General features: G+C 71.6%; 32 protein-coding genes and 1 pseudogene. 20 read left to right on the plus strand and 13 right to left on the minus strand.

What is annotated here, in order from left to right:
• Window positions 1-710 (minus strand): annotated as a pseudogene (locus MCAG_RS33915) (hypothetical protein); the annotation flags it as partial.
• 331 nt (window positions 711-1,041) lie between these two features.
• On the opposite strand from MCAG_RS33915, the gene MCAG_RS24435 reads away from it, so the two are divergent.
• From MCAG_RS24435 to MCAG_RS35190, 5 genes are all read left to right on the plus strand, one after another.
• Window positions 1,042-7,431, plus strand: a complete 6,390-nt coding sequence (locus MCAG_RS24435) for an RHS repeat-associated core domain-containing protein (RefSeq protein WP_232290266.1) — start codon at window positions 1,042-1,044, stop codon at window positions 7,429-7,431.
• A 1,173-nt stretch (window positions 7,432-8,604) separates the two neighbouring features.
• On the plus strand, window positions 8,605-8,841 hold the full coding sequence (locus tag MCAG_RS24440; protein WP_007075634.1) for a hypothetical protein: 237 nt from the start codon (window positions 8,605-8,607) through the stop codon (window positions 8,839-8,841).
• Window positions 8,842-9,131: 290 nt separating this feature from the next.
• Window positions 9,132-9,470: a hypothetical protein gene (locus tag MCAG_RS24445; protein ID WP_036375060.1), complete on the plus strand. Its 339-nt coding sequence runs from the start codon at window positions 9,132-9,134 to the stop codon at window positions 9,468-9,470.
• Window positions 9,467-10,423, plus strand: coding sequence for a DUF6346 domain-containing protein (locus MCAG_RS24450; RefSeq protein ID WP_198141620.1), 957 nt, complete (start codon window positions 9,467-9,469; stop codon window positions 10,421-10,423). The genes MCAG_RS24445 and MCAG_RS24450 overlap by 4 nt, the downstream gene beginning before the upstream one ends.
• A gap of 3 nt (window positions 10,424-10,426) precedes the next feature.
• A complete protein-coding gene (locus MCAG_RS35190; RefSeq protein WP_232290267.1) occupies window positions 10,427-10,543 on the plus strand; it encodes a helix-turn-helix domain-containing protein in 117 nt (38 codons plus the stop codon).
• A 48-nt stretch (window positions 10,544-10,591) separates the two neighbouring features.
• Here MCAG_RS35190 and glgB read toward each other — a convergent pair whose 3' ends face one another.
• The 4 genes from glgB to MCAG_RS24470 all read right to left on the minus strand — a co-directional run bounded on the left by glgB (window position 10,592) and on the right by MCAG_RS24470 (window position 16,225).
• Entirely contained in the window at window positions 10,592-12,694 is a 2,103-nt protein-coding gene (glgB, locus tag MCAG_RS24455) for a 1,4-alpha-glucan branching protein GlgB (RefSeq protein WP_007075637.1), read from the minus strand.
• Window positions 12,682-14,709: an alpha-1,4-glucan--maltose-1-phosphate maltosyltransferase gene (locus MCAG_RS24460; protein WP_007075638.1), complete on the minus strand. Its 2,028-nt coding sequence runs from the start codon at window positions 14,707-14,709 to the stop codon at window positions 12,682-12,684. The genes glgB and MCAG_RS24460 overlap by 13 nt, the downstream gene beginning before the upstream one ends.
• A gap of 59 nt (window positions 14,710-14,768) precedes the next feature.
• The gene (locus tag MCAG_RS24465) at window positions 14,769-15,899 is read right to left on the minus strand and encodes a sulfotransferase (RefSeq protein WP_157548204.1); all 1,131 of its coding nucleotides are present in this window, start codon (window positions 15,897-15,899) and stop codon (window positions 14,769-14,771) included.
• Between the two features lie 98 nt (window positions 15,900-15,997).
• Entirely contained in the window at window positions 15,998-16,225 is a 228-nt protein-coding gene (locus tag MCAG_RS24470; protein ID WP_007075640.1) for a winged helix-turn-helix domain-containing protein, read from the minus strand.
• A 198-nt stretch (window positions 16,226-16,423) separates the two neighbouring features.
• Here MCAG_RS24470 and MCAG_RS24475 point away from each other — a divergent pair, with 198 nt between their 5' ends.
• Both MCAG_RS24475 and MCAG_RS24480 read left to right on the plus strand, forming a co-directional pair.
• Window positions 16,424-16,621, plus strand: coding sequence for a hypothetical protein (locus MCAG_RS24475; RefSeq protein ID WP_007075641.1), 198 nt, complete (start codon window positions 16,424-16,426; stop codon window positions 16,619-16,621).
• Between the two features lie 16 nt (window positions 16,622-16,637).
• Window positions 16,638-17,816 carry a helix-turn-helix domain-containing protein gene (locus tag MCAG_RS24480; RefSeq protein ID WP_036375067.1) on the plus strand — a complete coding sequence of 393 codons (1,179 nt, stop codon included), beginning with the start codon at window positions 16,638-16,640 and terminating at the stop codon, window positions 17,814-17,816.
• A 119-nt stretch (window positions 17,817-17,935) separates the two neighbouring features.
• Here the strand turns inward: MCAG_RS24480 and glgA are convergent, their stop codons facing one another.
• A complete protein-coding gene (glgA, locus tag MCAG_RS24485) occupies window positions 17,936-19,150 on the minus strand; it encodes a glycogen synthase (RefSeq protein WP_007075643.1) in 1,215 nt (404 codons plus the stop codon).
• A gap of 71 nt (window positions 19,151-19,221) precedes the next feature.
• Here glgA and glgC point away from each other — a divergent pair, with 71 nt between their 5' ends.
• From glgC to wecB, 8 genes are all read left to right on the plus strand, one after another.
• Window positions 19,222-20,454, plus strand: a complete 1,233-nt coding sequence (gene glgC / locus MCAG_RS24490; protein WP_036375069.1) for a glucose-1-phosphate adenylyltransferase — start codon at window positions 19,222-19,224, stop codon at window positions 20,452-20,454.
• A gap of 97 nt (window positions 20,455-20,551) precedes the next feature.
• Window positions 20,552-22,195, plus strand: a complete 1,644-nt coding sequence (gene pgm / locus MCAG_RS24495; protein ID WP_007075645.1) for a phosphoglucomutase (alpha-D-glucose-1,6-bisphosphate-dependent) — start codon at window positions 20,552-20,554, stop codon at window positions 22,193-22,195.
• A gap of 139 nt (window positions 22,196-22,334) precedes the next feature.
• On the plus strand, window positions 22,335-23,279 hold the full coding sequence (locus MCAG_RS24500) for an NAD-dependent epimerase/dehydratase family protein (protein WP_007075646.1): 945 nt from the start codon (window positions 22,335-22,337) through the stop codon (window positions 23,277-23,279).
• Window positions 23,280-23,281: 2 nt separating this feature from the next.
• Window positions 23,282-24,766 carry a lipopolysaccharide biosynthesis protein gene (locus MCAG_RS24505; RefSeq protein WP_007075647.1) on the plus strand — a complete coding sequence of 495 codons (1,485 nt, stop codon included), beginning with the start codon at window positions 23,282-23,284 and terminating at the stop codon, window positions 24,764-24,766.
• Entirely contained in the window at window positions 24,763-25,962 is a 1,200-nt protein-coding gene (locus MCAG_RS24510; protein WP_007075648.1) for a glycosyltransferase, read from the plus strand. The genes MCAG_RS24505 and MCAG_RS24510 overlap by 4 nt, the downstream gene beginning before the upstream one ends.
• Before the next feature lie 111 nt (window positions 25,963-26,073).
• The gene (locus MCAG_RS24515) at window positions 26,074-27,114 is read left to right on the plus strand and encodes a polysaccharide biosynthesis protein (protein WP_007075649.1); all 1,041 of its coding nucleotides are present in this window, start codon (window positions 26,074-26,076) and stop codon (window positions 27,112-27,114) included.
• Between the two features lie 2 nt (window positions 27,115-27,116).
• The gene (locus tag MCAG_RS24520) at window positions 27,117-28,214 is read left to right on the plus strand and encodes an NAD-dependent epimerase/dehydratase family protein (protein WP_232290268.1); all 1,098 of its coding nucleotides are present in this window, start codon (window positions 27,117-27,119) and stop codon (window positions 28,212-28,214) included.
• Window positions 28,215-28,267: 53 nt separating this feature from the next.
• Window positions 28,268-29,410 carry a non-hydrolyzing UDP-N-acetylglucosamine 2-epimerase gene (gene wecB, locus MCAG_RS24525; RefSeq protein WP_036377952.1) on the plus strand — a complete coding sequence of 381 codons (1,143 nt, stop codon included), beginning with the start codon at window positions 28,268-28,270 and terminating at the stop codon, window positions 29,408-29,410.
• A gap of 28 nt (window positions 29,411-29,438) precedes the next feature.
• On the opposite strand, the gene MCAG_RS29860 is transcribed toward wecB, so the two are convergent.
• The gene (locus MCAG_RS29860; protein WP_007075652.1) at window positions 29,439-30,614 is read right to left on the minus strand and encodes a glycosyltransferase family 4 protein; all 1,176 of its coding nucleotides are present in this window, start codon (window positions 30,612-30,614) and stop codon (window positions 29,439-29,441) included.
• 61 nt (window positions 30,615-30,675) lie between these two features.
• Window positions 30,676-32,199, minus strand: coding sequence for a hypothetical protein (locus tag MCAG_RS24535; RefSeq protein WP_036375071.1), 1,524 nt, complete (start codon window positions 32,197-32,199; stop codon window positions 30,676-30,678).
• 290 nt (window positions 32,200-32,489) lie between these two features.
• Here MCAG_RS24535 and MCAG_RS24540 point away from each other — a divergent pair, with 290 nt between their 5' ends.
• The 4 genes from MCAG_RS24540 to MCAG_RS24555 all read left to right on the plus strand — a co-directional run bounded on the left by MCAG_RS24540 (window position 32,490) and on the right by MCAG_RS24555 (window position 36,470).
• Window positions 32,490-33,218 (plus strand): sugar phosphate nucleotidyltransferase, encoded by a 729-nt coding sequence (locus MCAG_RS24540; RefSeq protein ID WP_007075654.1) that lies wholly within the window; start codon window positions 32,490-32,492, stop codon window positions 33,216-33,218.
• Window positions 33,215-34,096, plus strand: coding sequence for an NAD(P)-dependent oxidoreductase (locus tag MCAG_RS24545; RefSeq protein WP_036375078.1), 882 nt, complete (start codon window positions 33,215-33,217; stop codon window positions 34,094-34,096). Before MCAG_RS24540 ends, MCAG_RS24545 begins: the two co-directional genes overlap by 4 nt.
• A 62-nt stretch (window positions 34,097-34,158) precedes the next feature.
• The gene (locus MCAG_RS24550) at window positions 34,159-35,484 is read left to right on the plus strand and encodes a nucleotide sugar dehydrogenase (RefSeq protein WP_157548207.1); all 1,326 of its coding nucleotides are present in this window, start codon (window positions 34,159-34,161) and stop codon (window positions 35,482-35,484) included.
• Entirely contained in the window at window positions 35,481-36,470 is a 990-nt protein-coding gene (locus tag MCAG_RS24555; protein WP_007075657.1) for an NAD(P)-dependent oxidoreductase, read from the plus strand. The genes MCAG_RS24550 and MCAG_RS24555 overlap by 4 nt, the downstream gene beginning before the upstream one ends.
• Before the next feature lie 127 nt (window positions 36,471-36,597).
• Here the strand turns inward: MCAG_RS24555 and MCAG_RS24560 are convergent, their stop codons facing one another.
• The 3 genes from MCAG_RS24560 to MCAG_RS24570 are packed head-to-tail and all read right to left on the minus strand — an operon-like array spanning window position 36,598 to window position 39,061.
• Window positions 36,598-37,782: a glycosyltransferase family 4 protein gene (locus tag MCAG_RS24560; RefSeq protein ID WP_036375081.1), complete on the minus strand. Its 1,185-nt coding sequence runs from the start codon at window positions 37,780-37,782 to the stop codon at window positions 36,598-36,600.
• Window positions 37,779-38,423, minus strand: a complete 645-nt coding sequence (locus MCAG_RS24565; RefSeq protein WP_036375084.1) for a NeuD/PglB/VioB family sugar acetyltransferase — start codon at window positions 38,421-38,423, stop codon at window positions 37,779-37,781. Before MCAG_RS24565 ends, MCAG_RS24560 begins: the two co-directional genes overlap by 4 nt.
• Window positions 38,420-39,061, minus strand: a complete 642-nt coding sequence (locus tag MCAG_RS24570) for a sugar transferase (RefSeq protein ID WP_007075659.1) — start codon at window positions 39,059-39,061, stop codon at window positions 38,420-38,422. Before MCAG_RS24570 ends, MCAG_RS24565 begins: the two co-directional genes overlap by 4 nt.
• A 452-nt stretch (window positions 39,062-39,513) precedes the next feature.
• Between MCAG_RS24570 and MCAG_RS24575 the strand changes: the two genes are divergently transcribed.
• Complete coding sequence (locus MCAG_RS24575; RefSeq protein ID WP_050778052.1) at window positions 39,514-40,479, plus strand: DUF389 domain-containing protein; 966 nt, start codon at window positions 39,514-39,516, stop codon at window positions 40,477-40,479.
• A 111-nt stretch (window positions 40,480-40,590) separates the two neighbouring features.
• Here the strand turns inward: MCAG_RS24575 and MCAG_RS24580 are convergent, their stop codons facing one another.
• Window positions 40,591-41,025: a hypothetical protein gene (locus MCAG_RS24580; protein WP_007075661.1), complete on the minus strand. Its 435-nt coding sequence runs from the start codon at window positions 41,023-41,025 to the stop codon at window positions 40,591-40,593.
• A gap of 146 nt (window positions 41,026-41,171) precedes the next feature.
• Window positions 41,172-41,431, minus strand: a 260-nt coding sequence (locus MCAG_RS35195) for a hypothetical protein (RefSeq protein ID WP_036375086.1), incomplete at its 5' end; no start/stop codon positions are given.

Genomic DNA, 41,431 nt, shown 5'->3' on the forward strand with positions numbered 1-41,431 from the left:
CATGGTCGGGGCGGGGGCGGTGAGGACGGTCTGACCTGTGTGCGGTCGCGGCCGGTGATGTTGCCGGTTGTGTCGGCGGTGAGGGTGACGCCCCGGCCGGTGGTGGTCAGGTCGAGGGTGGCCAGCTTCGGGTGCCGGGCGGCTTGACGGTTCTTGACGACGAAGACGTGGGAGAAGCCGCCCTCCGGGGTGACCCGGACGGTGAGGTCGACGCCGGGCAGGACCTCGGGGTAGGTGGCCGTGGGTCCGGACAGGGCCGGCTTCGGCAGGGTGAGTGGGGCGGTGATGGACAGGGCGCGGTCGCCGCTGGTCAGCTCGGCGAGGGGGCCGGTGCCGCCGGGGGAGAGCCGGACCTGGTTCGTCGTCACCGTCGGGGTGATGCTGCCGTCGGCGTGGCGGATCAGGGTCGCGTCGAGGCTGCGCCACTTTCCGTCGACGCGGGTGCGGGTGGGCACGGCGGTCTGGGTCAGCTCGACGGTGCCGTCGGGCCGCGCGGTCACCGTGGAGGTGGAGGTGCCTGCGGCGGTCGCCTCGACCGGCTTGCCAATGCGCCGCGCCTCGGCCATCGCCCGATCCACGCCGAGCGGCGCGTCGGCCGGCTTCGCGGCTGACGCCGCAGGGGCGGTGGCGGCGGCCGGCGGGGCGGCCAGACCAGTGGCCGCGCCCGCCGCGACGACAGCCATGGCGGCGACCGATCCGATCGCCTTCACTCTGGCTGTCCCGATAGGAGGGCTGTTCATGGGCATGGCGTGGTTCCTCCCCCGTTCGCGTGTCCGGCGGACGCGGGACCGCGTCCGGTGGGCGGGCACAGTGAATCAGCCCGCGCGGCCCGGGGGAACGCCGAAGATCACACCGGGCTGTCCCTTTCGGGCTCGCTGTGGCGCATTTGATCCCCGCGCCACCTGCCTATCGTTACCTTGCCGTGACCTTCTGTCTGGGTGAACGTGAAACATTGTTGGCGCCACGTGGGTGCTCGTTCGGGCACGCTGCGTGGCTTTCTGTCTTCTGTGGAGTGGGGTGGGCATGGTCGGGCACGGGGGCATGCGCCTGTTGACTGGTCCGGGGCGGTTGGTCGCGGTGGTGGCGTCGGCGGCGCTGGTGGCGGGGTTGTGGTCGGGCGCGCCGGCCTCGGCGAAGCCGAAGGGCGAGGGCGCGGCGAAGCCGCCCACGACGTCACCCGGCCCGTCCGTCGACGGCGTGCAGCCGTTGCCGACGCGGTTCGTGACGCCGCGCGACGACGCGAAGTCGACCTACCGTCCGTCGCGGACGGTCTGGCCGAGCGCTGCGTCGGCGCAGGTCGAGTTGGGTGCGCCGCAGGCGTTGTCGGCGGGGTCGGCGAAGGCGCGGGCGGCGGGCACCCCGGTGTGGGCGCAGCCGGTGGTGGTCAGGAACGGACAACCCGCCGGGCCGAGGCGGCTCGCGGTGACGGTGGCGGATCGGAAGGCCGCCGAGGCGGCCGGGGTCGACGGCGTGCTGCTGTCGGTGACGCCGGACCGGTCGTCGGGTGCGGCGCGGGTCGGCGTGGACTACGCGGGGTTCGCGGAGGCGTTCGGCGGCAACTACGGGTCGCGGTTGCGGCTGGTCCGGTTGCCTGAGTGCGCGCTGACCACGCCGAAGGTGGCGGCGTGCCGGGTGGCGCAGCCGCTGGCGTCGACCAACGACGCGGCGGCGCGGGCGGTCTCGGCCGAGGTGCCGATGACCGCCTCCGCGTCCGGTGCGCGTGTGGTGCTGGCGGCGGTGGCCGCAGCCGGCGAGGAGGGCGGCAACGGCGGCACGTACGCGGCCACCGACCTCAAGCCGTCCGGCTCGTGGACCGGCGGTGGGAGCACGGGTTCGTTCACGTACTCGTATCCGGTGACGGTGCCGCCGGCGGCGTCGGACCTGGTTCCCACGGTCGCCCTGTCGTACGACTCGGGCAGCGTGGACGGGCAGACCGCGTCGACGAACGCGCAGTCGTCGTGGGTGGGCGACGGCTGGTCGACGCCCCGGTCGTACGTGGAGCAGACGTTCGCCTCGTGCATGGACGATCCGGGTGGCAGCGCCTCGCCGGTGAAGACGCCGGACCGCTGCTACGACGGGCCGATCCTGACCCTGTCGTTGAACGGGTCCTCGACCTCGTTGGTGTGGGACGCGGGAAAGAGCGTGTGGAAGCCGGAGTCGGACAACGGCGAGGTCGTCACGCACGTCGTGAACTCGAACAACGGCACCGGCACCTACAACACGGACTACTGGCGGGTGACGCTGCGCGACGGCACGGTGTACGAGTTCGGCCGTAACCGGCTGCCGGGCTGGACGTCGGGCAAGGCCGAGACGAAGTCGGTCGACCACAGCCCGGTGTACTCGCCGCACTCGGGGGACCCGTGCTACAACTCGGCCGGGTTCTCCTCGTCGGTGTGCACGATGGCGTACCGCTGGAACCTCGACTACGTGCGCGATGTGCACGGCAACGCGATGGCGTACTACTACCAGCAGGCCACCAACTTCTACGGCCGCAACAAGGGTGCCACGGACGTGTCGTACGTGCGGGACAGCAACCTCGCGCGCATCGACTACGGGTTCACCGACGGCAACGCCTACGGCACCGTGCCGAACCGGGTGGTGTTCACCACGGGTGACCGCTGCCTGTCGGGGACGTGCCAGCCGTTGAACTCGGCCAACAAGGCGAACTGGCCGGACGTGCCGTTCGACCTGATCTGCAACTCCGGCACCGACTGTGACGACTGGAGCCCGTCGTTCTTCTCCACGGTCCGCCTGACGTCGATCGAGGCGCAGCAGTACAACACGGCCACGTCGGCCTACGAGAAGGTCGACTCGTACGCGTTGTCGCACACGATGCCGGCCACCGGCGACGGGACGTCGCCGACGCTGTGGCTGTCGTCGGTTGTCCGCACCGGCCATGACACGAGCGCGGGGGGCTCGACGGCGGCGATCTCCCTGCCGTCGGTGTCGTTCACCGGCATCAAGCTCGCCAACCGGGTCGACACCACCGGCGGGCTGCCGAACTTCTACCGGCAGCGCATCGCCACGATCACCACCGAAACCGGTTCGGTGGTATCCCCGACGTACGAGTTGCCGGTGCCGTGCACCGCCCCGGTGACGACCGACCCGGCCGCGAACACGAAGTCGTGCTACCCGGTCTACTGGACCCCGGACGGGTACGTGAACCCGTTCCGGGACTGGTTCCACAAGTACGCGGTCACCCGCGTCACCTCCACCGACCCGACGGGCGGGGCGCCGGCGCTGTCGACCAGCTACAGCTACCTCGGTGGGGCGGCGTGGCGGTACGACGAGAACGAGGTCGTCAAGGCCAAGTACCGCACGTACGGGCAGTTCCGCGGCTACGCCAAGGTGCGCACCTTCACCGGTGACGGGGTCAACGACCGCCGGACCCAGTCCGAGGCCGCCTACCACCGGGGCATGTCGAAGAACAACTCCACCACCGTGATCAATCTGACCGACTCCGCCGGCGGCGTGCACGAGGACGTCGACGAGCTCGCCGGCAAGGAACTGGAGACCACGCAGTACCTGGGTGAGGGTGGCCGGGTCGACTCCTCCACGATCACCTCGTACTGGGTGTCCGGGGCCACCGCCACTCGCTCGCGCACCGGCCTGTCGGCGCTGACCGCGCAGTGGGTCGCGCCGGTGAAGACGTACAGCCGGCAGGCGGTCACCAGCGGCGCGTCGCTGACCTGGCGGTACACGGGCAGCGACAACAGCTACGACGCGAACACGGCCAGCGCCACCTTCGGCGAGCTGAAGCACACCTACACGTACACGGTGCCGGTCAACGCCGCGTACGACCAGTGCACCAGCTACACGTACGCCCCGGTCAACACCGGCGCGAACCTGGCCGGGCTGGTCAGCCAGACCGAGACGGTGTCGGTGGCCTGCGGCGGCTTCACCCAGGGCAGCCCCGCCTCCGAACCGGGCAGCGTCAACGCGCTGACCGCCCCGGCGACGGTGAACCGGCCGGCGCAGGTGGTCAAGGCCGAACGGAACTTCTACGACGACCCCACCTTCGCCACGACCTTCCCCCAGGCCGCCGCCCCGACCAAGGGCAACCTCACCCTCACCCAACTCGCCAAGGACCACACCGCCGGCGCCTACGTCTGGCAGACCAGCGAGAAGACCACCTACGACTCGTACGGCCGGGTGACGGACACCTACGACGCCAAGAACAACAAGACCAGCACCGGCTACACCATGAACGCCGCCGGCCTGGTCACCGCCACGTCGACGACCAACGCGTTGAACCAGACGTCGTCGGTGACCCTCAACCCGAGGCGTGGCAGCACGCTCACCAGCACCGACGCCAACAACGTGGTGACCCGGCAGCAGTACGACGCCCTGGGCCGCGCCACCGCCGTCTGGTTGCACAACAGGGCGACCAGCAGCAACGCCAACCACAAGTTCACCTACACGGTGTCGAAGACCGGCGTGACGGCGGTGACCAGCCAGAAGCTGAACAACTCCAACGGCTACCAGACCTCGGTGACCCTCTACGACGCCCTGCTGCGCAACCGGCAGACGCAGTCGGTCACCCCGCAGGGCGGCCGGATGATCACTGACACGTTCTACGACACCCGGGGCTGGACCAGGGCGTCGTACAACGGGTGGTGGGACGACGCGACCACGCCGACGGTCACCACCCCGGTCTCCGCGGCGGGCCTGGGCAAGCAGGTGCCCAACCAGACCTTCACCACCTACGACGGCCTCGGCCGCGCCATCGTCACCACTGCGGCGAAGAACGGCGTCACCGTCTCCACCACCACCACGATCCACGCCGGGGACCGCACGACCGTCGTGCCGCCGGACGGCGGGGTCGTCACGGCCACCGTCACCGACCCGCTGGGCCGGAAGAAGGAACTGCACGAGTACCAGGTCCGGCCGACGGTGACCACCCCGGCGGACACGTTCACCGGTGACTTCACCGTCACCGGTGGCACCGCCACGACCAGCACGTACGGCTACGACAGCCGTGGCAACCAGTCCACGCTCACCGACGCCGACAACAACGTGTGGACCTCGACCTACAACCTGCTCGGCCAGGTCGAGACCAAGACCGACCCCGATGCAGGCAACAGCAGCCTGCTCTACGACGCCAACGGCAACGTCGTCCAGTCCACCGACGGCCGCAACAAGACGCTGTCGTTCACCTACGACGCCCTCGACCGCAAGACCGGCGAGTACGCTGCCACGGTGGCCAGCCAGTCGTCGGCGAATCAACGCGCGGCCTGGATCTACGACAACAGCAACGCCGTCGCCGGGGTCACCAACGCCGTCGGCCAGCTCACCACCACCATCGCCTACCGCGACGGCCAGCCCTACACCACCCAGCAGAAGGCGTTCAACGTCTTCGGCAGCAGCCTCGGGCAGACGGTCACCATCCCCGCCACCGAGGGCGCCCTCGCCGGCTCCTACGTCTTCGGGCACTCGTACACCTCGGTGCTCGGCCTGCCGCTGACCGACACCTACCCGGCCAAGGGCAGCCTGCCCGCCGAGACCGTCCTGCACGGCTACTCCGGCCTGCTGGACCTGCCCACCACCCTCGCCGGCCTCGCCGGCTACGCCACCGGCGTCACCTACGACGCCTGGGGCCGGGTCAACCAGCAGACCCTCGGCACCGCCACCAGCGCCGCCTACGTCACCAACACCTACGACACCCACACCAGCCGGCTGACCAACCAACTCGTCACCCGATCCACGGCCACCCCGGCCACCGTCGACGAGCAGGAGTACAAGTACGACCTGGCCGGCAACATCACCCGCAAGACCAGCAAGCGCCTCGGGGTCACCACCCCGGCGGAGACCCAGTGCTACGGCTACGACGGCCTCGCCCGACTCACCGAAGCATGGACCGCCACCGACGCCTGCGCCACCACCCCGACCAACGCCAACAAGAGCATGGTCGGCAACGCCATCGGCGCCGGCAGCGCCTACTGGACCAGCTGGACGATCGACCCGATCGGCAACCGCACCCAGCAGGTCGAACATGGCCTCGGGGCGGGCACTGACACGACCACCACCTACACCTACGACGGCAACGGGCAGAACAAGCCCCACACCCTGACCTCCACCGCCACCAGCGGCGGGGTGACCGGGAGCACCTCATACACGTACGACGCCGCCGGCAACACCACCGGCCGCAACGCCGCCCAGGGCAACCAGGCTTTCACCTGGGACGACGCCGGCAAGCTCACCAGCGTCACCGGCGGCACCAGCGGCGACAACACCTTCACCTACGACGCCGACGGCAACCTGCTGCTCCAGAAGGAACCGGGCAAGACCACCCTCTACCTGCCGGGACAGCAACTCACCCTGAACACCAGCACCAACGTCGTCGACGGCAACCGCTACTACAGCCTCCCCGGCGGCGCTGGCTGCATCCGCTCCGGCAGCGGCACGGCCTACACCTTCGCCATCGCCGACCACCAGGGCACCCCGAATCTCTACCTCGACAACACCGCACAGAACCCCACCTGGCGGCAGCACACCCCGTACGGCGCGGCCCGAGGCGCGGCGGTCACCGTCCCCGACAACCGCGGCTTCCTCAACAAGCCGATGAGCCCGACTGGACTAACGATCATCGGTGCCCGCGCCTATGACCCGACCGTCGGACGCTTCGCCTCCGTCGACCCTCTGCTCGACACGGGACAACCGCAACAGTGGAACGCCTATTCTTACGCCAACAACACCCCGGTCACCTCCAGTGACCCTACGGGGATGATCCCCGAAGACTGCAAGTACTTCGACTGCTATGGCTACAGTCCGAGTAATGGGTGCCCGCACGGATGCGGTAGCAGTAAGAACGTGGAGTGGGGCAAGAAGAACCACAAGTCGACAACGAAGTCCCGACTGAATCGAGACAAGGGCGATTCGGCAGCCGATCGTGGAGGGTCTCGGAAGAACGGCGCCAGCCGGATCATCGCGATGATCAAGATGCAACTTGCCTTCCTGAAGCTTGTCGCAGCCACTGCGATGCAGCCTACGCAGGCGCCTGCGCCTGCGCCCGGGCCGTCGGTTCCTGATCCAGGTCACTACGACCCATGGTGTGACAACAATGCGCCCAAGTGTGATGGCTGGACCTTCTCGCATCGCGCGCAATGGGAAACTACTGCCTGGATTCCTTCATTCTGGAATGAAGGTGGCGTGCCCAAGGAGGCGGGCGCTTTCGCCATGGGCGTCTTGTGTTTTGTGTGCGGGGTTTTTAGTGCATCTCTGAACCTTATTGATGAGAGAAACTTTCAGTATCGAAAGCGTGACGTGATTGAGCGCCGCTGGGTGGGCGGCCGCGAGAAGGGTAGCTGGCAGTATCGAGTCAGTGCTACAGAAGAGCAGGTGCGGGAAAAGTGGGTCTTCAAGGGGTTCACGGATCCCTATACGGTTGAGACCGATTGGGCTGAGGACAACTCGTATTACCAGGGCGGTTAGATGACCCGGTTGGTGCGCGGCATTAGCTTCGCCGCCATTCTTAATTGGTTCTTGGCGGCGGCGGGCGGATCTGCCGAGATCTATTGTGCTTACCTTTCGTTCGTCGACAGAGACAACCTCTGGAGCGTTTTGGTGGGTTGGTCCATGGGCGTGCTGTTCGCCTGGCTGATAGCTAGGCGGCGAGGGTTCAGTGTGGAACAGCGTAGAAGCCTCATGGCGAAGGGAATCCTGGCGATCTTCATTGTGATGTTCGTTCGGCCGGATCCACCTCTCGCGCCTCTCCGATCTACTCGTCCTAGTGTCGATATTCCCCCGTCTCGTCAGAGTGAGGAATAGTGTTCTGGGCTGGAATATCGGGCGACCCTGACAAGCCCACTTCTGGCGCATCGGGTCTGCGAAGAAAGTGGTGAAGAGGAAGCGGCTCGTCCCTATTGTCGGCGGTGCTTTGCTGCTGTTGACCTGCTGCGGCACGTTCGGTCGGACTGTCTGGCCGCCAGTGCGAGTTGAATCCCTGTGTGGAACGTTCGAGTCGCAATTGAAGGGATCGATAAATTTTGCGCACGACGGTTCCTTCTCGGCTTCGAATATCACATTTGGGCGGAATTCTGATGCTGAATTGGAGAGGGTCTCCGGTGCTGGAAATTTGGATCTGGAGCGAAGCCTGACCGCCAGCACCGAGGCGACTTTGGTGATGGAGGATGTCAGGGCTCGCGTGGAGTTGAAGGTGGAGCGCAGTTGGCGGGGAGAGGTCACACTTTGGCGCTATGTAGATGACCCTGACAGCGGGGAACGGGAAACCTTCCGCCGCAGGTCTTCCTGCTGACAGCGTTATACGTGGACGGTGGGAGGTGGGTGCAGGATCTACGGCGTCGCGTCATGGTCGGTGCAGTTGTCGCCTGCGTACCGGTGCGCCAGATCAACCCGCTCTGGCTTCTTGGGCCTTGGCGTAATAAGCTTCGGAGGCATTGCTCGGTCAATTCCTGGGGGGTGATTAAATTGTCAAAGAGGTGGCCCTACGTGATTGGAGTGGCCTGCCTCTTGGTTCTGGCTTGCTGTTGGGTCAGCCTAGGGCACTTCGTCTGGCCTCCCGTCGGCGACGAAGCGCTCTGTGGTTCATGGCGAGCATCCACCGGAAGTCGGATTGATATAAAGCGGGAAGGTGCCTTCTCGGCCGTGGATGTGCCCTTCTCGGATTCGACGATTTCCGGCAGCGGCGGATGGGAATTCGAGCAGGGCGCGTCGATTGAGGGAACGCTGACTCTGCGCTTCGAGCAGGCTCGCGCCAGCTTGGAGGTCAGAACTCGTCGGGACCTGAGCGGAGACGTGCGCCTGCTGGTGAACGACCCAGGGAGTGACGAAGAGGAACTGGAGTATCTGAAGGAAGGCGGCTGCGAACTCGAATCTCGTTGAGCCATTGGGTCCCTCCATCCTGACTCCTGACGACCAGGGCCGGACTGTGGAGATCGGAGAGCTGTCGCGGCGGCGTGCCGTGCTCACTCTGACGAGTTGATCAATGTGGGGCCGGCACCGGAGCCCGCCCGTACGCAAAGGTGTCATCGTGGAGCGAGCGGTGCTGGCAGTCTCCTTCGGGAGCGACTTCGGAATCGCTTCATCCTGTTCGACCGGGCCTTCGGGGTGTTGATGGTGCTGCGGGGTGTGGTGGCCCTGATCGGCGGCGCGTACCTGTTCGCGTTGCAGGCATGAGCGTGCCCAGTCGGGGGAGGTCGTCCTCGGCGATCACCTGGCTCCTGGCCTGCGTCGGCATGGTGGCCTCGGCGATCTTCCCGTTTCTCGTGGTCGTCGACCGGAGCACCATCTGGACGTTCCTGCTCGGGTGGCCGCTGGGCTACCTTCTGGCCTGGATCGTCGCCAGGCGCAGAGGGCTGAGCGCCTACACCCGGCGTCGGGTGTTCGGCTGGGGCCTCTTGGCGATCTTCGTCGTGATGTTCGTGGACGAGGGCGAGAGCGCTCGGACAGTCTCGGGGAAGGCGACGGGGCGACCGTCCGACGGCGGCGGCCGGACAGGGGGGCCGCGGTGAGTCGGACCACTCCCGAGGAGACGGCGGCGATGCAGCGTGAGCAGATCGCCGCGTACGAGCGACGCGGGCCGTTCTGGGGCCGGCTGGCGCAGCTCGGGGTGGCGGTCGCCTGCGCGGCTGCCATCGTCGGCTCGTGGCTGGTGTTCAACACGGTGGCGGGCTTCTATCCGGGCACGGGGGTGGTGAAGTCCACCCCGAGGGAACGGCCGGCGCGGGCCACGGTGGGGGAGTGCCAACGGGTCGGGCCGGTCAGTGGCGACGGCCTCGGCTACTGGTGGCACTGCGCGGTGACCGTCCGGACCGATGACGGGCGCGAGTTGCAGATCGTGACCGGCAACTCCGTCGTCACCCCGGCCGACCGGGGCAGGCCGGTCGACTTCCGGGAGGCGTGCTTCGGCAAGGGCAACACCGACTGCCGGTACGGCCGGCCAGCGTCCCGGGTGTGGGCGCTGGCCGTGACGATCCTGGGCATGGCGCGGATCGCGCTGACCATCGTGCTGATCTTCGGCGTCTGGTACTCCCTGCTCCGATCGGTCCTCGGCGTTCCGCGCTACTTCGCCTGGCTGAACCGCCGCGAGGCGCGGCGAAACCCGGTCCTGCCGCTGCCGTTCCGCCCGACGAGCCACCCCTACCCCGGGCCGATGAGCCCGTCCCTGCGTATCACGTTCTCCTATCCGGACGGTCCTCTCGCCGAGGCGTACCGGTCCACCGGGCCGCGGCTGCTGCTCGCCGGTGTCGAGGTGCCCGTGCTCGGCTGGGGCAGCCACGAGTTCCCGGTGCCGGCCGGCCCGAGCAGCGTGCGGGTCGTCGTGCCCTTCGGCGGCACCGACGACTTCGCCGTGGCCGAGCACGAGGTCACGGTCGGCGCGGGCGAGACCGTCGACCTGGAGTACGCCGCCCCGACGGTGCTCGGCCTGTCGGGCAGGATCCGCGTGACGGGGCGCACCGGCTAGCGGATGGCCCGCTTCGAGGCCGGCGGAACGGTGCCGACCCTGACGGTGCTCGAACGGCTGGCCAGGGCGCTGAACATGAGACTGGACGTCACGTTCGCGCCCCGGGCGGACGCGGCCTGATCCCGCCGGGCCACTGCTGGCCCGCCACGCCGCTCTGGCTGACGCGGGTCAGTCGCGGCGCAGCCAGAGCACGCCCAGCGGTGGCACCCGCAGCGCCACCGACGCCGGCAGCCCGTGCCACGGCACGTCCTGCGCGCGTACCTCGCCCAGGTTGCCCACCCCGGACCCACCGTAGTGGTGGGCGTCGGTGTTGAGCACCTCCGTCCAGGTGCCGGCGGCGGGCAGCCCGATCCGGTAGTCCTCCAGCGGCACGGCGGAGAAGTTCGCCACGCACACCAGGGTCGCGCCGTCCGGGGCGATCCGGACGAACGACACCGCGTTGTGGGCGACGTCGTCTCCGGCGATCCAGCGGAACCCGGCCGGCGTGGTGTCCTGCGCCCACAGCGCCGGGGTGTCCCGGTAGACGCGGTTGAGGTCGCCGACGAGGCGCTGCACGCCGGCGCGTGCCGGGTCGTGCAGCAGGTACCAGTCGAGGCCCCGCTCCTCGCTCCATTCCCGGTCGTCGCCCAGTTCGCAGCCCATGAACAGCAGTTGCTTGCCCGGGTGCGCCCACATGTACGCCAGCAGCGCCCGCGTGTTGGCCAGCCGCTGCCAGGTGTCCCCGGGCATCTTCGCGACCAGCGAGCCCTTGCCGTGCACCACCTCGTCGTGGCTGATCGGCAGCACGTAGTTCTCGCTCCACGCGTACGCCAGCGAGAAGGTGAGCTGATGGTGGTGGTGCTGGCGGTAGACCGGGTCCTTCGACGTGTAGAGCAGGGTGTCGTGCATCCAGCCCATGTTCCACTTGAACCCGAAGCCCAGCCCGCCGTCGGCGGTGGGCCGGGTCACCCCCGGCCACGCCGTCGACTCCTCGGCGATCATCACCACCCCGGCGTGGTGCTTGTAGACGGTGGCGTTGACCTCCTGCATGAAGGCGATCGCCTCCAGGTTCTCCCGGCCGCCGTACTGGTTGGGGGCCCACTGCCCCTCCGGCCGGGAGTAGTCCAGGTAGAGCATCGACGCCACGGCGTCGACCCGCAGCCCGTCGACGTGGAACTCGTCGCACCAGTACAGCGCGTTGGCGACCAGGAAGTTGCGCACCTCCCGGCGGCCGAAGTCGAAGACGTACGTGCCCCAGTCGGGGTGCTCGCCGCGACGCGGGTCGGGGTGCTCGTACAGGGGGGTGCCGTCGAAGCGGGCCAGGGCCCACTCGTCCTTGGGGAAGTGCGCGGGCACCCAGTCCAGGAGCACCCCGATCCCGGCGTTGTGCAGCGTGTCGACGAGGTGGCGGAAATCGTCCGGGTCGCCGAAGCGGGACGTCGGCGCGTAGTAGCCGGTGACCTGGTACCCCCAGGAGCCGCCGAACGGGTGCTCCATCACCGGCATGAACTCCACGTGGGTGAAGCCCAGCTCCGTCACGTACGCGGTGAGCTGCTCGGCCAACTCCCGGTAGCCGAGGCCGGGCCGCCACGAGCCGAGGTGCACCTCGTACACGCTCATCGGTTCCTGGTGCGGCTGCCGGCGTGCCCGGCGCGCGAGCCAGTCGGCGTCGGTCCACTCGTACGTGGAGCGGTGCACCACCGACGCGGTGGCCGGCGGCACCTCCGCGTACGCCGCGAGGGGGTCGGCCTTGTCCCGCCACCGCCCGTCGGCGCCCAGGACCCGGTACTTGTACTTCGCCCCGACCGGCACGTCGGGCACCAGGATCTCCCACACGCCGCTGGAGCCCAGCGACCGCATCGGCCAGCCGTCGTCGGTGCCCCAGCCGGTGAAGTCGCCGACCACCCGCACGCCCCGCGCGTTGGGCGCCCACACGGCGAACGCGACGCCCGCGTCGACGACCCGCGCGCCGAGCGCCTCCCACAGCCGCTCGTGCCGGCCCTCGCCGATCAGGTGCAGGTCCAGCTCGCCGAGGGTGGGCAGGTGCCGGTACGGGTCGTCGCGCAGCGCGCCGTCGACGTCGACCCGGTAGTCCAGCACGGTGCCCGGCAGGACGACCTCGAACACGCCCGCGTCGTGCACCCGGGTCATCGGGTACCGCTGCCCGCCGACGACGGCGCTCACCGTCCGGGCGCCCCGGCGCAGGGTGCGGATCGTGGTGCGCCCGCCGGCGGGGTGCGCGCCGAGCACGGCGTGCGGGTCGTGCGCGGTGCCGGCGATCAGCTCGTCCATCGGGCCTCGTCCTTGTCAGCAGCGGCGGTGGGGGCGGTGGTGCCCCCGGAGACGGGCCGGCGCACGGTGAACACGTGCGCGGGCTGGAGGTACGGGTCGAGCCGGACGGCGTTGCGCTGGCCCCAGTCGTAGGCCGCGCCGGTCAGCTCGTCGTGCACGGTGAACCGGTCGGGCCAGTCCAGGCCCAGCGCCGGCATGTCCAGGGTGGTGTTGCCCCACTGCACGGTCTGCGAGTCGAACGAGCAGACCACGATCACCGTGTTGCCGGTGTCCGGGTCGTGCTTCGACCAGCACAGCAGCGCCGGGTTGTCGATGTCGTGGAAGACGAGGTTGCGCAGCCGGTGCAGGGCCGCATTGTCGCGCCGGACCCGGTTGAGGGTGGCGATGAACGGGGCCAGTGACCGCCCCTGCGCCTGCGCGCCGGCCCAGTCCCGGGGCCGCAGCTCGTACTTCTCGTTGTCGAGGTACTCCTCCGCGCCGGGGCGGGCCACGTGCTCGAACAGCTCGTAGCCGGCGTACATGCCCCAGGAGGGGCTCAGCAGCGCGGCCAGCACCGCCCGGATCTTGAACATCGGCGGGCCGCCGTGCTGCAACGACTCGTGCAGGATGTCGGGGGTGTTGGGCCAGAAGTTGGGGCGCATGTGGTCGGCGGAGGCGACCAGCTCCTCGCAGTACTCCCGCATCTGCGCCGCCGTCGTGCGCCAGGTGAAATAGGTGTACGACTGCGTGAAGCCGATCTTGCCGAGCCCGTGCATGATCGCCGGCCGGGTGAACGCCTCGGCCAGGAACAGCACGTCCGGGTCGACCTTCTTCACCTCGGCGATCAGCCAGTGCCAGAAGTCGAACGGCTTGGTGTGCGGGTTGTCCACCCGGAAGATGCGGATGCCCTCGCCGACCCAGTGCAGCACCACCCGCAGCACCTCCGCGCGGATGCCCTCGGGGTCGTTGTCGAAGTTCAGCGGGTAGATGTCCTGGTACTTCTTCGGCGGGTTCTCCGCGTACGCGATGCTGCCGTCGGCCCGGGTGGTGAACCATTCCGGGTGCTCGGTCACCCACGGGTGGTCCGGCGCGCATTGCAACGCCAGGTCCATCGCCACCTCCAGGCCCTGCTCGACGGCGGCGGCCACGAAGTCGCGGAAGTCCTCCAGCGTGCCCAGGTCGGGGTGGATGGCGTCGTGGCCGCCCTCGGCCGCGCCGATCGCCCAGGGCGAGCCCACGTCGTCGGGGCCGGCGGTGAGGGCGTTGTTGCGGCCCTTGCGGTTGACCCGGCCGATCGGGTGGATCGGCGGCAGGTACAGCACGTCGAAGCCCATCGCCGCGACGCCGGGCAGCCGGTCCATCGCGGTGGCGAAGGTGCCGGAGCGGGCCGGGGCGTCGACGGTCGCCGGGATCGCCCCCTCGGAGCGGGGGAAGAACTCGTACCAGGCGGAGAAGAGCGCCCGGGGGCGGTCCACCCAGAGCCGGTACTCGTCGCCGGTGGTGACCAGCTCACGCACCGGGTGCGCCCAGAGCAGGTCGGCCAGGTCGAGGGCCGGGGCGACCCGGGCGGGCAGCTCCCGGCCGGCGTCGCCGAGCGCGGCCACCGCCGCCCGCACCCGCGCGGCGTCGCCGGTCGGTACCAGGTCCAGGGCGGCGGTCAGCACGCGTACGCCCTCGGCCAGGTCGTTGGCCAGCTCCGTCGGGCCCTGCCCGGCGGCGATCTTCTTGGTCACCGCGTTCTGCCAGGTCAGGTACGGGTCCTGAAACGCCTCGACGGCGAAGGTCCACGTGCCGACGGCGTCGGGACGGATGGTGGCGTGCCACCGGTCCTGGCCGGGCTCGCCGGGACGCATCCGGGTGAACGGCCGGGCCCGCCCGTCGGGGCCGAGCCAGACCACGTTGCAGCCCAGCGCGTCGTGCCCCTCCCGGTAGGCGCGGGCCGACACCGGAACCGCCTCGCCGACCACCGCCTTGGCCGGGTAGCGACCGCAGGAGACGGCGGGGGAGACGTCTTCGATCGGGAACCGTCCAGTCACCCTGTCAACCTACCTGTGCGAGATCGTCTCGCGCGCGGGCAAGTTCTCCCCGGATCCTGCTACGTCTCGATCAGCCCGCGCACGAGCGGATCACCGGGGTCGACGACCGGAAGCTCCGCCAGGACCGCCCGCGCCTGCGCGAAGTCCTCCGCGCCGAGCGCCGGTGCCGGGTTGCTGCGGCGGCTCGCCCGGGAGAGCAGGGTCCCCTCCTGGGAGTCCGCCGCGAAGGTCCCGTACGCCGCGTCCACGCCGTCGGCCGGCAGGCCGCAGTGGGCCAGCACGGCGGCGAGGGTCGCCTTCGGCTCGGCGTCGAGCGCCTCGTAGGCCACCGGCAGCAGCGGCACCCCGTCGCGGCGTAGCGTCCGGTAGCGGTCCAGCACCGACAGCCAGGTCAACAGGTACGCCTCCGTCGGCGTCGGCTGCCGCTCGTGCCGGGCGACGAAGGGCATGATCAGCGGGGCCTGGGCCAGCACGTACCTCAGGAACGCCATTTGCGCCTGCGGGTCGGGCAGGTGCGGCGTGAAGCCCTGGTGCATCGACTCCAGCCACGGGCGCGCGTCGCGGTGCAGGAACACGCTTCGGGCGTCGGGAAACACCTGGTGGAACAGGTCGCCGAGCTGGATGCCGCTGGCCCGGAACTTGACCGCCAGCGTCCCGCCGCCCCCGCCCCCGGCGTTGCCGAGGACGCGGACGCAGCTGCGGATCAGCCGCGCGTACTCCGCCTCGCGGCTCGGGTCCTCGTGCCGCAGCAGCGCGATCTCGGTGAAGACGTCGGGCTCGGAGTAGCTGCGCACCCCGGCCACCTCGCCCAAAGCCCTGCTGAGCAGCGTCGACCCGCAGCGCCCGACGGAGTAGACCAAGATCAGCCGGGCCGGGTCGGGCAGGCCGTCGGCGAGCCGGTGCAGGGTGTCGTAGGGCACCGTGATCAGCTGCTGCGCGGCCCGGTACTGGTCGAGGTAGAGGAACGACCCGCCGGCCAGGTCGCCCCCCGGCGGGGCCTGCACGAAGTACGCCAGGCGCTGCTCGTCGTCGAGGCAGTGCAGGCTGACGTCGGGGTCGTCGAGCAGGCTCTCCGCGGGCACCGACGCGCCCGGCCGCACGACGAAGTTGTGCGGGCTGGCCGGGACGAACTCGGCCGGCGCCACCTTGTCGAGGATGTCCAGCACCTGCGCGGACCCGTTCGTATCCATCGATGCCAGACGGTACGCGGAATCACGGCACGCGATCAAGCCCTCGCGGAGCGCTGGGACCGGGGTTTGCCGGTTGCGGGGCGTGAATTGTCGCGCTACTAGGCCGGGGGACTCTGTGCAACGAACGACCCCTTGCCCTGGTGCACCTCGATCCAACCCCGCTCGTCAAGGATCCGCAGGGCCAGCCTGATCGGCGTCGCACTGGCGCGGTACTGCTCGCACAGCTCGGTGATGGAGGGCAGTTTGTCGCCGGGCTTGAGCGTGCCGCTTCGGATCGACGCGGTGACGTCATCGATGACCTGCTCGTATACGGGTTGTCTCGGCATGGCAGGGCCACCTCTCGTCAGCCCTCCGAGCATTCCACCCGACACAGCATTCTGTGCATGTTGGGCTGACTCTGTATTCACTGCACTCTAGGTTGCGGATGAGGGCCTCTCGTCAGCAAACGGAGTGCTCCTCACCCGGGCGGGGCGGTTCCCGTGCGCCCCGCCCCCTGACAGCCCCGAACTCCGAGGGAGGCGCAGATGCGTGAGCGCCCGCACGACGGGCCGCTGCCGGCGGCGTACCCGATGCCGGACGGCCGGCCTCCGCAACCCGACGGGGACCGGGTGCCCGGTCCGCCCCGGCCCGACCGCGTGCCGATCAGCCGTCGGCAGTATGCCTACGGTCTGACGATCGCGCTGGTCGTACTCGTGCTGTTGCTCGTTGGGATCCTCCGGTGAGCGGGACGGCCCGGCGGTGAACGAGTTGCCGGTCGGTCGCCGGGTCGCCCACTGGCGGGTGCGGCGCAACATGACGCAGCAGCAGTTCGCCGACCGCCTCGGCAAGTCGAAGAGCTGGGTCGACAAGGTCGAGCGCGGGGTGCGCCGGCTGGAGCGGGTGTCCAACCTGCGGGAGGTCGCCGAGGCGCTCCGGATCGACCTGGAAATGCTGCTGGCGGACCGGCCCGGCCCGGCGGACCCGGCCTCGGCGGGCGTGGAGGGGATCCGGGCCGCCCTCGCCCGGTACCACGTCGTGGCACCCGCCCGGCCGCCCGACGTGGCGCAGGTGCGGGCCCGGCTCGGCCACGCGGGGCAGAGCTACCGGCACGCCCGGTACCGGGAGCTGCTCGGCCTGCTGCCCGGCCTGCTCGACGCCGCCCGCGAGGCGCGCGCCACCTGTCCGGGCCGGGCTGCCGACGAGCTGCTGGGGTCCGGGTACGGGCTCGTCGCCCTGGTGCTGGTGAAGCTCGGCCAGGGGGAGTTGGCGTGGCTGGCCGCCGACCGGGGGCTGGCCGTCGCCACGGCCGCCGGCGACCCGTGGCTGGCCGCCGCCGCGACCGTACCGTTGTGTCAGGCGCTGCGGGCGAGCGGCCGGCTGCGGTCGGCGGTGGAGGCGGCGGTCGTGGCCGCCCACCGCGTCGGGCCCGCCCGGCCCGGTGCCGCGCCCGCCGATGGCTGGGCCCTGCGCGGGACGCTGCTGCTCCAGGCCGCCCTCGCCGCCGCCGGCCGGGGCGACGATCGGGCCGCCCACGAGCTGCTCGGCCGTGCCGGAAAGACCGACCAGGTCGCAGAGCCCAAAGGCATCGACGATGGGGGCTACGACCCAGCGGCGGTCGAGGCCGCCCGGGAGGTGGCCGAGTTCGCGCTCGGCGAGGTCGCGGCGTCGACGGTACGACACGAAAAGCTGATACCGGCGACGAGTGGCGGTGGTCTGCCGACCGAGCACCGGGCCGCGTACCTGCTCCACGTGGCCCGGCTGTACGCCTCGGCCGGCGACGGGCTCCGCGCCGGCCGGGCGGTGCTGGACGCGGAGCGCACCGCCCGGGGCGAGGTGCACGACCGCCCGGCGGCACGGGAGCTGGTCGCCGTCGTGGCGCGTTCCGCCGCCGCCCCGGCCGGCCTGACCCGCCTCGCCGCCACCCTCGGTGTCACCTGACCCGCCCCTGACTTGCCGCACCCGCCCCTGACTTGCCGCTGCGCCAGCGTGCCGCGCCCTGCTGTGGCTGGTGAGAAGAGAACCCTTCTATACCGCAGGCGTTAACAGGGGGCCCTTCCTTACGCGCCGGCCGAGCGGTAGACGTCGATCGTGCGGGCGGCGATCGCGTCCCAGGAGAAGTGCTCGACGGCCCGCCGCCGCCCGGCCCGGCCCAGTTCACCGGCCTTCGCCGGGTCGGCCAGCATCTCGTTGATCGCCGCCGCCAGGTCGGCCACGAACCGCTGCGGCTCCAGCGGCCGGCCCGAGCCGTCGGCGGCCTGCTCGATCGGCACCAGCAGCCCGGTTTCGCCGTCGGCGACGACCTCGGGGATGCCGCCGGTGGCGGTGGCCACCACGGCCGTCTCGCAGGCCATCGCCTCCAGGTTGACGATGCCCATCGGCTCGTAGACCGAGGGGCAGACGAAGACGGTGGCGTGGGTGAGCACCTGGATCACCTCGTGCTTGGGCAGCATCTCCGCCACCCAGATCACCCCGGATCGGGTCGCCCGCAGCTCGGTTACGAGGCCCTCCACCTCGGCGGCGATCTCCGCCGTGTCGGGGGCCCCGGCGAGCAGCACGAGCTGGGTGTCGGACGGCAGCTCCCGGGCCGCCCGCAGCAGGTACGGCAGCCCCTTCTGCTTGGTGATCCGTCCCACGTACACGACGCTGGGGCGGGCCGGGTCGATGCCGAGCCGGTCCACCACGTCGGTGCCGCGCTCCGGGGCGTACTGGGCGGTGTCGATGCCGTTGTAGACCACCTTCACCCGCTCGGGGTCCACCGTCGGGTACGCCGCCAGCACGTCGGCGCGCATCCCCGCGCTCACCGCGATGATCGCGTCCGCCGCCTCGTACGCCGTGCGCTCGCACCAGGACGAGAGCGCGTACCCGCCGCCGAGCTGCTCGGCCTTCCACGGGCGCAGCGGCTCCAGGCTGTGCGCGGTGACCACGTGCGGGACGCCGTGCAGCAGCTTCGCGGTGTGCCCGGCCAGGTTGGCGTACCAGGTGTGGCTGTGCACCACGTCGGTGCCGGCGCAGGCGGCGGCCATCTCCAGGTCGACGCCCATCGTGCGTAGCGCGGCGTTCGCGCCGGCGAGGGCGGCCGGCTCGGCGTACGCGGTGACGCCCGGCTCGGTGCGCGGTGCGCCGAAGCAGTGCACCCGCACGTCGGCGAGTCGGCGTAGCTCGCGGGCCAGGTACTCGACGTGCACGCCGGCCCCGCCGTATACCTCCGGCGGGTACTCGCGGGTGAGCAGATCGACGCGGAGCGGTGCGGTGGCCGGGGTGGAGGCGCTCATGCCCCGCACCCTAGTGCAGAAGTCCGTCCGTACGAGTGGTGAAGTGGCACGCGGATGGTTAGCGTCTGGGCATGGCTGACAAGGTGCTCGCGATCGTCCTGGCCGGTGGAGAGGGCAAGCGCCTGATGCCACTCACCGCAGACCGGGCGAAGCCCGCCGTCCCGTTCGGCGGGATGTACCGCATGGTCGACTTCGTCCTGTCCAACCTCGCCAATGCCGGCTTCATCAAGATCGTCGTGCTGACCCAATACAAGTCCCACTCACTGGACCGGCACATCACCATGACGTGGCGGATGTCGACGTTGCTCGGCAACTACGTCACGCCGGTGCCGGCGCAGCAGCGCCGGGGTCCCTGGTGGTTCGCCGGCTCCGCCGACGCGATCTACCAGAGCTTCAACCTGATCCACGACGAGCAGCCCGACTACGTCATCGTCTTCGGCGCCGACCACATCTACCGGATGGACCCCCGGCAGATGGTGGACGACCACATCGCCTCCGGCGCCGGGGTGACCGTCGCCGGCATCCGGCAGCCGCTGTCGATGGCCGACCAGTTCGGCGTGATCGAGGTCGGCTCCGACGGCCGGCGGATCCGGTCGTTCCGGGAGAAGCCCACCGACGCCGTCGGCCTGCCTGACGCGCCCGATCAGATCTACGCCTCGATGGGCAACTACGTCTTCACCACCAAGGCGCTGCTGGAGGTGGTCGAGCGGGACGCGGAGGACAAGAGCAGCAAGCACGACATGGGCGGCAGCATCATTCCGATGCTGGTGGAGCGCGGCGAGGCCAACGTCTACGACTTCCGCGACAACGAGGTGCCGGGCAGCACCGACCGCGACCGGGGCTACTGGCGGGACGTGGGGACGCTCGACTCGTTCTACGACGCCCACATGGACTTGATAAACGTGCACCCGGTGTTCAACCTCTACAACTTCGACTGGCCCATCTACACCGAGCAGCCGCCGTACCCGCCGGCGAAGTTCGTCCACCAGTGGGGCGAGCGGGTCGGCCGGGCCGTCGGCTCGATGATCTCGCCCGGCGCGGTGATCTCCGGCAGCCTGGTGGAGAACTCGATCGTCTCGCCGAAGGTCAAGGTGCACTCCTGGGCGCACGTCGACGGCTCGGTGCTGATGGAGGGTGTGGACATCGGCCGGCACGCCGTGGTCCGCCGGGCCATCCTCGACAAGAACGTGATCGTCCCCGAGGGGGCCGAGATCGGCGTCGACCTGGAGAAGGACCGGCAGCGCTACACCGTCTCCGACAACGGCATCGTGGTGATCGGCAAGGGGCAGCGGGTCGAGCCCTGAACCGGCCGCCGTGCCCAGTCGCGGTGCCCCCGTCGCGTGTGACCCCGGCCCCGCCGGGAAAGCCCCATCGTCCGTAGCGTCCCTGGAGGTTGCAGCAGTGGCCCACCCCCGCGCCGGTCAGCCCGCCGAGCCCGCCGACCTGGTCGACGTGCCCCGGCTGGTCACCGCCTACTACGCCGAGCATCCCGACCCGGACGACCCGGCGCAGCAGGTCTCCTTCGGCACCTCCGGGCACCGCGGGTCGAGCCTGCGCAACGCGTTCAACTCCGACCACATCCTCGCCGTCACCCAGGCGCTGTGCGACTACCGCCGTCGGCAGGGCCTCGACGGGCCCCTCTTCCTCGGCCGGGACACCCACGCGCTGTCCGCCCCGGCGGCCGTCGACGCGCTGGAGGTGCTCGCCGCCAACGGGGTCACCGTGCTGCTGGACAGCCGCGACGGGTACACCCCCACCCCGGCGGTGTCGCATGCGATCCTCACCCACAACCGAGGCCGCGCCTCCGGGCTGGCCGACGGCGTCGTGATCACTCCGTCGCACAACCCGCCCGACGACGGCGGGTTCAAGTACAACCCGACCCACGGCGGCCCGGCCGACTCCGACGTCACGAGGTGGATCCAGGACCGCGCGAACGAGATCCTCGCCGCCGGGCTCAAGGAGGTCAAACGCATCCCGTACGCGCGGGCCCGCGCCGCCGACACCACCGGCGCGTACGACTTCCTCGCCCGCTACGTCGACGACCTGCCCGCCGTGCTCGACCTCGACGCCGTCCGGGCCGCCGGGGTGCGCATCGGCGCCGACCCGCTCGGCGGGGCCAGCGTCGCGTACTGGGGGGAGATCGCGCAGCGGCACGGGCTCGACCTCACGGTGATCAACCCGACGGTCGACCCGACCTGGCGGTTCATGACCCTCGACGGCGACGGCAAGATCCGGATGGACTGCTCCTCGCCGAACGCGATGGCGTCGCTGATCGCGGCCCGTGCCGACTACCAGGTCTCCACCGGCAACGACGCCGACGCCGACCGGCACGGCATCGTCACCCCCGACGGGGGCCTGCTCAACCCCAACCACTACCTCGCGGTGGCCATCGGTCACCTGTTCCGTACCCGGTCGAACTGGGGCCGGGACGCCGCGGTCGGCAAGACCCTGGTCTCCTCCTCGATGATCGACCGGGTCGCCGCCGACCTGGGCCGGCCGCTGCTGGAGGTGCCGGTGGGGTTCAAGTGGTTCGTACCGGGCCTGCTCGACGGGGCGGTCGGCTTCGGCGGCGAGGAGAGCGCCGGGGCGTCCTTCCTGCGCCGCGACGGCGGCACGTGGACCACCGACAAGGACGGCATCCTGCTCTGCCTGCTCGCCGCCGAGATCATCGCGACGACCGGCAGGACGCCCAGCCAGCACTGGACGGAGCTGGCCGATCGCTTCGGCGCCCCCGCGTACGCGCGCATCGACGCCCCGGCGGACCGGCGGCAGAAGGCGGTGCTGGCCAAGCTCTCGCCCGAGCAGGTGACGGCGACCGAGCTGGCCGGCGAGCCGATCACCGCGACGCTGACGACCGCGCCCGGCAACGGGGCGGCGATCGGCGGGCTGAAGGTGACGACCGAGTCCGGCTGGTTCGCCGCCCGGCCGTCCGGCACGGAGGACGTCTACAAGATCTACGCCGAGTCCTTCCAGGGGCCGGAGCACCTGGCCCGGATCCAGCAGGAGGCCAAGGAACTGGTGACGGCGGTGCTCAAGCGGGCGTGATCCCGAGCGACATCGCCGGATCCGAATAACCTGAGCGGAGGTGATCCGTTACCCCTAACGGAAACCCGGGCCGGCTACGGCCCCGGGGTCGCGGGGGAAGGAGCGCCATGCGCGCGGTGACCATGACGGGGGCCGGGTCGTGAGGGTCGTGGTGACCGGGGGCGCCGGCTTCATCGGTGCCAATCTCGTCCGGGAACTCCTCCGGGTCGACGGGATCAGCGAGATCGTGGTGGTGGACGACCTGTCCACGGGCGCGCTGGACAACCTGGCGGACCTCCCGGTTCGCCTGCTGGTCGGTTCCGTCATGGACCCGGACCTGCTCGACGAGGCTGTTCCCGGCGCGGCGAGCGTGGTGCATCTGGGTGCCCTCGGGTCGGTCCCCCGATCCATCGCGGACCCGCTGCGAAGCCACCACGCCAACGCCACCGGCACGCTGACGGTGCTGGAGGCGGCGCGGCGGCACGGCGTCGGGCAGACCATCCTGGCGTCCTCGTCGTCGGTGTACGGGGCCAACCCGGTGCTGCCGAGGCGGGAGACGCTGCGCCCGATGCCGATGAGCCCGTACGCGGTGTCGAAGCTCGCGACCGAGGCATACGCCAACGCGTACGCCGCCTGTTACGGGCTGCCCGTGCTGCCGTTCCGGTTCTTCAACGTCTTCGGGCCCCGGCAGGCCGCCGACCACGCGTACGCGGCGGTGGTCCCGCGCTTCGTCTCGGCCGCGCTGGACGGCCGCCCGCTGGAGATCTTCGGCGACGGCCTGCAGACCCGCGACTTCACCTACGTCGGCAGCGTCACCGCCGTGCTCGTGGACGCGATCCTGCGCAGGGTGCACACCCCGGACACGGTGAACCTCGCGTTCGGCGCCCGGGTCTCGCTGCTCGACCTCGTCGCCGAGTTGGAGGCGGTGCTCGGCCGGCGGCTGGAGAGGGTGCACCGCCCGCCGCGCGTCGGGGACGTACGAGACTCCCAGGCGGACTCCGCGCGGCTGTGTGAGCTGTTTCCCGCCGTGCGTCCCCACCCGCTGCGCGCCGGTCTGGAGGCCACCGTCGGCTGGATGGCCGGTCGCGTGCCCGCCGGTCGCTGACCATGCCGGATCCCCACTCGGCGCTGGGGACCGTCGCACCCGAGGGGCCGCCGGATTCCGGCACGCGGGTGCCCGTCGCCGAGCCGCCCGCCGGGGCCGGCCGTAGCCGCCGGCTCGCCGCCGGTGTCCTCACCGCCGGCCTCGCCCGGGGTGCCGGCCTGCTGGCGCCGGTGCTCCTCATCCCGATCTGCCTGTCCCGGCTGGGCGCGGAGCGCTACGGACTGTGGATGGCGGTGCTCGCCCTGACGGGGATGGCGGCCTTCGCGGACCTGGGCCTCGGCGCGGGGTTGATGACCAAGCTCGCGCCCTGTTACGCCAGCGGTGACACGGCCCGCGCGCGCGGGTACGTCTCCACCGCCTACGCGGTGCTCACCGCCGTGGCCGTGGTGCTGTGCGCGCTGCTGTGGTCGCTGGCCTGGCTGGTGCCGTGGACGTCGCTGTTCAACGTGGCGGGGGCGGTGGACCCCGCGGAGACCCGGGCCGTGGTCCTGATCTGCCTCACCTCGTTCCTGGTGAACATCCCGCTGGCCCTGGTGGTCCGTGTGCAGTACGCCTACCAGCAGGTGGGCGAGAGCAACCTGTGGCAGGGGGCGGGCGCCCTGGCGACGGTCCCCCTCGTGCTGCTCGTGGCGTGGCTCGGGCTGCCGGCCGTCGCGGTCGTCGCCGCCGCGTCGGCGGGGCCGCTGCTGGCCAACCTGACGAACAGCGTGTGGGTCTACGGCCGGCGGATGCCCGGACTACGGCCGGGGATCGGCGCGGTCGACCGCAGGCTGGGGGCCGCGCTGCTCCGCCTCGGCGGGATGTTCTTCCTGGTGACCGTCCTGACCGGGCTGTCCACCAACATGGACAATCTGATCATCACGCACACCCTCGGACCGCAGAGTGTCACCGCGTACGCGGTGCCGGCTCGGCTGGCCCTCCTGCTCGGCGCGCTCGTGACGATGCTCAACCTGCCGCTCTGGTCGGCCAACGGTGACGCCCTGGCCCGCGGCGACCTGTCCTGGATCCGGCGGACGGTCCGTCGGATGGTCGTGCTCTCCCTGCTCGCCACCGTGCCGCCGGCGATCGGCCTGGTGGTGGCGGGTGATCGACTGTTCGCCGTCTGGCTGCCGGTGCCGCTGGACGGGAACCGGTGGCTGCTCGGCGGCCTCGCACTGTGGTTTCTGCTGATCGGCTCGTTCTCGGCCCTGATGATGGTCCAGAACGCTGCCGGGGTGGTCCGCCCGCAGATGGTCGGGCTGATCGCCTACGTCGCCGTCGCCGCGGTGGCCAAGTGGCACGCCGTCGAGGCGTACGGCATCGCGGCCATCCCCTTCGTCGGCACCGCCGTGTACGCGCTGACCGTGCTGCCCGCCGGGCTGTACGGCTACCGGCGGACGCTCGCGCGGTACGACAGCCCCCACCCGGCGAGTCCGTCCGTGGGGCACGCCGTTGAGCAGGGCAGCGCCGCCACCGGAGTCCGCCAGGAACGGAGATCGAGACCATGACGCAGACGGCCGACCGGGCGGACTGGGTGGCGATTGTCGGTCCCTTCCGGTTTCCCTGGGGCCAGGCGAGTTCCCGGCGGGTCCACGGCATCGCCTGCTCGCTCGCGGCGGCGGGGCGCCACGTCGTCGTCGCCTGCGGCGAGCACGGTCCAGGGCTGACCCCGCTGCCCGAGGCGGTAGGGCCCGGCTCGGTGTCCTACCTCGGGATGGGCGAGATCCCGCCGGTTGGGGCGGGAAAGATCGACAAGGCGGTGCGGGCGTGGTGGAGCTGGGGGGCGCGGACGGTGCGCTGGCTGGACAGTCGGCCCACGAGGCCAAGTCATGTCGTGCTCTACAACGGTGACGCCCCGTACGCCGCGCGCCTGCGGAGCTGGTGTCGTCGGAACGCGGTGCCCGTGATCGCCGACGTGGTGGACCGGTACAGCCCCGAGCAGCTCCGGGGTGGCCGGTTCGCCCCGCCGTACCTCAGCGCGCTGCTGGCGTTCCGGTACCACTACCCGCGCTGTGCCGGCGTCATCGCGGTCAGCTCCTACCTGAGCGACCACTTTCGGGGGTACGGCCTGCCGGTTCTGCGGGTGCCGCCGACACTTGACGCGCGCGGGCTGGCCGGCCTCGCCGACCGCCGGCCAGACGAGGGCGATGCCGTCCGCCTCGTGTACGCGGGGGATCCGGGCCGCAAGGACCTCGTCGCCACCATCGTGCGGGCGGTTCGGCAGGTGAACAGGGCCGGGTACCGGGTCGAGTTGCGGGTCGTGGGTCCCACCGTCGAGCGGGTCCGCGAACTGCTCGGGGGCGAGCCGGTGCCGGCCGGCGTGCGGGTGCTGGGTCGGCTGCCGCAGCAGGAGGTGTGGGCCGAGGTCCGGGAGGCGGACTTCAGCGTGCTGCTGCGCCCGCCGACGCGCTTCAACCGGGCCGGGTTCCCCACGAAGTTCGGCGAGAGCCTGGCCAACGGCACGCCGGTCATCGCCAACCTGACCAGCGACCTGGGTGAGTACCTGACGGACGGGGTCGAGGGGCTGGTCTGCCCCGACCACTCCGTGGACGGTCTCGTCGAGACCCTGCACCGGGCGCTGCGGCTGAGCGTGGAGGATCGGTGCCTCATGCGCAAGGCCGCTCGCCGACGGGCGCTGGAGGCGTTCGACTTCCGGATCCACGCACGGGCGCTGACCGATTTCCTGGACTCGGTCCGGCACTGACCCTGAGTGCAATATGTACCTTTTAGTGCTATTGCGTGACTGGCTGTGGTCTGGGTCGTTGATCCCAGCGACGAACGACAGTCCGAACAAGGTCGGGGACGGGGAACGCTGATGAACCCAACGACAGCGGGGCGTCGGGTGTTGATCACCGGGGGGACCGGCTCGTTCGGCCGGACGATGACCCGGCGGCTGCTCGATCGGGGTGTGGGCGAGGTCCGGGTGTTCAGCCGGGACGAGGCCAAGCAGGACGTGATGCGCCGCGCCCTCGGCGACGAGCGGGTGAGCTACCACGTCGGCGACGTGCGCGACTACGACAGCGTGGAGCGCGCCTGCCGAAGGGTCGACTTCGTCTTCCACGCCGCCGCGCTCAAGCAGGTGCCGTCGTGCGAGTTCTTTCCGCTGGAGGCCGTCCGCACCAACGTGCTGGGCAGCGCGAACCTCATCGAGGCGGCCACCCGCAACGGCGTCCGCTCAGTGGTGGTGCTCAGCACGGACAAGGCCGTCCACCCGATCAACGCCATGGGCCTGACCAAGGCGATCATGGAGAAGGTCGCCCAGGCGCACGCCCGGGCCAACCCGGGCGGCGGCACCGTCGTGTCCTGCGTCCGCTACGGCAACGTCATGTACTCCCGCGGCTCGGTGATCCCGCTGTTCATCGAACAGATCAAGGCCGGCGCGATGCCAACGGTGACCAACCCCGCGATGACCCGGTTCCTGATGTCCCTGGCCGACTCGGTGGAACTGGTCGAGCACGCCTTCGCGCACGCGCGGGCCGGCGACATCTTCGTCCGCAAGGCCGCCGCCTGCGCCATCGGCGACCTGGTCGTCGCCCTGTGCCAGCTCTTCGACGTGCCGGCCAAGTACGACGTAATCGGGGTGCGGCACGGCGAGAAGCAGCACGAGACGCTGGCCAGCCGAGAGGAGCTGGCGCGGGCCGAGGACTTCGGCGACTTCTACCGGGTGCCGGTCGACGCCCGCGACCTCAACTACGCGGCGTACGTGACCGAGGGGATCCTCGGCGGGCGCCCGGCCGAGGACTTCACCTCCGCGAACGCGCGGCGACTGACCGTACCGGAGATCGTGGCGCTGCTGCGCACCCTGCCCGAGGTCCGCGCGGAGCTGGCCCTGCGCGAACCGGCGCTGACCTCGTGAGGGTGGCGATCACCGGCGCAGAGGGCTTCCTCGGCTGGCACACCCGGGTGCTCCTGCGCGCGCTCGGCTGGCCCGATCCCGTCCTGATCGGCCGGGCCGACCTGGCCGACGCGGCCGTTCTGGCCGACCGGCTGCGGGGCGTCGACCGGGTGCTGCACCTGGCCGGGGTCAACCGTGGGGAGCCGACCGAGGTGGCGGCCGGCAACGTCGCCGTCGCCGAGGCGCTCGTGCGCGGCCTGCGCCGCTGCGCGCAACCACCGAAGACCCTGGTGTACGCGAACACCACCCAGGCCGGCAACGGCACCCCCTACGGCGACTCGAAGGCGGCGGCGGCGGCGATCCTGGCCGGGGCCGCCGCCGGCTGCCAGCTCGTCGACCACCGCCTGCCGCACCTGTACGGCGAGCACGGGCGGCCGTTCTACAACTCGGTCACGGCGACGTTCTGCCGGGTTCTCGCCGACGGCGGGGAACCCGAGCTGCGCGACGACCGCGAGCTGCGCCTCGTGCACGTCACCGACGCCGCGGCCGCGCTGCTCGACGCCCCGCCGGCCGGGGTCTGGGACGCCTCGATGCCGGCGCTGCGGATCAGCGTCCGCGCCCTCGCCGACCGGCTGGCCGGGTTCGCGGCGACCTATCGCGGGGGAGAACTCCCGTCGCTGGCCGACCGGCACGACGTGCGGCTGTTCAACACCTACCGCTCGCACCTCTTCCCGGCGTGCTACCCGATGCCGCTCGTCCGCCGCGTCGACCACCGGGGTGAACTGGTGGAGGCCGTCAGGACCCACGGTGGCGGGGGGCAGACGTTCTGCTCGGCCACCCGCCCCGGCGTCACCCGGGGGCAGCACTTCCACCTCGCCAAGGTCGAGCGCTTCGTCGTGCTGCGCGGACGCGCCGAGATCAGGCTCCGCCGGGTCGGCCAGCGGCGGCTGGTCCGGTTCCCGGTCGACGGGGCCGAGCCGGTCGTGGTGGACATGCCGACGATGTGGGCGCACGACATCACCAACACCGGTGACGAGGACCTGCTCACCCTCTTCTGGACGAACGACCTTTTCGACCCGGCCCGGCCGGACACCTACCCGGAGCCCGTGGCCGCCGCGTAGAGCGCGGCGTGAGCAGCCGGGGGTCCGGGGATCGAACGACGGAGGTGGCCCTGATGACCAGGGTGATGACGGTGGTCGGCACCCGACCGGAGATCATCCGGCTGTCCCGGGTGCTCGATCTGCTGGACCGGACGGTGGACCACGTCCTCGTGCACACCGGGCAGAACTGGGACCCGGCGCTGTCCGACGTGTTCTTCAGTGACCTGCGGCTGCGCCGCCCCGATCGGTTCCTGCGGGTGGACACGTCGTCCCTCGGCCGGGTGCTCGGCGGGGTGCTGGTCGGTGTGGAGGCGGCGATCGAGGAGTACCGCCCGGACGCCCTGTTGGTGCTCGGCGACACGAACAGCTGCATCGCGGCGCTGATCGCCCGCCGGATGCGGGTGCCGGTCTATCACATGGAGGCCGGCAACCGCTGCTTCGACCTCAACGTGCCCGAGGAGACCAACCGGCGCATGGTCGACCACGTCGCCGACTTCAACCTGGTCTACACGGAGCACGCCCGTCGCAACCTGCTCGCCGAGGGGCTGCACCCGCGCCGCGTCCTGCACACCGGTTCGCCCATGCGCGAGGTGCTGGAACACCACCGCGCCGCCGTCGACGCCTCCTCGGTGCTCGATCGGCTGGGCCTCGAACCGGGAGGGTACTTCGTGGTCAGCGCCCACCGCGAGGAGAACGTCGACGACCCGGCGAGGCTGCGGCGCCTGCTGGACTGCCTGGCCGCCGTCCGGGACACCTGGCGGCTGCCGGTGCTCGTGTCCACCCACCCGCGTACCCGTAAGCGGCTGGAGGCGATCTCCGCCGCCGACGTGGCGCTCGACGCCATCGACTTCCACGAGCCGTTCGGGTTTCTCGACTACGTACGCCTACAGACCCAGGCGCGGTGCACCCTGTCGGACAGCGGCACGATCAGCGAGGAATCCGCCATCCTCGGCTTTCCCGCCGTGACGCTGCGGGAGTCGATCGAGCGCCCGGAGGCGCTGGACGCCGGCGGCATCATCATGACCGGGCTGGACCCGGTGGGCGTCGTCGAGGCGGTCGCCCTCACCGTCGAGCAGGTGGCCGCGCACGGCGTGCCGTGCCCGGCGGACTACCAGGTGGGGGACACCTCCCGTCGGGTGGTCGACTTCATTCTGTCGACCGTGCGCCGACACCACGACTGGGCCGGGATCCGCCCCAGGCTCCAGCCCACGCGGTGACGAGCCGCCGCCGGCCGGCGGCGGCTCGTCACGACACGGGGACCCGGTCGACCCGCCACAGTCGGCACCACTGTCGCGCGACGTGGTGAAGAGTGAGTGGTGAATCGCGTAGCACGCGGGCGAGTTCGGCGCGCTGAGCGTCGGCCATGCCGGCCTGTTCCAGCGCGGCCCGCGCCCAGACCTGCGGCCCGGCGCTCAGTGGCACCAGGGTCAGCCCCGTGACGAGGGTGGACAGCTCCCGTAGGCACCGCAGGTCGTTCGCCACGACCGGAACACCGACCGCCAGCGCTTCGAGCACCACACCGGGCAGGCCCTCCCGGATGGAGGGCAGCAGCAGCACGTCGGCTGCGTGCAGCACCGAACCGATCTCCTCCACCTCCCCGGCGAGCACGACGTGCGGGTCGCGGTCGACGCCCGGATGCGCGGTGGTCAGGTCGCCGGTGCCCAGCGGGCCGGCGACCAGCAGCCTGGTGCCGGGGCGACGCGCTCTCGCGGCGCGGTGCACCTCGACGAGGAAGGGGCGGTTCTTCACGGGGTCGGCCCGACCGAGGTAGCCGAGCACCGGGACGTCGTCCGGCAGGTTCCACCGCCGTCGGGCGTCGGCGCGGTCCCAGCCGTCGGTCCTGGCGGTGTCCACGCCGTTGTACAGCACCCGGTACCGGCGGTCGTTCGGCCGGGGCCCGGCGAAGTCGAGCGCCGCGGCCGTCACCCCGAGGACGTCGGTCGCGGCGTGCGCCAGCACGGCCCTGCACAGTCCGCGCAGGAGCCGACGCCGCAGCGAGGCCGGCTTGCTGTCGCCCTCGCTCCAGATCCGGGCGATCCGTACCGGCACCCGGTTGACCCGGGCGGCGGCCAGGACCACCGCGCTGAACAGGCTGATGTGGGACACGACCACGTCGGGACGGGTGGCGCGGAGGCAGCGCCAGATCCGCAGGGGCAACAGGGCGAGCGGACGGACCGGACACCGCAGGACGGCGGCCCCGGCGGCCCGGTAGGCCGGCGCCAGCGACCCCTCCGAGTCGTCCAGGGTGACGAAGGTCTGGTGCGCCTGTTCGGGCGGCACGGTGCGGCAGATGTCCAGCGAGGCCGTCTCGATGCCCCCCCGGTCGAGGCGCCCGACGACGTGGAGGACCCGGACGGCCGGCGCCGACTCCCGTGGACGGTGCTGGGACGGACGGGTTCCGGTCGGGTCCGCGAGGGTCATGGGAACTCCTTGCTCGGCAGTGGGGCCGGCCGGGCGGTGCCGTGCGCCAGGCCGTCGGGCGTCAGGGCACCGCGGGCAGCGGGCGTCTGCGGTGGGGGCCGAACCGGCAGGCCAGCCACACCAGCAGGATCACCGGCATGGAGTACTTGCAGAGGCAGAACAGGATGTTGTCGAGGTCCGAACCCTGGGTGGTGACGAGAACCCACACCGAGGGTGCGATCAGCTTCGGCACCAGCTCCGGCGCGTCCACGGCCGCCGTGTAGTAGCCCTGGACGGCTCGGATGACGAGACCGAAGGCCACGAAGGAGAGCACGCCGCCGACCAGGCCGAAGTTGATGATGCCCTCGCCGGCCATGCCGTAGATCTTGCTTGAATCGCCCCGTCCCTCCGGGTAGAGCGGGTTGTAGAGGATCCGCGATCCCACATCGACCTTGCTGGCTGGCACGTTGGGAAAGAGGCCGTCGGGCAGGAACATGAACCACGCGTTGGCATAGGTCGCCCCGAGCACCGGCTCGAACTGGCCGTCGAGGTAGCGGTGCAGGATGACACCCTGGATGTCGGCCCGGCCCAGGTCCGCGGTGAGCAGCATCGGCATGTCCCGCCCCGTGTCCGACACCGCGCCCTGGATCGTGCCGGCCCGCCGGATCTCGTCGATGGCCTTGGTGCCGCCCAGCTTGTAGAAGGCGTACAGGTAGATGAAGGCGAAGACGAGGACCCCCACCATGGCGAGGACCTTGCGGGGCACCCGTCGGACCGTGACGTTGACGAGGACGAGGGCCAGCAGCAGCGGCCAGAGCGTGCTGCTGCGACTGCCCTTGAGCCCGCCGATGAAGAACTGGGTCACGGTCAGCGCGAGCACGAGCAGGACCAGCAGGACGGTGCGCCGGGCGAACGTCTTCCGCCAGCGGACGAGCACGAGGGTGAAGACGAGGTAGGGAAACGCCTCGGCGAGCACGATGAGGGGGCCGAGCCCGGTCATGTCCTTGACCCGGTTCGCCTGGTCGGCCATCGTGTCGACGAAGCCGTCGAGGCCGCCGAAGATGGCGATCTCGTAGCCCATGGCGGCGATGCTGAGCACTGCCAGGGCCAGGCCCGCCAGGTAGAAGGTGGGCATGTTCATCGCGCGGACCCGGCGTGGCCGGCGGCGTGGCCGGCGGGGGAGGGCGAGCACCACCCGGTAGAGGCCCGTGCCGACCGCGTTGAGGATGCCGAGCGCGCCGAGCGCGTCGCGCCAGGCCGGTTGGTCGTAGACCCCCGTCACCCACTCGTTGAAGGCCACGTTCAAGATCGGCGCGAGGTAGAGGAACTGGAGCCCCAGCAGGCCCGCGCAGGCCCGGGGGTCGAACACGTCGGTGTCCCGGCGGAACCACCTGAGCGCCTCGGCGCCGATGAGGATGCCGGTCAGGGTCGTGGGAACCATGAACCAGTGGCGCAGGTCCGGTAGGCACACCAGCAGCGCGATGCTCAACGACGTCACGAGAACCCCGGCCAACACATTGTCGTCCACCGGCTTCCCCGTGGTCACCGGCCCGGTCGCGCCGTACGCGTCGACGGGTCGTGTGGCGGGACCAGCCAGGGTCGTCATCGGATCCTCCTCGTGCGGCGACGGTGGGTGGGCAGGTGGCGTCGACACCCCTCTAACCAGGTCCGGGCCGGGAACGTTACTCAGCGCGACGGGTCGAGGGCTCAGGTAGCTCCGTCCGGGTGGCCGGAGACCATATCGAGCAAAAGTGGGCAAATGGTCTGTTATGGGCGTTTCTCTGGCGCTGTTCGGTCGTTGCGATGGGTGTTACGGGGGCGTATCGCCCGGCGGCAACCGGCTCACGCCTGCCGGCGGCCGGGGCGCCGGCAGCGGCGGACGGATCGGATGAAGAGATGCATGTAGTGATCATGGCCGGCGGCAAGGGAACGCGGCTCAAGCCGTACACGACCTCGCTGCCGAAGCCGCTGGTGCCGATCGGGGACAGCCACGCGATCCTGGAGATCGTCCTGCACCAGCTCGCACGTTGCGGGTTCACCGACGTCACCCTGGCGATCAACCATCTCGGCTCGCTGATTCGGGCCTTCGTCGGCGACGGTGCCCGGTTCGGGCTGCGCGTGCGGTACGTGGAGGAGAGCGTCCCCCTGTCGACGATCGGGCCATTGTTCGGCATCCGCGACCGGTTGCCCGAGCACTTCCTGGTGATGAACGGGGACGTGCTCACCGATCTGGACTACGGCGACCTGCTGCGTACCCACGCCGCCTCGGGGGCCCCGCTGACCGTGGCGACCTTCCGCCGCACCGTGAAGATCGACTTTGGGGTGCTGTCGGTCGAGGACGGCCGGGTGGTCGAGTTCAGCGAGAAGCCCGTCCTCGACTACCGCGTCAGCATGGGCGTCTACGGCCTGTCGGCGCGCACCATCGCCGCGTACCCCGAGGGCCTCGCGTTCGGCTTCGACCAACTCGTGTTGGACCTGCTCGACCGCGGCGAGCCGCCGGCGAGCTACCCGTTCGACGGGTACTGGCTCGACATCGGCCGGCCGGAGGACTACGACGAGGCAAACCGGGCGTTCGAGCGGCTCCGGCCGATCCTGCTGTCCCCGCGTACCCCGGAGCCGGTGTGACCACCGTCCTGGTATTCGGCGGCTCCGGATTCATCGGCGGGCACGTCCGCGCCGCCCTCCACCCGCACGCGGCGCTGGTCTGCCCCGGCCGGCGCGACCTCGACCTCGTCGCCTGCGGCGTCGACGAACTGGGCGCGCTGCTGCGCGCCTGCCGGCCCGACGCGGTGGTGGCCTGCACCGGCCGGATGGACGGGCGGGTTGACGAACTCGTCGCGGCGAACGTGTCGGTGACCGCGAAACTCGTCGAGGCCGTCGCGGCCCACGCCCCCGGCGCGCGGCTGGTCCGGATCGGCTCCGCCGGCGAGTACGGGCCGGTGCCGCACGGGCACGCCGCCGCCGAGAGCGACGAGGCGCGCCCGGTGAGCGAGTACGGCCTGACCCACCTGACCGCCACCCGGCTGGTCGAGTTGGCCGCTGCCGCGCGCCGGGTGGACGGAGTCACGCTGCGGGTGTTCAACCCGATCGGCCCCGGCCTGTCCGCCGACACCGTGCTCGGCCGGGTCGCCACGCTGCTGCGCCGCGCCACGCCGCCCGGCGGCCCGGTCACCGTCGGCCCGCTGTCGGCCCACCGGGACTTCGTCGACGTCCGGGACGTGGCCGCCGCGGTGGTCGCCGCCGTCCGGGCGCGACGGCTGCCGGAGCGGGTCTACAACGTCGCCAGCGGCCGGGCCGTGCCGGTCCGGGAGGCGGTCCGGCTGATGGTGGAGGTGGCCGGCTTCACCGGCGGGGTGCGCGAGAACCAGCCGGCTCCGGGCCGATCGGCGGCGGTCGACTGGATGTGCGGCGACATCTCCCGAGCCGCGCGCGACCTGGGCTGGACGCCCTCGTACGACCTCGCCGAGTCGGTCAAGGCGAGCTGGGCCGGGGCGGGCGCCTGAGCGGTCCGCCCGCGTGGGCGGACCGGTGCACCGAGCACGACAAACGAGGGGAAGAGAAGAACGTGTATCGCAGGATAGGGATCGTCGGCCTCGGCTACGTCGGGCTGACGCTGGCCGCCGCGCTGGCGCGCAAGGGGTTCGAGGTTCACGGGGTGGACGCGAACCCGGAGGTGCGAGCGGCGTTGCGCGACGGCCGCCCGCACATCTTCGAGCCGGGCATCGCCGAGGTGTTTGCCGAGCATGCCGGCCGATCGGTGTTCGTCGACGACAGACTGCCGGCGGACCTCGACGCGGTGGTGCTCAGCGTCTCCACGCCGGTGGACGAGCGGTCCCGACGGCCCGAACTGACCAACCTCGCGGCGGCGGCCGGACAGGTGGCCCGCTGGTGCGGCCCGCAAACCCTGGTGGTCGTCCGCAGCACCGTCCCCGTCGGGACGAGCCGGCGGGTGGTGCTGCCGGCGCTGACCGGGGCGTGGGGGCGGGCGCTGCTGGTGATGGCGCCGGAACGGACCATCCAGGGGCAGGCGTTGCGGGAACTGGTCGAGCTGCCCCAGGTCGTCGGCGGCCTGGACGACGAGAGCCTCCACGCCGGGCTGGAGCTGTTCGGCGGGCTCGCCCGGCAGACCGTCCCGGTGTCCAGTCTGGAGGCCGCCGAACTGGTCAAGCTCTCGAACAACTGCCACACCGACCTGATCTACTCGTTCGGCAACGAGGTGGCGTTGATCGCCGAGCGGCACGGCCTAGACCCGCTTGAGGTGATCCGGGCCGCCAATCTCGACTATCCCCGGCCGGACCTGAGCCGGCCCGGGTACGTCGGCGGCGGCTGCCTGTCGAAGGATCCGTACCTGATGGTGTCCAGCGCCGGTGACGACGGCGCCTTCCTGGTCGGGGCGGCCCGGCGGCTCAACGAGCACCTGCCGGTGCACGTCGCCGAGACCGTCGTGGAGTTGATCCGGCAGCGGCGCGGCGACACCACCGGTGCCCGGCTGGCCGTGCTGGGCTGGGCGTACAAGGGTTGGCCCCCCACCGACGACATGCGGGGCACGCCCATCGCCGCGATGATGCCGGTCTTCCAGGCGGCCGGGCTGGTCGTGCTCGGTCACGACCCGATGGTGCCCGGCCAGGTGATCCGGGCCTACGGCGGCGAGCCGACCAGCCTGGACAAGGCGTTCAGCGACAGCGACGCGGTGCTCGTGGTCAACGACCACCCCGACTACCGGGCGCTGGAGGTCGGCGGGCTGCTCGCAGCCGGCGGGGCGGGCATCGTCTACGACTCCTGGCGGATCCTCGACGAGGCTGCGGTGACCGCCGCCGGCGCGCGGTACGCCGGCATCGGGTACCTTCCCGCGCCGCGCGCCGCCGCCCCCACCGGCCGGGTGACGGCGTGACGCGGGCACTCGTCCTCGGCGGTGCCGGCTTCATCGGCGTGCACCTGACCGAGCGACTGCTTGCCGACGGGTACCGGGTGGTCGTCGTCGACGACTTCTCCCGGGGCCGCGACGACGAGCGCCTCGGCGCGCTGCGTGCCGACCCGGCCGTCGAGGTCGTCTCGGCGGACCTGACCCGGCCGCGGGCGTGGGCGGCGCTGCCGCGTGGCTGCGACGAGATCTACCTGCTCGCCGCCGTGGTCGGGGTGCGCAACGTCGAGGCCGATCCGGCGCGGGTGATCCGGGTCAACACTCTGACGGCGCTGCACCTGCTGGACTGGGTCGAGCCCGGCGACCGGGTCTTCTTCAGCTCCACCAGCGAGGTGTACGCCGGTGGCGTCGACGCCCGCGTCGTGCCGGTGCCGACCGCCGAGGACGTCCCCGTCATGATCACCGACGTCACGTCGCCCCGGTTCTCGTACGCCATCAGCAAGCTGCTCGGCGAGGCCGCCTTCGTGCACGCCGCCCGCGCCCGGCGGTGCGCCGCCACGGTCGGGCGCTTCCACAACGTGTACGGCCCGAGGATGGGCACGGACCACGTCATCCCGGAGATGTCGCTGCGCGCCCTCGACGGGGAGGACCCGTTCCGGGTGTGGGGCGCCGACCAGTACCGCGCGTTCTGCCATGTCGACGACGCGGTCGAGGCGGTGCTGCGGCTCATGCGCTGCCCGGCCGCGGCCGGCGAGATCGTGCACATCGGCAACGACGCCGAGCAGACCAACATCGGCGACCTGGCCAAGCTGGTGCTGCGGGTCGCCGACGCGGCACCGGCCCTGCAACCGATGCCCGCGCCGCCCGGGTCGGTGCACCGCCGCTGCCCGGACCTGGCGACGCTGCGCCGGCTGACCGGCTTCGAGCCGACGGTGCCGCTGGAGGACGGGGTCCGCCGGACCTTCGACTGGTACCGCGCGTGGCGTGCCGGCACGGCGGGCAGCCGCCACTGGTGAAGTGCGGGTTGGTGGCGGTGGCGGGAGCGGTCGGCTCCCGCCACCGCCGCGTTTCGTGACCGGGTGGGGGCCGCCGACGATCGGACGCGCCGGCGGTGCGGTCCACCGGCGCGCGGAGGCGGAGGGCTCACCGCCGGTCCGTGGCCTCGCGGACCGACTGGTAGAAGGCGTGCCGCCGGGGCTCCAGAAAGTCCCGGGAGTAGTGCCGGGCCCGGGCCAGGTTGCGGGCCGAGGCGACCGTCATCCGATCCGGGTCGGCCAGCATCCCGGCGATCGCCCCCGCAAGCGCGTCGGGATCGTCGGGGCGGACCAGGTCCTCGCGGGACAGCAGCTCCGGGATTCCGCCGACGGCCGTGCCGATCGCCGGAAGCGCGCGGGCCATCGCCTCGATCAGCGCGCGGGGAAGCCCCTCGGTCCGCGACGGCATGACCGCCAGGTCAGCCGCGTCGAGGCGGGCACGCAGCGGCGCACCCGGCGCCACCCAGCCGGCGAACGTCACCCGGTCCGCGACGCCCCGCGCCTCGGCCAGGCCCTTCAGGTGCCCGGCGAACCGCCCGTCACCGGCGTGGACGAGCCGGACGTCGACCCCGGAGGACACCAGCACCGCCACCGCCTCGACGAGGGTGTCGACGCCCTTGTAGAGCTGGTCCAGCGTACCGATCGAGATGAGCGTGTGCCCACGCTTGGAGTTGGCCCGGACGACACGCGGGCCGGGGGCGAACGCCTCGGGCGGCAGGTCGATGCTCGACACGTTGGCCGTCGGGGCGTGCGGGGCCGCCGGGTAGCGGGCCTGGAGGTAGTCCGCGGTCACGTAGGAGACGGCGACCGCCGAGCCGCACTCCCGGCGCAGCCGGGTGGCGAAGCGCTGGCGCAGCAGGGGCCGCAGCGGATGGCGGACCACCCCCGGCGCGAGCACGTCGTACGGATCGCCCACCACCTCCAGGGCGTACGGCAGGCCGTGCCGGCGGCGGACGCCGGCCAGCAGGGAGCCGAGTGCGGAGGGCACGCGCAGGATCACCGCGTCGTCGCGTCCGGCCGCGGTCGCCATGGCGCGGCCGATGGGCACCCGCTGGCGCAGGTACTGCTGCGGCCCGACGTAGTGCGGCACCGGGTGCACCGTGACCCCGGGGCCGTCCACCCGCAGCGCCGTCTTCGGCACCTGGGGCGCTGCGGCGACCCGGGCCACCACGCGTACCTCGTCGAAGGCCGTGAGGTAGCGCCGCCAGACGTCGTAGCCGTGCGCGTGAGTGGTCCAGACCCGACCGTCGGGCGTCATGGCGTAGCGGTACTCGGTGGTGACGACGACCCTCACCTCGCCGGCACCCCCTTCACCACCACGCCGGCCGGCACGTCGCGCACCACGCAGGCCGCCGCGCCGACCGTCGCGCCAGCGCCCACGCGGCGTCCCTCCAGGACCACCGCGCCCGCCCCGATCAGCACCTCCGCGTCGAGCCGGCAGTCGCCGGAGACGGCGGCCAGCGGATTGACCGAGACGTGGTCGCCGAAGACGCAGTCGTGGCCCACCGTCACGTTCTGGTTCAGGTGTACGTGCCGGCCGAGGTCCACGTTGGTGGTCACCCGGGCACCGGCGAACAGCACCGTTCCCTCGCCGACACGCGCGTCCGGGCCGAGGGTGGCATCCGGATGGACCAGCACCGCCGCCGGCAGCCCGTACGAGTCGATCCGGTGGGCAACCCGCCCGCGCGCCCGTGGGTCGCCGATGCCGACCACGACGTGCGCGCCCCCGGCGTCGGCCAGGGTCGACACCGGGCCGAGCCACGGCACGCCGAGCCGCTGCACCCGCTTGCGGTTCTCCTCCGCCGGGTTGTCGTCGACGAACCCCCGGACGTGCCAGACGGGGCCGCCGGGTGCCGCGTCGTTGACCGCCCGGACGATGCCTAGGATCTCCCGGCCGTGGCCGCCGCACCCGACGATCACCAGTTCCGGGCTCACCGGGCCGGCTCCCTCACACGGTCGGGCACCGGTACGCCCCGGTACTCGTGGGCGGTCGCGCTGCCGGGTGCCGTGATGCCGTCCCGGCGGAGGACGGTGACCACCGTCCAGGCGAGGATGCGCAGGTCCAACAGGAGGCTGCGGTGGTCGACGTACCAGACGTCGAGTACGAAGCGTTCCTCCCAGCCGAGAGCGTTGCGTCCGCGTACCTGTTGCAGGCCGGTGACGCCCGGACGGACCTCGTGCCGGCGGAACTGCTCGGCGGTGTAGCGCTGCACGTACTGGGGGAGCAGGGGACGCGGCCCGACGAGGCTCATCTCGCCCCGCAGCACGTTCCACAGCGAGGGAAGCTCGTCCAGGCTCGTGGCCCGCAGCCAACGGCCCAGCGGGGTGATCCGCGCGGCGTCGTGGGCGGGGGACAGCGGGTCGCCCTCGGCCCGCATGGACCGGAACTTGACCAGTTCGAACAGCTCGCCGTGCAGCCCGGGGCGGGGCTGGCGGAACAGGACCGGTCGGCCCATGGTCAGGGCGATGGCGAGGGCGGTCGCCGCCATCACCGGGGCGGCCAGGACGAGCACCAGGGCCGCTACCGTCACGTCGAGAAAGCGCTTGATCCGCTCGTAGCGGTATTGGTTCATCCCCGTTCTCCCAGGAATTCTTCGCACGCCCTGAAGGAGAAGGACGTGGCGCGAGGCCGGGCTGCGGGACGGTGAGCGCTCATGGTGGACTCCTGTGGGGGATTCATACGGTATTCCACTTTTATCAGCTTTGATCACAATAGAAGGCCCAATGGCCAAAGTGGTCGCGACGGCGGTGCTTCGACGGGCGGCGTCGGGCGCGAGCGCCTCAGCGCTCGGCGGGCAGGCCCGCCGGCGTGGCGGAGCCGGCACCGAGGTGGCGCAGCAAGCGGTGGAGGATGGCCGACGGCGCGGGGACCGACATGGGGCCGTCACGCGTGATCCCCATCCGACTAACCCCGTGCGACGTGCCGCGTTACGGCCCACGGCCGGCGGCGGCCCGGGGAACACCGAACGGGTATATGGTGCTGCGGCGGGGCGTCCGGCCCGGCCCACCTCCTGGGGAGCGAGCTGTGCTGCATCTGCGGGTGATCGCGCCGCCGGACCAGTCGTCGGCAGTGGTGGATCTGCTCGGCGGGGACCCCGGCGTGACCCACCTGGTGGTCCTGCCCGGCGCGGCCCGCCTGCCCCGGGGCGATCTCGTTCTCTGCGACGTGGTCCGCGAGCGGGCCGACGCCATCCTGCACGACCTGCAACGACTCGGCGTCGAGGCACACGGCGGCATCGCCGCCGACGACGTGGAGCTGACGCTGTCCGCCGCTGCCGACCGGGCCGCCAAGGAGGTGCCGGGCAGCGGCGCGGACGCGGTCGTCTGGGACGAGGTCGCCGCCAAGACCGGCGAGCAGACCGAACTCTCCGCGACGTATCTGGTGCTGATCGTGGTGGCCACCATGATCGCCGGCATCGGTGTGCTGCTCGACCAGCCGATCCTGATCGTCGGCGCGATGGTGGTCGGCCCCGAGTTCGGCCCGCTCGCCGCCCTCTGCGTGGCGTTGCTGCGCCGCAGGCCCGCGATCATCGGCCGCTCGGTGCAGGCCCTCGCGGTGGGCTTCCTGGCCGCGATGCTGGCCACCGTGCTGAGCACCTGGGCACTGACCGCCGCCGGCCTGGTGAACCGTGGGATGCTGCTGGCCGACCGGCCGCTGACCGACTTCATCTGGCGGCCCGACGCGCTGTCCTGGGTGGTCGGCCTGCTGGCCGGCGTGGCCGGGATGCTCTCGCTGACCTCGAAGAAGTCCGGCTCGCTCGTCGGCGTGCTGATCTCGGTCACCACCGTTCCGGCCGCCGCGAACGTCGCGGTCGCCGTCGCCTACGGGGTGTGGCAGGAGGCGGCCGGATCCGCGCTCCAACTGGTGATCAACCTGTGCGCGATCGTGCTGTCCGGCCTGGCGACCCTCGCCGTACAGCAGCTTTCGTGGTGGCGCTTGTCCCGGCGGTTCCGCCGCCGGACGGCCCGGGCGGACGGGGCTGGCCGCTGACCACGGGGCGGCGCGACCGCCCGGTGAGCCCGGGGCTACAGCCCCCGTCGGCCGGCATCGGCCCCCGCGTCAGCAAGCGATCGACCCTCGCCGGCCCGGGCCGGCGCCCCGTCAGCCCGGGCCGGCACCCTCGTCCAGCAGCCGGGCGAGCAGGTCACGCAGCGGGATCGACTCGCCGTCGCGCCCGCCCTCGCCGACGATCAGGGGAGCGGGGGAGGGCGGCGGATCGGCCCCGAGGACCAGGGCGCGCAGGCTCGCGGGGACGGTCAGCAGATACCACCGCCCGGCGGTGTCCACCGCCCGGGTGCGGGCCCGGTCGACGTACCAGCCGGTGAGCTGGGTGCGGTAGCGGCCCCGGCCGTCGTACGACCGGGCGTGCAGCCGGGTCGTCGGGAGACCGCGTCGAGTCGCCTCGGCCACGAACCATGCCACGATCTGCGCCGCCCCGGCCTGCTCGGCCGCCCGCCGCCGCCCGTCCGCCTCGGCGTGCGCGCGGACCGCCCGCCGCTGCCGCTCCCGCCATGCGAGGCCGTCGTCCTCACCCACCCGAGCGACGGTACGCGACCCGCGCGCCTCCTCGCGGCCACGGTCCCGGGTGCGCGGCGCGACCGCGTACCCGGGAAGCCATCCGTCCGGTGCTGCCGGGGCGGGAACGGGTGCCGGGGGCCCCACGGCACCCGTTTTCGCGTCGGTCAGGCCAGCCCGGCGCGGCGCAGCGCCTCGGCCATCGCGTCGTTGACCGGCGCGGGAGCCCCGCCGCCCCGGCCCTGCCGCTGCTGCGGCCCGCCGCGCCCCTGCCCGTCCCGCGAACCGCCGCGCCCCTGGCCGCCGGTCTGGCCTGCCCGCGCGCCGCCGCGCCCGCCGGGTTGCTCACCCCGGGGCCCGCCGCGCTCGCGCCGCCCGCCCTCACGCGCCGCCGCGCCCACTCTCGGGGCCACCCCGCCCGGCCTCG

This window comes from Micromonospora sp. ATCC 39149, assembly GCF_000158815.1.
In the GTDB taxonomy this organism is placed as follows: Bacteria; Actinomycetota; Actinomycetes; order Mycobacteriales; family Micromonosporaceae; genus Micromonospora.

Coding starts and splice junctions, on each gene's coding strand:
- glgB (WP_007075637.1), bottom strand. CDS start 12,694: ATGGACGAGCTGATCGCCGGCACCGCGCACGACCCGCACGCCGTGCTC.
- MCAG_RS24465 (WP_157548204.1), bottom strand. CDS start 15,899: ATGGATACGAACGGGTCCGCGCAGGTGCTGGACATCCTCGACAAGGTG.
- MCAG_RS35190 (WP_232290267.1), top strand. CDS start 10,427: ATGGCCCGCTTCGAGGCCGGCGGAACGGTGCCGACCCTGACGGTGCTC.
- MCAG_RS24510 (WP_007075648.1), top strand. CDS start 24,763: ATGACGCAGACGGCCGACCGGGCGGACTGGGTGGCGATTGTCGGTCCC.
- MCAG_RS24570 (WP_007075659.1), bottom strand. CDS start 39,061: ATGAACCAATACCGCTACGAGCGGATCAAGCGCTTTCTCGACGTGACG.
- MCAG_RS24535 (WP_036375071.1), bottom strand. CDS start 32,199: ATGACGACCCTGGCTGGTCCCGCCACACGACCCGTCGACGCGTACGGC.
- MCAG_RS24445 (WP_036375060.1), top strand. CDS start 9,132: ATGAGCGTGCCCAGTCGGGGGAGGTCGTCCTCGGCGATCACCTGGCTC.
- MCAG_RS24515 (WP_007075649.1), top strand. CDS start 26,074: ATGAACCCAACGACAGCGGGGCGTCGGGTGTTGATCACCGGGGGGACC.
- MCAG_RS29860 (WP_007075652.1), bottom strand. CDS start 30,614: ATGACCCTCGCGGACCCGACCGGAACCCGTCCGTCCCAGCACCGTCCA.
- MCAG_RS24435 (WP_232290266.1), top strand. CDS start 1,042: ATGCGCCTGTTGACTGGTCCGGGGCGGTTGGTCGCGGTGGTGGCGTCG.
- glgC (WP_036375069.1), top strand. CDS start 19,222: ATGGCTGACAAGGTGCTCGCGATCGTCCTGGCCGGTGGAGAGGGCAAG.
- glgA (WP_007075643.1), bottom strand. CDS start 19,150: ATGAGCGCCTCCACCCCGGCCACCGCACCGCTCCGCGTCGATCTGCTC.
- MCAG_RS24470 (WP_007075640.1), bottom strand. CDS start 16,225: ATGCCGAGACAACCCGTATACGAGCAGGTCATCGATGACGTCACCGCG.
- MCAG_RS24475 (WP_007075641.1), top strand. CDS start 16,424: ATGCGTGAGCGCCCGCACGACGGGCCGCTGCCGGCGGCGTACCCGATG.
- MCAG_RS24540 (WP_007075654.1), top strand. CDS start 32,490: ATGCATGTAGTGATCATGGCCGGCGGCAAGGGAACGCGGCTCAAGCCG.
- MCAG_RS24505 (WP_007075647.1), top strand. CDS start 23,282: ATGCCGGATCCCCACTCGGCGCTGGGGACCGTCGCACCCGAGGGGCCG.
- wecB (WP_036377952.1), top strand. CDS start 28,268: ATGACCAGGGTGATGACGGTGGTCGGCACCCGACCGGAGATCATCCGG.